54 protein-coding genes, 1 tRNA gene and 7 pseudogenes (1 of these 62 only partly in view) are annotated in these 54,906 nt (G+C 61.7%); 31 read left to right on the top strand and 31 right to left on the bottom strand.

Annotated features, from left to right (window positions below; all coding sequences use genetic code 11):
• Window positions 1-140 precede the first annotated feature (140 nt).
• Window positions 141-587, bottom strand: a pseudogene (locus J3O30_RS14955) (NAD(P)H-binding protein); the annotation flags it as partial.
• 21 nt (window positions 588-608) lie between these two features.
• Window positions 609-1,277, bottom strand: a complete 669-nt coding sequence (locus J3O30_RS14950) for a hypothetical protein (RefSeq protein WP_246762676.1) — start codon at window positions 1,275-1,277, stop codon at window positions 609-611.
• A 258-nt stretch (window positions 1,278-1,535) separates the two neighbouring features.
• Between J3O30_RS14950 and nthA the strand changes: the two genes are divergently transcribed.
• From nthA to J3O30_RS14935, 3 genes are read left to right on the top strand one after another with little or no spacing between them, the layout of a single operon-like run.
• Window positions 1,536-2,180 carry a nitrile hydratase subunit alpha gene (nthA, locus tag J3O30_RS14945; protein ID WP_207581069.1) on the top strand — a complete coding sequence of 215 codons (645 nt, stop codon included), beginning with the start codon at window positions 1,536-1,538 and terminating at the stop codon, window positions 2,178-2,180.
• On the top strand, window positions 2,177-2,836 hold the full coding sequence (nthB, locus tag J3O30_RS14940) for a nitrile hydratase subunit beta (protein ID WP_207581068.1): 660 nt from the start codon (window positions 2,177-2,179) through the stop codon (window positions 2,834-2,836). The genes nthA and nthB overlap by 4 nt, the downstream gene beginning before the upstream one ends.
• Window positions 2,823-3,194 (top strand): nitrile hydratase accessory protein, encoded by a 372-nt coding sequence (locus J3O30_RS14935; protein WP_207581067.1) that lies wholly within the window; start codon window positions 2,823-2,825, stop codon window positions 3,192-3,194. Before nthB ends, J3O30_RS14935 begins: the two co-directional genes overlap by 14 nt.
• Before the next feature lie 202 nt (window positions 3,195-3,396).
• Here J3O30_RS14935 and J3O30_RS14930 read toward each other — a convergent pair whose 3' ends face one another.
• Genes J3O30_RS14930 through J3O30_RS14920 form a run of 3 tightly spaced genes read right to left on the bottom strand, consistent with a single transcriptional unit; the run spans window position 3,397 to window position 5,121 of the window.
• The gene (locus J3O30_RS14930; RefSeq protein ID WP_207581066.1) at window positions 3,397-4,179 is read right to left on the bottom strand and encodes an anti-sigma factor; all 783 of its coding nucleotides are present in this window, start codon (window positions 4,177-4,179) and stop codon (window positions 3,397-3,399) included.
• Window positions 4,176-4,691 carry an RNA polymerase sigma factor gene (locus J3O30_RS14925; RefSeq protein ID WP_207581065.1) on the bottom strand — a complete coding sequence of 172 codons (516 nt, stop codon included), beginning with the start codon at window positions 4,689-4,691 and terminating at the stop codon, window positions 4,176-4,178. Before J3O30_RS14925 ends, J3O30_RS14930 begins: the two co-directional genes overlap by 4 nt.
• A gap of 49 nt (window positions 4,692-4,740) precedes the next feature.
• Window positions 4,741-5,121, bottom strand: a complete 381-nt coding sequence (locus J3O30_RS14920) for a hypothetical protein (protein ID WP_207581064.1) — start codon at window positions 5,119-5,121, stop codon at window positions 4,741-4,743.
• Window positions 5,122-5,357: 236 nt separating this feature from the next.
• Between J3O30_RS14920 and J3O30_RS14915 the strand changes: the two genes are divergently transcribed.
• Window positions 5,358-5,846: an Rrf2 family transcriptional regulator gene (locus J3O30_RS14915; protein WP_207581063.1), complete on the top strand. Its 489-nt coding sequence runs from the start codon at window positions 5,358-5,360 to the stop codon at window positions 5,844-5,846.
• A gap of 107 nt (window positions 5,847-5,953) precedes the next feature.
• On the opposite strand, the gene J3O30_RS14910 is transcribed toward J3O30_RS14915, so the two are convergent.
• From J3O30_RS14910 to J3O30_RS14895, 4 genes are all read right to left on the bottom strand, one after another.
• Window positions 5,954-7,435 (bottom strand): mechanosensitive ion channel family protein, encoded by a 1,482-nt coding sequence (locus J3O30_RS14910; protein ID WP_207581062.1) that lies wholly within the window; start codon window positions 7,433-7,435, stop codon window positions 5,954-5,956.
• 93 nt (window positions 7,436-7,528) lie between these two features.
• On the bottom strand, window positions 7,529-7,948 hold the full coding sequence (locus J3O30_RS14905) for a cupin domain-containing protein (protein ID WP_207581061.1): 420 nt from the start codon (window positions 7,946-7,948) through the stop codon (window positions 7,529-7,531).
• 61 nt (window positions 7,949-8,009) lie between these two features.
• Window positions 8,010-8,765 carry an SDR family oxidoreductase gene (locus J3O30_RS14900; protein ID WP_207581060.1) on the bottom strand — a complete coding sequence of 252 codons (756 nt, stop codon included), beginning with the start codon at window positions 8,763-8,765 and terminating at the stop codon, window positions 8,010-8,012.
• 68 nt (window positions 8,766-8,833) lie between these two features.
• A complete protein-coding gene (locus tag J3O30_RS14895; protein ID WP_207581059.1) occupies window positions 8,834-9,313 on the bottom strand; it encodes a carboxymuconolactone decarboxylase family protein in 480 nt (159 codons plus the stop codon).
• A 132-nt stretch (window positions 9,314-9,445) separates the two neighbouring features.
• Between J3O30_RS14895 and J3O30_RS14890 the strand changes: the two are divergent.
• Window positions 9,446-10,362: pseudogene (locus J3O30_RS14890) on the top strand (LysR family transcriptional regulator).
• Between the two features lie 79 nt (window positions 10,363-10,441).
• Complete coding sequence (locus tag J3O30_RS14885) at window positions 10,442-11,569, top strand: ATP-dependent RecD-like DNA helicase (protein WP_207581058.1); 1,128 nt, start codon at window positions 10,442-10,444, stop codon at window positions 11,567-11,569.
• 124 nt (window positions 11,570-11,693) lie between these two features.
• Here J3O30_RS14885 and J3O30_RS14880 read toward each other — a convergent pair whose 3' ends face one another.
• Window positions 11,694-12,386, bottom strand: a complete 693-nt coding sequence (locus J3O30_RS14880) for a MerR family transcriptional regulator (RefSeq protein WP_207581057.1) — start codon at window positions 12,384-12,386, stop codon at window positions 11,694-11,696.
• A 453-nt stretch (window positions 12,387-12,839) separates the two neighbouring features.
• On the opposite strand from J3O30_RS14880, the gene J3O30_RS14875 reads away from it, so the two are divergent.
• Window positions 12,840-13,592 (top strand): pyridoxine 5'-phosphate synthase, encoded by a 753-nt coding sequence (locus tag J3O30_RS14875; protein ID WP_207581056.1) that lies wholly within the window; start codon window positions 12,840-12,842, stop codon window positions 13,590-13,592.
• A gap of 175 nt (window positions 13,593-13,767) precedes the next feature.
• Complete coding sequence (locus J3O30_RS14870) at window positions 13,768-15,600, top strand: WG repeat-containing protein (protein WP_246762675.1); 1,833 nt, start codon at window positions 13,768-13,770, stop codon at window positions 15,598-15,600.
• A gap of 114 nt (window positions 15,601-15,714) precedes the next feature.
• Here the strand turns inward: J3O30_RS14870 and J3O30_RS14865 are convergent, their stop codons facing one another.
• A complete protein-coding gene (locus tag J3O30_RS14865) occupies window positions 15,715-16,623 on the bottom strand; it encodes an SDR family oxidoreductase (protein WP_207581055.1) in 909 nt (302 codons plus the stop codon).
• Between the two features lie 123 nt (window positions 16,624-16,746).
• Between J3O30_RS14865 and J3O30_RS14860 the strand changes: the two genes are divergently transcribed.
• Window positions 16,747-17,163 (top strand): helix-turn-helix domain-containing protein, encoded by a 417-nt coding sequence (locus J3O30_RS14860; protein ID WP_207581054.1) that lies wholly within the window; start codon window positions 16,747-16,749, stop codon window positions 17,161-17,163.
• 37 nt (window positions 17,164-17,200) lie between these two features.
• Here the strand turns inward: J3O30_RS14860 and J3O30_RS33185 are convergent, their stop codons facing one another.
• The 5 genes from J3O30_RS33185 to J3O30_RS14840 form a co-directional block, all read right to left on the bottom strand.
• The gene (locus J3O30_RS33185; protein ID WP_246762763.1) at window positions 17,201-17,383 is read right to left on the bottom strand and encodes a DUF6429 family protein; all 183 of its coding nucleotides are present in this window, start codon (window positions 17,381-17,383) and stop codon (window positions 17,201-17,203) included.
• Between the two features lie 165 nt (window positions 17,384-17,548).
• The gene (locus J3O30_RS14855) at window positions 17,549-18,772 is read right to left on the bottom strand and encodes an MFS transporter (RefSeq protein ID WP_207581053.1); all 1,224 of its coding nucleotides are present in this window, start codon (window positions 18,770-18,772) and stop codon (window positions 17,549-17,551) included.
• 104 nt (window positions 18,773-18,876) lie between these two features.
• Window positions 18,877-19,500, bottom strand: a complete 624-nt coding sequence (locus tag J3O30_RS14850) for a TetR/AcrR family transcriptional regulator (RefSeq protein ID WP_207581052.1) — start codon at window positions 19,498-19,500, stop codon at window positions 18,877-18,879.
• A gap of 59 nt (window positions 19,501-19,559) precedes the next feature.
• The gene (locus J3O30_RS14845; protein ID WP_207581051.1) at window positions 19,560-20,477 is read right to left on the bottom strand and encodes a bifunctional helix-turn-helix transcriptional regulator/GNAT family N-acetyltransferase; all 918 of its coding nucleotides are present in this window, start codon (window positions 20,475-20,477) and stop codon (window positions 19,560-19,562) included.
• 261 nt (window positions 20,478-20,738) lie between these two features.
• On the bottom strand, window positions 20,739-21,473 hold the full coding sequence (locus J3O30_RS14840) for an aspartate/glutamate racemase family protein (RefSeq protein WP_207581050.1): 735 nt from the start codon (window positions 21,471-21,473) through the stop codon (window positions 20,739-20,741).
• 156 nt (window positions 21,474-21,629) lie between these two features.
• Here J3O30_RS14840 and J3O30_RS14835 point away from each other — a divergent pair, with 156 nt between their 5' ends.
• The 4 genes from J3O30_RS14835 to J3O30_RS14820 all read left to right on the top strand — a co-directional run bounded on the left by J3O30_RS14835 (window position 21,630) and on the right by J3O30_RS14820 (window position 26,782).
• Window positions 21,630-22,094, top strand: a complete 465-nt coding sequence (locus J3O30_RS14835) for an Lrp/AsnC family transcriptional regulator (protein WP_207581049.1) — start codon at window positions 21,630-21,632, stop codon at window positions 22,092-22,094.
• 225 nt (window positions 22,095-22,319) lie between these two features.
• Window positions 22,320-22,844 (top strand): BA14K family protein, encoded by a 525-nt coding sequence (locus J3O30_RS14830; protein WP_207581048.1) that lies wholly within the window; start codon window positions 22,320-22,322, stop codon window positions 22,842-22,844.
• 287 nt (window positions 22,845-23,131) lie between these two features.
• Window positions 23,132-24,397: an NAD(P)/FAD-dependent oxidoreductase gene (locus J3O30_RS14825; RefSeq protein ID WP_207581047.1), complete on the top strand. Its 1,266-nt coding sequence runs from the start codon at window positions 23,132-23,134 to the stop codon at window positions 24,395-24,397.
• A 417-nt stretch (window positions 24,398-24,814) separates the two neighbouring features.
• Window positions 24,815-26,782 (top strand): TetM/TetW/TetO/TetS family tetracycline resistance ribosomal protection protein, encoded by a 1,968-nt coding sequence (locus tag J3O30_RS14820; RefSeq protein ID WP_207581046.1) that lies wholly within the window; start codon window positions 24,815-24,817, stop codon window positions 26,780-26,782.
• 221 nt (window positions 26,783-27,003) lie between these two features.
• Here J3O30_RS14820 and J3O30_RS14815 read toward each other — a convergent pair whose 3' ends face one another.
• Window positions 27,004-28,050, bottom strand: a complete 1,047-nt coding sequence (locus J3O30_RS14815; protein ID WP_207581045.1) for an NAD(P)-dependent alcohol dehydrogenase — start codon at window positions 28,048-28,050, stop codon at window positions 27,004-27,006.
• Between the two features lie 200 nt (window positions 28,051-28,250).
• On the opposite strand from J3O30_RS14815, the gene J3O30_RS14810 reads away from it, so the two are divergent.
• The 3 genes from J3O30_RS14810 to J3O30_RS14800 all read left to right on the top strand — a co-directional run bounded on the left by J3O30_RS14810 (window position 28,251) and on the right by J3O30_RS14800 (window position 32,001).
• Window positions 28,251-29,159, top strand: a complete 909-nt coding sequence (locus tag J3O30_RS14810; protein ID WP_207581044.1) for an AraC family transcriptional regulator — start codon at window positions 28,251-28,253, stop codon at window positions 29,157-29,159.
• A 104-nt stretch (window positions 29,160-29,263) separates the two neighbouring features.
• On the top strand, window positions 29,264-30,319 hold the full coding sequence (locus J3O30_RS14805) for a glycosyltransferase family 2 protein (protein WP_207581043.1): 1,056 nt from the start codon (window positions 29,264-29,266) through the stop codon (window positions 30,317-30,319).
• Window positions 30,319-32,001, top strand: a complete 1,683-nt coding sequence (locus J3O30_RS14800) for a hypothetical protein (protein WP_207581042.1) — start codon at window positions 30,319-30,321, stop codon at window positions 31,999-32,001. Before J3O30_RS14805 ends, J3O30_RS14800 begins: the two co-directional genes overlap by 1 nt.
• A gap of 18 nt (window positions 32,002-32,019) precedes the next feature.
• Here the strand turns inward: J3O30_RS14800 and J3O30_RS14795 are convergent.
• A pseudogene (locus J3O30_RS14795) lies at window positions 32,020-32,384 on the bottom strand (DUF4087 domain-containing protein).
• 21 nt (window positions 32,385-32,405) lie between these two features.
• Window positions 32,406-32,852 (bottom strand): hypothetical protein, encoded by a 447-nt coding sequence (locus J3O30_RS14790; protein WP_246762674.1) that lies wholly within the window; start codon window positions 32,850-32,852, stop codon window positions 32,406-32,408.
• Between the two features lie 174 nt (window positions 32,853-33,026).
• On the opposite strand from J3O30_RS14790, the gene J3O30_RS14785 reads away from it, so the two are divergent.
• From J3O30_RS14785 to J3O30_RS14775, 3 genes are all read left to right on the top strand, one after another.
• A complete protein-coding gene (locus tag J3O30_RS14785) occupies window positions 33,027-33,692 on the top strand; it encodes a TetR/AcrR family transcriptional regulator (protein ID WP_207581040.1) in 666 nt (221 codons plus the stop codon).
• Between the two features lie 49 nt (window positions 33,693-33,741).
• Complete coding sequence (gene ilvC, locus J3O30_RS14780) at window positions 33,742-34,761, top strand: ketol-acid reductoisomerase (RefSeq protein ID WP_207581039.1); 1,020 nt, start codon at window positions 33,742-33,744, stop codon at window positions 34,759-34,761.
• Window positions 34,762-34,826: 65 nt separating this feature from the next.
• Complete coding sequence (locus J3O30_RS14775) at window positions 34,827-35,201, top strand: hypothetical protein (protein WP_207584406.1); 375 nt, start codon at window positions 34,827-34,829, stop codon at window positions 35,199-35,201.
• Here the strand turns inward: J3O30_RS14775 and J3O30_RS14770 are convergent.
• Window positions 35,129-36,087, bottom strand: a pseudogene (locus J3O30_RS14770) (LysR substrate-binding domain-containing protein). The gene J3O30_RS14775 and the pseudogene J3O30_RS14770 sit on opposite strands and share 73 nt — an antisense overlap.
• A gap of 84 nt (window positions 36,088-36,171) precedes the next feature.
• Here J3O30_RS14770 and J3O30_RS14765 point away from each other — a divergent pair.
• Window positions 36,172-36,698, top strand: a pseudogene (locus J3O30_RS14765) (hypothetical protein).
• Window positions 36,699-36,799: 101 nt separating this feature from the next.
• Here J3O30_RS14765 and J3O30_RS14760 read toward each other — a convergent pair.
• From J3O30_RS14760 to J3O30_RS14740, 5 genes and pseudogenes are all read right to left on the bottom strand, one after another.
• Entirely contained in the window at window positions 36,800-37,387 is a 588-nt protein-coding gene (locus J3O30_RS14760; RefSeq protein ID WP_207581038.1) for a class I SAM-dependent methyltransferase, read from the bottom strand.
• Entirely contained in the window at window positions 37,377-37,709 is a 333-nt protein-coding gene (locus J3O30_RS14755) for a type II toxin-antitoxin system RelE/ParE family toxin (RefSeq protein WP_207581037.1), read from the bottom strand. Before J3O30_RS14755 ends, J3O30_RS14760 begins: the two co-directional genes overlap by 11 nt.
• The gene (locus J3O30_RS14750; RefSeq protein ID WP_207581036.1) at window positions 37,696-37,944 is read right to left on the bottom strand and encodes a type II toxin-antitoxin system ParD family antitoxin; all 249 of its coding nucleotides are present in this window, start codon (window positions 37,942-37,944) and stop codon (window positions 37,696-37,698) included. The genes J3O30_RS14755 and J3O30_RS14750 overlap by 14 nt, the downstream gene beginning before the upstream one ends.
• 116 nt (window positions 37,945-38,060) lie before the next feature.
• Window positions 38,061-38,279: pseudogene (locus J3O30_RS14745) on the bottom strand (PIN domain-containing protein); the annotation flags it as partial.
• A 66-nt stretch (window positions 38,280-38,345) separates the two neighbouring features.
• A complete protein-coding gene (locus J3O30_RS14740) occupies window positions 38,346-39,446 on the bottom strand; it encodes a branched-chain amino acid aminotransferase (RefSeq protein ID WP_207581034.1) in 1,101 nt (366 codons plus the stop codon).
• Window positions 39,447-39,758: 312 nt separating this feature from the next.
• Here J3O30_RS14740 and J3O30_RS14735 point away from each other — a divergent pair, with 312 nt between their 5' ends.
• Window positions 39,759-40,979, top strand: coding sequence for a PLP-dependent aminotransferase family protein (locus J3O30_RS14735; RefSeq protein WP_207581033.1), 1,221 nt, complete (start codon window positions 39,759-39,761; stop codon window positions 40,977-40,979).
• 293 nt (window positions 40,980-41,272) lie between these two features.
• On the opposite strand, the gene J3O30_RS14730 is transcribed toward J3O30_RS14735, so the two are convergent.
• A complete protein-coding gene (locus tag J3O30_RS14730) occupies window positions 41,273-42,331 on the bottom strand; it encodes an aldo/keto reductase (protein WP_207581032.1) in 1,059 nt (352 codons plus the stop codon).
• A gap of 144 nt (window positions 42,332-42,475) precedes the next feature.
• Between J3O30_RS14730 and J3O30_RS14725 the strand changes: the two are divergent.
• The 7 genes and pseudogenes from J3O30_RS14725 to J3O30_RS14695 form a co-directional block, all read left to right on the top strand.
• Window positions 42,476-42,994: pseudogene (locus tag J3O30_RS14725) on the top strand (TOBE domain-containing protein); the annotation flags it as partial.
• 561 nt (window positions 42,995-43,555) lie between these two features.
• Window positions 43,556-44,665, top strand: a complete 1,110-nt coding sequence (locus J3O30_RS14720) for an endonuclease/exonuclease/phosphatase family protein (protein WP_207581031.1) — start codon at window positions 43,556-43,558, stop codon at window positions 44,663-44,665.
• An 8-nt stretch (window positions 44,666-44,673) separates the two neighbouring features.
• On the top strand, window positions 44,674-45,444 hold the full coding sequence (locus J3O30_RS14715; RefSeq protein WP_207581030.1) for an NUDIX hydrolase: 771 nt from the start codon (window positions 44,674-44,676) through the stop codon (window positions 45,442-45,444).
• Between the two features lie 235 nt (window positions 45,445-45,679).
• The gene (locus tag J3O30_RS14710) at window positions 45,680-46,591 is read left to right on the top strand and encodes a PhzF family phenazine biosynthesis protein (protein ID WP_207581029.1); all 912 of its coding nucleotides are present in this window, start codon (window positions 45,680-45,682) and stop codon (window positions 46,589-46,591) included.
• 221 nt (window positions 46,592-46,812) lie between these two features.
• Window positions 46,813-46,888, top strand: a tRNA-Lys gene (locus tag J3O30_RS14705).
• Window positions 46,889-47,042: 154 nt separating this feature from the next.
• Entirely contained in the window at window positions 47,043-47,339 is a 297-nt protein-coding gene (locus J3O30_RS14700) for a hypothetical protein (protein WP_207581028.1), read from the top strand.
• A 60-nt stretch (window positions 47,340-47,399) separates the two neighbouring features.
• Entirely contained in the window at window positions 47,400-47,702 is a 303-nt protein-coding gene (locus J3O30_RS14695; RefSeq protein WP_207581027.1) for a hypothetical protein, read from the top strand.
• A 252-nt stretch (window positions 47,703-47,954) separates the two neighbouring features.
• Here J3O30_RS14695 and J3O30_RS14690 read toward each other — a convergent pair whose 3' ends face one another.
• Window positions 47,955-48,266, bottom strand: coding sequence for a hypothetical protein (locus J3O30_RS14690; protein ID WP_207581026.1), 312 nt, complete (start codon window positions 48,264-48,266; stop codon window positions 47,955-47,957).
• Window positions 48,267-48,580: 314 nt separating this feature from the next.
• Between J3O30_RS14690 and J3O30_RS14685 the strand changes: the two genes are divergently transcribed.
• Both J3O30_RS14685 and chrA read left to right on the top strand, forming a co-directional pair.
• Window positions 48,581-49,396 (top strand): chromate resistance protein ChrB domain-containing protein, encoded by an 816-nt coding sequence (locus J3O30_RS14685; RefSeq protein ID WP_207581025.1) that lies wholly within the window; start codon window positions 48,581-48,583, stop codon window positions 49,394-49,396.
• Window position 49,397: 1 nt separating this feature from the next.
• Complete coding sequence (gene chrA, locus J3O30_RS14680) at window positions 49,398-50,819, top strand: chromate efflux transporter (RefSeq protein WP_207581024.1); 1,422 nt, start codon at window positions 49,398-49,400, stop codon at window positions 50,817-50,819.
• 91 nt (window positions 50,820-50,910) lie between these two features.
• Here the strand turns inward: chrA and J3O30_RS14675 are convergent, their stop codons facing one another.
• Both J3O30_RS14675 and J3O30_RS14670 read right to left on the bottom strand, forming a co-directional pair.
• Window positions 50,911-52,242, bottom strand: a complete 1,332-nt coding sequence (locus J3O30_RS14675; RefSeq protein ID WP_207581023.1) for a hemolysin family protein — start codon at window positions 52,240-52,242, stop codon at window positions 50,911-50,913.
• 183 nt (window positions 52,243-52,425) lie between these two features.
• Entirely contained in the window at window positions 52,426-52,809 is a 384-nt protein-coding gene (locus J3O30_RS14670; protein ID WP_207581022.1) for a VOC family protein, read from the bottom strand.
• Window positions 52,810-53,125: 316 nt separating this feature from the next.
• On the opposite strand from J3O30_RS14670, the gene J3O30_RS14665 reads away from it, so the two are divergent.
• Window positions 53,126-53,452, top strand: a complete 327-nt coding sequence (locus tag J3O30_RS14665) for an RcnB family protein (protein WP_207581021.1) — start codon at window positions 53,126-53,128, stop codon at window positions 53,450-53,452.
• Window positions 53,453-53,721: 269 nt separating this feature from the next.
• Here J3O30_RS14665 and J3O30_RS14660 read toward each other — a convergent pair whose 3' ends face one another.
• Together J3O30_RS14660 and J3O30_RS14655 are read right to left on the bottom strand one after the other, a co-directional pair.
• Window positions 53,722-53,889: a hypothetical protein gene (locus J3O30_RS14660; protein WP_207581020.1), complete on the bottom strand. Its 168-nt coding sequence runs from the start codon at window positions 53,887-53,889 to the stop codon at window positions 53,722-53,724.
• A protein-coding gene (locus J3O30_RS14655) for a GTP-binding protein (RefSeq protein WP_207581019.1) crosses the window boundary here: on the bottom strand, window positions 53,886-54,906 show its 3' portion. Its footprint extends 185 nt past the window's final position; 1,021 of the gene's 1,206 nt are visible here — the last part of the coding sequence; the start codon falls outside the window, past its right edge; it ends in the stop codon at window positions 53,886-53,888. The genes J3O30_RS14660 and J3O30_RS14655 overlap by 4 nt, the downstream gene beginning before the upstream one ends.

Below are 54,906 nucleotides of genomic sequence, written 5' to 3'. Positions count from 1 at the left end.
TTGAGGGAGATCAAAAAGCCGATATGGCCAGAAAACCCGCCTCAATCGGCCAAAATCCCACCGCACGACAGCCAGTCTGTAAAAAAATCAGACCCACAGCAAGCAACTGCGCCAACGCAGAGCGAATTTCAGCAGCCTGCTAGCGCTGGGCGCAGGATCACGTAGGGAATGCCGCTTGCCGCAAGCGCCAGGTCGGCGGCACGCTTGGTCGCTAGAAAGGGCCGATCACGACCGGCGCCGTCAGTGCGCGCCGATATCTGGACGATCAACTTCACGCCGGCCGTGCGTGCTGCTCCCTGCAGCGCGATCATCGCCCGTTCCTGTGTGGCGGCAAGGTCGTCAGACAGGCCGTCCTGCAAAGCGCCAGCGCCGTTGACGACAATCTGCTGGCCTTCAAGTACCGTCGCCCAGTCGGCCGCGTCGGTCATCCTAGCCAGATTTGCGCTGATCCAACGGATGCTGGGCTGGCGGAGGCGCGCCCGGCCGGGATTCCGGCCAAGCCCGGTGATGACATGGCCATCCTCTAGCAATCTTGCCGCGACCGCCGAACCGATAAAGCCTGTAGCACCGAGAATGAGAATATTCATAAGGAGGAGGTTACCGATACCTCAAGCAATTTTACGCGGATCGATTTTTGCCATGGGAACGGCGCATTCGGTCACGATTTGTGCTGCCAGTAGCGGGTCTATCGGCTGCTCGTCGATCGCGAAAGCAAGCTCGATTGCCATGCCGATCGCCAGCGGCCGCCGCCGGACCGGGACATGGTTCATATCCAGAACCTGCCGGGCAATCGGCCAGAGGCGCCTGACATAGCTGATGGGCAGGGCGCCGGGCTGATCATCTTCCGCCAACCGTGGCCTGCCGAACTGCGGATCGCCGATGGTGGCCGCGACATGGCGAAACGTATCGAGGACCGTCTCTTGCGACAGAACCGCGCCCTGGTTTCCGGCGGCGCCATAGGTCAGCGCCAGCAGAGAATCATGGCTTTCCAGCAGGAAAGCATTCGGCAGATTGCCAGCGTAGTAGCGAGATCCATCCCTTGTTTCCATGGTGACTAGATCGGCGCCGTCGCGACATTGCCCTGCTTCAGCCACATTGAGTGCGGCAAGAACACAAGAGAATCCGCCGATTGATCCGAGCGCCGCCAATAGATCGATCATCCGAAAACGGCCGTCTTCGGCGATTTCCTGACGGATCCGGTCGAGGAGGGCGCGGGCCACGAGCCTCGGGCCTTGCAAAGGATTGCCGGCCTCGTTCGGGCGCGGATCGTCCTGCACAGCGCTTTGCGCACGGATCTTTATTTCCTCTGCCTGAGAGGAGGAGGAAGAGGCGGGCGGATTGGTTCTTCGGCCGAATGTCGGAGTTTTCATGCGGTGCAATCTGAAGATGAAGCCATTAATGTTTGGTTATATCGGCGGGGTGAAGGATGGTTTGCTTAACCAATCCCTATTCGCCTGGCGGCATCTTTACGAGAAACGCACTTGGCGGCCATCCGACCAGCGCCTAAGATCCAGCCGCCTATTCGGGAGAGCGTTATGCGGCACAGCGACGATCATGCAGGTCATGACCACGACGACCATGACCACGACAACCACTATTCCGACATGCAAGCCCGCGTCAAAGCGCTGGAAACGCTGCTGACGGCGAAGGGTCTGATCGACCCGACGGCGATCGATGCGATTGTCGAGACCTATGAGACGAAGGTGGGGCCGAGGAACGGTGCGCATGTCGTTGCCAAGGCCTGGAGCGATGCCGATTTCGCCGAGTGGCTGAAGCGCGATGCGACGGCGGCGATTGCCAGCCTCGGCTATACCGGCCGGCAGGGCGAGCATATGCGCGCCGTCTTCAATACGGCCGAGACCCATAATCTCATCGTCTGCACGCTCTGCTCCTGTTATCCCTGGTCGGTGCTCGGCCTGCCGCCGGTCTGGTACAAGGCGCCGGCCTATCGCTCGCGCGCGGTGATCGATCCGCGCGGCGTGCTTGCCGAATTCGGGCTGACGCTGCCGAAGGAGAAGAAGATCCGCGTCTGGGATTCGACGGCGGAGCTGCGTTATCTCGTCATTCCCGAACGGCCGGACGGCACGGACGGAATAGACGAGGCAGCTCTCGCTGATCTCGTCAGCCGCGATGCAATGATCGGCACGGCCGTCGCCCGAAGCCCGGAGGCTCTTGCATGAACGGACCGCACGATCTCGGTGGTCAGATGGGTTTTGGTCCTGTCGCGCCGGAAAAGGACGAACCCTGTTTCCACGCCGAATGGGAAAAGCGGGCGCTCGGCGTCACGCTTTCCTGCGGCGCTTTCGGCGCATGGACGATCGATGAAAGCCGGCATGCGCGCGAGAATATTCCGCCGGCCGACTACCTCGCCGCCAGCTATTACGAGATCTGGATCCGCGGCGTCGAGACGCTGCTCGAACGGCACGGCTTTGCGACGCGCGCGGAATTGCAGTCCGGCCATGCGCAGCAGGGCGGCGCGGTGCCGAAGCGGGTGCTGAAGGCGGAGATGGTGCCTGCTGCTCTGGCCAAAGGCGGACCTTGCGATCGTCCGATCGGGACCACGCCGCTCTTCGCAGTGGGTGAGGTGGTGAAGACAAAGAATTTCAATCCGGCCACGCACACGCGCCTGCCACGTTATGCGCGCGCCAAGACGGGTGTCGTCGAGGCGGTGCAAGGGGCTTTCGTCTTCCCCGACGATAACGCGCATGGCCGCGGCGAAAATCCGCAATGGCTCTACACAGTCGTCTTCGACGGCGGCGAGATCTGGGGCGAGGGGGCGGATCCATCACTGAGGGTCTCCATCGATGCGTGGGAGAGCTATCTTGAGCGTTTGTGAGACGCCGTCTCAGCTGGCGCAATCGCCAGGCTTGCCGAGGTCGTCGGAGGGGGATCCGATTTTTCCCGAGCCTTGGGCGGCGGAAGCTTTCGCTATGACCGTGCATCTGCATGAGAAGGGGCTATTCGCCTGGGGCGAATGGGCTGAGGTCCTGTCTAAGGAGTTGCATACGCCCGGCCGTGCCGAAGATGGCAGCGATTATTTCGACTGCTGGGTGGCGGCCCTTTCCGAACTGCTCGTCAGTCGCGACATAGCGGATGCATCCGTCATCCTCGACCTGCAGCAGAGCTGGCAGCGGGCCGCCGAAGCCACGCCGCACGGGCAGCCGATCGAACTTACCAACGATCCGCTGCGCTGATCTGTAGAGCGGTTCAACGGAAGCGCAGAACCGCTCTAGTCTATTGTTTTTACGCAATTCCGGACGGAAAACCGCTTCGCACTTTTCCTGGAGTTGCTCTAAAGCGTGTCGCGATCTTTCACAATCGGTTGTCACGCTTTAGGTCTTTGTTTTTATGCATGTCTTTATCGCAAAACCGCGGCATACTTTTGCGAGACATGCTCTAGGACGGAAACTGCCGGTAGCATTCCTCGGCAACATCACGCAGCGTCTGCCTGGAGATTTCGCCGGTGACGGCATAACCGAGTTCGCCGTCGATCCAGTAGAAGGTCTCGAGATTGCCCGATGAGGCGAAGCGGAAGCTGGTCGTGCGGTTTTCGGTGTTGCGGCCGACGATGACGGTCAGGCGTTCGCCTGCCTGGTTCTCGTACATGAACATGGCGCCCGGTCGGCCATCGACGGGCAGCAGGCGGCCGCCGACCAGTTTGAAGCCGAGTGGCTGCAGATCGGGGATCTTCAGATTCTGGATGGCCAGGCGCTTGCCGAGCCAGGTGGCGAGATGAAGCTCCTCGTCGGCGAAGACCTCGACCGGATGGCGAACCTCGGCGGCATAGACCATGAACGCGGTCTCAGCCTGCTTCGGCAGGGTTTCGGAGCCGGCAAGCTGCAGCTCCGGCCTTTCCAGCAGAGCCGGGCCGTAGTGGCCGGCGACGGCGCCGAGCGCGAAGACGACGAGGGCTGCGGCGGCGATCGCCAAACGTTTCCGCCCCGATGAAATGGCGCGCAGGGGCGAGACGAGCAGAGTGTCGGTGTCCTTCGCGTGCTCATATCCTGAAAACAGCGACCGGATGCTGCTATTCTGCGCCTGCCATTCGGCGACCAGAGCCGCCTCGTCGGGGTTGTCGGCGAGGTAAGCCTGGATCCGGGCGCGCGCCGCTTGCGGCAACTGGCCGTCGGCATAGGCGTGGAGATCGGCTTCGGTGACGATCGGGTTGGCTTCGTTCATTTCGGCCTCCGAAGCGTAATGATGTTATCGGCTTTCAGCCGCTCGGCGACGCGCTGGCGGGCGCGCGACAGCCGGGACATGACGGTGCCGATGGGGATGTCGAGGGCAGCGGCAACCTCGCTATACGTGTATCCCTCGATGACCACGAGCATCAGCACGGCGCGGCGCTCCTCCGAAAGGCTGTTCAGCGCGTTGTCGAGCCGGGCGCGCTCCAGCGGATCGGCCAGCGTTTCGGGTGCGGCGATGTCCCCTGCGGCGTCGAGTTCAACGACGGCGTCGCGCGCCTTGCCGCGCCGGCCGTTGCGGTAGAGATTGGTCATAATGGTCAGGACCCAGCCGCGCAGGTTGAGGCCGCGCCATTGGCCACGGCGCGCCAGCACCTTCTCGACACAGTCTTGGAGCAGATCCTCGCCGTCGGCATCCGAGCGCGTCAGGCTACGCGAATAGCGCCGGAGCGAGGGGAGGAGGGCCAGGATCTGGCCCTCGAAACTTTCCGGTGCGGGTGTTTTCACGCCGACCGCTCTCTTGTGATGACCGCCCCTTCGATCAAGGCCTCTACAATCAAGGTTTGGCAAGGCTCCAGTTGCCGCCGACGCCATCGCCGGTGATGTCGCCCATCTTCTTGTCCTTGACCCAGTAATAAAGCGGCATGCCGTCCTTGGCCCATTGCTTCGTGCCGTCCTTACGGTCGATGATAGAATATGCACCATCAGCCTTGGCACCGCCAGCGGCCATCAGCGGCGGCCAGTTCTTGGCGCAATCGTCGTTGCAGTTGGAAACCCCCTTGGCGTCCTTTTTGAAGGTGTAGAGGGTCATGCCGTCTTTGCCGGCAAGAACTTTACCCTTGGCGGATTCGACTTCCTTGACTGGAGTGGCTGCGAAAGCAGCGGTGGCGGCAAGGGCGGCAGCCGCCACGGCGAACAGGAATTTCACGGATTTCATGATGTCTCTCCTTGAGATTGGGCATGCAATTTTGCGATGCCTGAGATGAGACACGAGACGAGGCGGTTTTGTTCCCAACGCATGGAAAGTTTTATGGCAGGAGGCGCGCGAGCCCGTGCCGATATTCCGCGGGCAGGGGCGAAGGCCGGTTTGCGCGGTCATTTACATTATGCCGATTTTCGGATAGCGTATATCCTTAATTCGCATCCTGAAACAGCCATCACGCGAGTTGCTGAATGATCCTGAAAAGCCAGGTCGAGTGGGCGCTCCACTGCTGCGCCATTCTCGCAGGCCTGCCCGAGGGCAGGTACCTTTCCACCAAGGCGCTCGCAGAGCTTCATGGTCTGCCGAAGGAATATCTCTCCAAGGCGCTGCAGAGCCTTTCGCAGGCATCGCTGGTCGAGACCACGCTTGGCCCGACTGGCGGCTACAGGCTTGCGAGCCCTCCTTCGGAGATCAATTTCCTCGACATCGTCGAGGCGGTCGAGGGCAAAACGCTGAGCTTCACCTGCACGAACATCCGGGCGAACAATCCTTGCCGGGCCGAAGGATATTGCGACAGCAAGCCCTGCGCGGTCGCGCGCGTTATGTGGGCGGCGGACGAGGCCTGGCGGGATACGCTGAGACGCGTCCGGCTTTCCGATCTGGTCGGCACCTTGTCCGAGGAAGTGCCCCCCGAGCTCTGGCGGAGCACGTTCGAATGGGTGCTCAAGCGCGCCGGCTGATTACAGCGCCGCGGGTCGTATTAGACGCGCAAAGGACGCTGTAACACTTTGAATCTACGCATCGTGCTTTCCGAAAATCGATTTCGATTTTCGGAAAGCACGATGCGCTAGGCCCTGAAGATTGTCCTGATGGTTTTCAGGATAGCGCGCGCGCTGTGGGCGGGTTCGGCGGGCAGGGCGGCATCGTCGCGGAATCGCTCCGCGCGGAGGGCGAGGTCTTCGGCGATTTCTTCCGCCAGCGCCGGACGCTCACTCAGCAGCGGCGCGAAGGCCTGCTGATCGATTTCATAGACCGTCACGGCGGTAAGAGCCTCCAGGGTACAGACTTCCTGCATGGCGGAGAGCAGTCCGGTTTCTCCGAAAAAATCACCCGGCGCGAGCCGCCCGCGTTCCCCATCTCCGTGCCGCGCCGCGATAATGCCGGCCCGCACCATCATCAGGGACGGCAGCATTTCGCCCTCCCGCACGATCACGTCGCCCTTGCGGAACTCACGCACGGCGGTTGTCTCGGCGAGTTTCTGCTTTTCATCGGTCGTCAGCGCCGCAAAGATCGGTATGGCCTCGATCAGTTCGAGCGGCGTTACGCGGGGCGCCCGTGCGCTCTCTTCGGTCGGCAGATCGCCCGTCAGGACCGAGGCGGCCGCCGGAATGGCCAGAAGCAGGCCGGCCGACTTGCAATGACGGTAGACGAGATCGAGCACCTCGTTTCGCGCCGTCGCGCGCTGGCTGGGGCTCGTCACCCGGAACTGTAGCTCGACCTCCAGTGCCGTGGCGTCCAGCCCCCTCAGCGCCACGACCGGCGGCGGCTCGCGCACGATGGAATTGCAGCTCGCGAGCGCCGACAACATCACTTGGCGGACCGATGCCGGCATCCGTGTCGGGGCGATGCGGATGGTGAGGATCAGCAGATGGCTTTCGTCCGGCCGGCTTACATTCGTCACGGCGAGCTTGGCCAGAAAACTGTTCGGCAGAACGACGAGATTGTTTGCGCTGGTCAGGATGTGCGTCGCGCGCCAATTGCTTTCGACGACGCGTCCCTCTGTGCCGTCGCTCAAAAGAATCCAGTCACCGATGATGTATGGCCGGCCGAGGGTCAGCGCGATGCCGGAGAAGACGTCTGCGAGCGTGCTCTGCAGCGCAAGGCCGAGAATGATGGCGACGACGCCCGAGGTCGCAACGAGGGTGCCGATCGGCACGCCGAAGACGAAGGCCAGAACGGACAGGGCCATGCCGATATAGACGACGCCAATGACGAGATCCTGGAGCAGGCGAGCCTCTCGTGGACTGCCTTCCAGCACCAGATACAGCCTGATGAAACCGATGACGGCCCATGCCAAATGAATCCACCAGAGCGTTTTCGCGACGATGACGAGCAGGGCCTGCGGATCCTCGGACTCATATCCTTGAAACCGGTGGGGTTCGATGCCGCTGCCGACGAGGATCAAAGTCATCGCGGCGAAGAAGAATATCTGCACCACCAGCCGCGTCGTGGGCCGTTGGCGGGAAAGCAGGTGCCAGACGACGATCCCGGCGAAGCCGACTGTTATGAGCGATATCAGAGGCTTGCCGAAGAGCGCGTCGTAGATCATCTGTCTTTGTCTCCGGGAGGGGCGGGCGGCGTATGATTCAGCATGTCGGCCGCCAGCGCAAGCATCGGCCCGCGCGGACGGTTTGGCGGCCCCCTACTTCTTGAGGGGATAGGTCAGCTCTTTCTGGTTGATGTCGACCACGAAGACGGCGAGCAGGCGGGCGGGCTTGGTTTCGCTGCCGTTGGCGCTGACGCCGTGCCGGTCGCCCGGCATTTCGGAGAAACTCTCGCCGGCATGATAGACCTTGACGGGGCCGTCATTGACCTGGCTGCGGATCGCTCCTTCGAGCACGGTGGCGTAGATGAAGGCCGTGTCCGGATGGGTGTGGCCTTCGGAGAAGCCGCCCGGCCCATATTCGACCAGCACGCCCTTGATACTCTTGCCCGGCACGTTCGGAAGCTCGTGCTCATAGACGAGGGTGACCTTCGCAGACTTGCTGTTGTCGTGGGCGCTGGCGCCGGTGGCAGTCAGAAAGGCGAGGGCGACGGCGGCGAGGACTGAGGTTTTGATCATTGGAATCTCCATATTGCTTGGATGAGCAGGACGCGCCCGAGCGGCCGCGTCCTGGCGCAAATCACTTCGGCTGGGCGGATTTTGCGAACCATTGTTCGAAGGTGATCGAGCCGAGGCTGCGGCTGTCGTCGGAAACGAGCGACTGGTCGTTGAGCCGGACGCCGAAATATTTCGCTTCCGGATCGGCTTCGACGGTACGCGGGTCTTTCATCGCCTTCAGATATCGGGCGACGAGTTCGCTCAGGCGCGCCCGTTCCGGACCTGATATCTCGATTGTGGCGTTGGCGGGCGCGGAGAGCGCCACATCCGCCATGACGTCGGCGACGTCGTCGGAGGCGATCGGCTGGACATAGGCCGGCGACAGGCGAACTGTCTGGCCGACCGTTGCCGATTGGGCGATTCCGCCGAGGAATTCCATGAATTGCGTCGAATGCACGATGGTGTAGGGAATGCCGGACGCCTTGATCAGTCTTTCCTGAGCGAGCTTGCCGCGGAAATAGCCGCTTTCCTGCAGTCGCTCGGTACCGACGACGGAGAGAGCGACATGGTGTTTTACCCCGGCAACCTTCTCGGCGGCGAGAAGATTGCGGCCCGAGGTCTCGAAGAATTCGAGCACGGCCTTGTCTTCGAAGGATGGCGAATTGGCAAGGTCTAGCACCACTTCGGCGCCGGAGAACGCGTTCGCCAGTCCTTCTCCCGTGATCGTATTGACGCCTGAGTTTGGCGAGGCGGCAATCACGTCATGCCCGCGCTTGTGCAAGCGTTCGACAGTCTTTGAACCGATGAGGCCGGTTCCGCCGATGACAACGATTTTCATAACAGATCTCCGTTCGCTGCCGGGGTGCGACAGCGTCAAAGGTGAATCTTCTCAATGAATTGTGGGGTTTAGTTCAAGCCTGATTTGTCGAGGCCATAGGCCTTGTCGGCCGAGCCGGGGACCGTCCTGAAGCCGACATTAACGCGGTTCCAGGCATTGATGGCCATGACGACAAAGGTCAGATCGGAGATTTCCTTTTCGGAAAGCTGGCCGCGAACCCGTTCGTAAATCTCGTCGGGAATGCCGCCCTCGGGAAGCTTCGTCAGCGCTTCGGTCCAGGCAAGGGCTGCGCGCTCGCGGGGAACGAACAGGTTGGATTCCCGCCAGATGGCGACGTGATGGAGCCTGAGCTCGGTCTCACCATGGATCTTTGCCTGCTTCACATGCATGTCAAGGCAAAAGCCGCATCCATTGATCTGTGAAGCGCGGATCTCGATGAGGGCCTGAAGCTTCTCGTCGATCACGCTGCTCTTCAGCGCCATGCTGAATTCCATGAATTTCTTGAAAAGCTCGGGGGACTGCTGGGCGTAGTTCAATCGCTGGCTCATGTCATCTCTCCTCTAATTAAGGATATTTAGTATCCTTATGGATATAAGATATCCTTAATTGCTGGACTGTAAAGCCATTCTCGCTTAGTTTGGCTGCATAAGGCCTATGCGCAAAAGTATGAGGGGGCAGGGATGGATATCGTTTCGGCATTGCGAGCCTTCCAACGCGTCGTGGAGACGGGCTCGTTTTCAGCGGCGGCGCATGATCTCGACGTGACACAGCCGGCGGTTTCACGGCAGGTCGCAGCCTTGAAGGCCATTTCAACACGCGCCTCCTACATCGCACGACGAGCGGCCTGTCGCTGACGGCGGAGGGAGAACGGATGCTGCCGATGGCGCTGAGGATTCTTGAAGCGGTGGAGGAACTCGGCGATGCGGCCGGATCGGATGGGGCCATGGCTTCGGGGAGGGTCAGACTCAGCGTCCCCGCGCCGCTCGGCCTCTATCTCAGCGAACGGTTGGGCGATCTTCTTGCCGTCCATCCGAAGCTTTCGGTCGAACTGCTCCTCAGGGAGCAAAGCTCCGATATGATCGAGGAGCGCCTCGACCTCGAAGTGCGGCTGGGCTCGGTCGCTGACAGCAGCCTCGTTTGCCGGCGGATAGGTTGGACGACGGCCTTCCTTGTGGCATCACCCACCTATCTCGCGCGCAAGAAAGCGCCGCGGGCGCCGAAAGACATCAGGGAGCACGAATGTCTGTGCTACAACAGGGCCGGCGGAGCTTCCACCTGGTCGTTCTCGAATGGCTCGGAAGACATTTCGGTTCGGATTTCGCCGCGCCTGACCGCCTGCAGCGCCGTCGCCATTCACAGGGCAGCCCTTGCCGGCGCGGGCCTGGCGGTCCTCTCCCATATCATCGCCGTCCCGGATATCGCCGCTGGCCGGCTGATCCCCTTGATGGAGGATTTTCAACCAAGCCGCCTGCCGATCACGGTCGTCTATCCCTCGAGGCGCAACATGCCGCTCCGCGTCAAAACGGTTCTGGATTTTCTGACCGATGCGATCGGGCGGGACCCGTCGATGTGCGCGAGCGGCATGGGCTGGCAGTAGAACGGATGATCGTCCCGCCGCGCGATTTGCCGTTTTCCGCCTTGCCTAACGCCCGCGAATCCTGCCAAGTCGTCCGATCATGCAATTTGCGCCGCAACAAGACGAAGCCCTCAAGGCTGTTTCGAAATGGCTGAATGAAGGGCGTTCGCCGCTCTTTCGCCTATTCGGCTATGCCGGAACGGGCAAGACGACGCTTGCCAAGCATTTCGCCGAGAATGTCGACGGTGATGTGCTGTTTGCGGCCTTTACCGGCAAGGCCGCACAAGTGTTGCGCTCGCGCGGCGCCTCCAACGCCCGGACGATCCATTCGCTGATCTACCGCCCGCGCGGCGAGGAAGCGGTGGAGGACGAAGAGACCGGCAAGACTTCGATCGCACCGATGTTTTCGATCAACCGGCAGAGCCCGGTCGCCAAGGCGGCGCTGATTATCGTCGACGAATGCTCGATGGTGGACGAGGCGCTCGGCAAGGATCTAATGAGCTTCGGCACGCCGATCCTGGTGCTCGGCGATCCCGGCCAGCTGCCGCCGGTCACCGGCGGCGGTTACTTCACCAATCAGGATCCCGATTACCTGCTGACCGATATCCATCGCCAGGCGCGCGATAATCCGATCATCAAGCTCGCCATGCAGGTGCGCGAGGGCAATGAGGTGATGTACGGCGATTACGGCACGGCCAAGGTGATCTCGAAGAACGAGGTGACGCAGCAGCTGGTACTCGATGCCGACCAAGTGCTCGTCGGCACCAACAGGACCCGGCGGCGCTACAATCAGCGCCTGCGCGAGCTGAAAGGCTTCAATGCCGATTACCCGCAGACCGGCGACAAGCTCGTCTGTCTCCGGAACGATCCCGCCAAGGGCCTGCTGAACGGCTCGCTCTGGCAGGTGATGACCTCGTCCAAGGAAACGACGAAGCCCGGCATCAATCTCCTCGTTCGGCCCGAGGACGACGACATGGACCGGGGAGCTGCCAAGATCAAGCTCCTGAAACAGGCCTTCGAGGATGTCGAAGGCGAGATCCCCTGGAACACCCGCAAACGCTACGACGAGTTCGACTACGGCTATGCGCTTACCGTTCACAAGGCGCAGGGCTCGCAATGGAACGACGTCGTGCTGTTCGACGAGAGCTGGGCCTTTCGCGATACGCGCGAACGCTGGCTTTATACCGCGATCACGCGCGCGGCGGAGACGCTGACGATCGTGCGCTGACCTCGATCGCGCCTGGCGATCTTGGGCGGGAAGTCGACGGTGGCGGCCGTCGAGAATGATGCGTGCAAGTTTGCATGCGGCGTGCGTTAGGCTTGCACGCGACGTGCGTCAGGCTTGCACGTGGTTATGCCTGGACGATGCCGAGCAGAACAGCCTTGGCGATCGCCTGGAAGCGGTTGTTGGCGCGGAATTTCAGGATGATTCCGGCTTCGAGATCCCTGGTTTCGTCGTGTTTCAGGTCGAGCGCTCGGGCGATTCGCTGGGTGGAATAACCTTCCGCCATCAGCTCCAGGCACTGCAGCTCCTGCGGGGTCAGGCTTGCGCTGTCCTGGTTGTCGTTCAACGGCGGCTCTTCGACACTGGCGTCATAGTCCAGGAGGTCGCCGACCTGCTGGAGCTGGCGGTGCAGGGTCGACATCTCGGCCGTCAGCTCGCGTTTGCGCACCTGCAGCGCTTCGCGGAACATCGCCTCGGCTCTTTCCTGCGACTCGGCCTTGCGAAGCTCGTCCATCAATTCCTGGATGACGGCGATCGGCATTCCGGTCTCACGGCAGACGGTGATGACCGCCATACGCATCACATCGTCTTGTCCGTAGACCCGCATCAGGCCGATGCGATTGGCCGAAACCAACCCCTTCTCTTCGTAGAAATGCAGCGTCCTGTGCGTAACGCCGAATGCGTTGGCCATATCGGCAATGGGCACCGGACCATCCGGTAGATCCGGCGGCAGCGCGGCCGAAGGCAGGAACCGGTATTTTGACCGGGCCTCCGAAGCGTTACCGGCGGCAGCAAACAGGCGTTTGGAACCGTCTGGCATGAACCCTCCTAGGGCATAGTGTTGCACCTCATGCGGATTTGCCAGTTGCTTCCCAGGCGCGGCGAGTGGGGTTTTCCTCTGGCGTTCTTGTCATTGGGAAAGAAGCAGTACGCGGCCTACGTTTACGCTATACAATGTCCACGTTATGCGTGAACGATCTTTTTTATAAGTGCTAAAAGTAATCTCTTTTAAATGGGATAGCAACGCGACGACGTGATTTGCCCGGGTTTCTGGGTGTGCTGCAGCAAAACATGTGCTGCATTGCGGCATCGGCCGGTCGTCTTCACAGGCGACGGGAATTACTGTTTGCGGTACGCAAGGGCGCTGGAATGCCCAGCCAACGGCGATGCTATTAGCGATCGGCATGGCATTCATCTGCGAATCTCGTTGGCCATCGCGCGGCCCTTGGCTTAAAAGCAGGGCCTCCGTTTCCCGTACCGATGGATATCAGCCATGCCCGCCAAGCTTTCCGTGAACCTCAACGCCATCGCCATGCTGCGCAACCGGCGCGACTTGCCCTGGCCGAGCGTCGAAGCGCTTGGGCGAATCGCCCTTGCAGCCGGCGCGAGCGGGTTAACGGTGCATCCGCGTCCCGACCAGCGCCACATTCGCTTTTCCGACCTGCCGGTCATTCGCAACCTGATCGACGACGAATTCCCCGAGGCCGAGTTTAATATCGAGGGCTATCCCACGCAGGAGTTCTTCGAACTCTGCGCCGGGGCGGCACCGGAGCAGGTGACGCTGGTGCCCGACGATCCCGCCCAGGCGACCTCGGATCACGGCTGGGATTTCCGCAAGCACCGGGCATTTCTGACCGATGCCGTCGCGCGGCTGAAGGCGATGGGATGCCGCGTGTCGCTGTTTGCGGACGGCGATGGCGATGCTGAAGCCATTGATATCGCCAAGGCGGTCGGCGCCGACCGGATCGAACTTTATACCGGTCCCTATGGCGGCTGCTACGACGCGCCGGAACGGGCGGCCCCGATCCTCGACGCGCTCGGACGGACGGCGGATGCGGCGCTGGCGATCGGCCTTGCCGTCAATGCCGGCCACGATCTGACCGTCGAAAACCTGCCGGCGCTGGTGAAGCGCATTCCCCAGCTTGCCGAGGTTTCGATCGGCCACGGCCTGACCGCCGACGCGCTGGAATACGGCATGGCCGAGACGGTGCGGCGGTTCTGCCGGGCGTGCGGGCAGGCGGTTTAAGGAAGGGCTGTTTCCTTCTTGCGTATTGGCGGCAACTAATTTGATACGCTGCAAAGGTTTCCCGTGCTCATGGGGTGAAGGCGCTGGATTCCTGTACTCATGACCTCCGACCTGCGGATTGGCCATATTTCCAACACACGAGCATCTCCTAGTTCTTTCAACCGGGGGCGTTAGGGTGAGCGTTGCTACACGTCAATTTATGTTTGTCGCGGCGGCATGGGCGAGTTTGCTCTGCTCCGTTGGAACCGGCGTCGCCGATCCCCGGCCGGAAAGATGGGTGGAAAGGTGCGGCGGCGTCTACGCTCTTTGCGGCTATATCGACAGAGCGACGTTAGAACCGCGGATTGATCGCAAGTTCGAAGTTGCGCTTCCTTTCTCGGAGGGGCTGGCCGCCGTGCGCTCCGAGGGGAAATTCGGCTATATCAATTCGAGTGGCGAGATGGTGATCGCGCCTGCGTTCGACCTTGCCCGCGGATTTCGCAAAGGCCACGCCGAAGTGGTGGTCGCTGACAAGGCAGGAATTATCGACAGAACGGGCAAGTTTCTGCTGTTGCCGTACTATGCGCGTGCCATTCCATTCGGAGCCGGGGCGGCGCTCGTTCGTCCCGGCAAAGCGGTCGCGTCGGATTCTTTCGGCTTCCTGCGTTTTATGTTCGGGGAACTGTTTTTTGAGAGGAGCGATCGACCCTATCTGCTCGTCGATCTGCCTTCAGGAAAGATACTGAAGGACGAGCTGGCCATTAAAGAATTCGAATTCGGCACTTTCGTTTGGGCAGCTCAGCCGGGAGATAAACGATACGGATTGCTTGCTCCCGACGGAACCTGGAAGGTCGAGCCTCGCTTCGAAACAGCCAGCAAACTCGGTGGAGGAAGAGCAATTGTCTGTTATGGCGGTTCGGCCGGACACAAAGGACAGTCCAGCCAACGTGACCGGGCCGACGCCACCCAATGCGGCGTGATCGGCCGGGACGGCCAAACTATTCTCGCCCCACAGCAATTTAGGATCCAGGATCATCGAAACGGGTTTTACCGTGTGGCCAAAGACCAGAAATTGGGCGTCCTTGACGAGGCGGGACGGTTGCTTGGCGGTCGTCTGTTTGACGATGCGAGACTGCCGGATTATTCCGGTGAGGTGGCCAGGGTATCGGTGGACGGCCAGTGGATCGGGCTCAACCGGGCCGGGGATCTGGTGCCCGACCCGGAGGACGGGAAGGCGTGGGCGGCATGTCCTTCGGGTCTCAAATTCATCCACCGCGGTAACCTTATTCAGGTCGTCGGAGCGGATGGAAAGCCGACCGTTTCGTATCTTTTTGACAACACGTACATGACCTGCGAATTCCCCGTATCGGTTCGGTACAATGGAAAATGGGGGTTTCTCAAGCAGGACGGTAAACTGCTTGTCGATCCACCATCATTTCAGAGCCAATCTGGTTTCAGCGGTGGCTATGCCGGCGTCGATGTTCAGGGCAAATGGGGAATACTGGACGCCAACGGTGTGTTAGCCCTCGCTCCGCAGTTCGATGAGTTGCAGCCCGATTCCGGTGCCTATGCGGTATCGAAGGATGGGCGGAAGTTTTGGATCGACGCATCAGGACGTGAAGTCTCCGAGCCGCGCCGCCTGGAAGACCGGCGATCAAAGTTGCGTTGCGGACCCGACGGCGGACAGCGCGTCTCGAGGAATTCGAACGGAACCTTGCTTTGGGGCATTGAGGATGCCGCCGGGAACACTGTCGTCGAGCCGAAATATCGGGCCATCACCTGTTTCCGGGATGGTCTCGCATGGGTTCCGCTCGACGAAGGACGAGAATGGTGTGCAATCGATCGGAATGAGCGGAAACGCGAGAGCGTCGCGTGTGTCAAGAACTGGGCTGACAGCAATGTCGCCGACGCGCGAACTGAGACAATGTCCGACGATCCCTATGAAAGCGGCGTGCTCTGGATGCGGGCCGAGCTTGAATACGGACTTGACCTCAGGGAAAAACCGCCTGGCTTCGTTTCGCAATTCTGAGGGGCGACCCTGCGCGTCGGTGCGGTGAGCGACACATCTGATGTGATCAGGGATCCAGTGTCCAGAATCGGAGTCCGCTCATCCCTGCCGCGAGCGCAGGGATGAGCGGAAAGCTCAATGGCCTCCGGCATTGCCTGAAGCCGTCAACGCAGCCTTGTGCGCCACGAAGAAATCCTTCAGCGGCTGCGGCTGTTTGCCGGTCAGCTTGGTGAAGTCTCCGGTGACGATGTCGAATTTGCCGGCGCGGATGTTGGCGTCGGCCGAAACCAGCATGTCGGCGACGAAACCGGGAAGGCCGGCGCCGCGGATGCCCTGGCCGAGCTGCTCGTCGTTGACGTCGACCACCTCGAGCGGCTTGCCGGCGACATCGGAGACGATGGCGGCGATCTGCCGGTTGGTGAGCAATTGCGCGCCGGTCAGCGTATAGGTGGCGCTCTCGGAGGTGCCGGAGGCAAGGGCGGCGGCGATTGCCAGGGCGCAGTCGTCACGCGAAATGGTCGAGACCTTGCCGTCGCCCGTGGCGCTGTACCATTTGCCGCCCTGCAGGTTGTGCGGCATGCCGTGCAGGTAATTGTCGTGATACCAGGCGTCGCGGATGATCGTATAGGCGATGCCGCTTGCCTTGATGGCGTTTTCGCTGCCGAGATGATCCGGCGCGAAGGTGACGAGCGAATCGTCCGGCGCCGGCATCGAGGTATAGGCGATGTGCTTGACGCCTGCCTTAGCGGCAGCGGCAACGGCTGCCTTGTGCTGGGTGAGGCGCTTGCCGGGGGTATCCAGCGCATCGGTGCTGATGATTAGCAGCCGGTCGATGCCGGCGAAAGCCTTCTCCAGGCCTGCCGCGTCATCAAAATCGGCCTTGCGGGTGACGACGCCCTTGTTTTCGAGTTCGGCGAGCTTTTCCGGGCTGCGCGTAGCCGCCACGATGCTGCCGGGAGCGACCTTATAGGTCTCGATGAGATGATGGATGACACGCTGGCCGAGCTGCCCGGCGGCGCCGGTGACAAGGATGGTTTCGTTCATACGTCGTTTCCTTCTGTGTTCTGGGGGTAGTCTCGAAAAGAGAGTAACACTAGAATAGGAATTGACTCGGCGATGTAAAGGAGGCAGTTTTTCGGCTCTACGTTACCAAAAGGGAACCAGCAGATGAGCGGTGCGGTCGTCAGTCTGAAGAACAGAATGCCGGGGGCGCGGCGCGAGATCGATCTGGCTGGCCTCGATTTTTCCAATTGTCCCGTCAGGGACATGATGCAGCAGATCGGCGGCAAATGGTCGACGCTGCTGCTCGAAGTGCTGGCGGCCGAGCCCCGCCGCTTCGGCGAGCTGCGGCGCATGCTTCCCGATATATCGCAGCGCATGCTGACGCAGACGCTGCGTGATCTGCAAAGGGACGGTTATGTCGCTCGCGAAGTCTTCCCGACCAAGCCGCCGAGCGTCGAATATTCTATGACGGATCTCGGCCGTTCGCTCTACCGGCCACTGTCGCAACTGTTGAACTGGGCGGAAGCGAACCACGACGCCGTTCGCGCCGCCCGTTCGCGTTTTGATTCAGCCGATAGTTAGTAAGGTAGGTCACGTTTCTAGAAACCGGAAACGGTGATCATTCCGGCGGTCGAGTAAAAAGAGCGCGGAACAATTCCTCAGATCGTCGCAAACCTTCGTCGCTCAGGACGACGGATTTGGCTTTGCCTGCGGGATTTGCGATCAGGCCCTTCCGATACAGACGGTCCATTGCGTCCCAGTCGAAGCCTTTCCAAGCTCTGTCCTCGTCATGCAGCGTCAGTCATAGCAATGCCAGAACAGCGTCATCGATCTTGTCTTCGTCTATGTCCATGCTGGAACATCCCATGCAGAAACGAAAATTCGGCAGCAGTGAGCGGATGCGTAGGCTGCTGCCGGGATGTCCGCATTTATAAGCCGGCACTGTCAAGGTTTTAGATATCCGGTCTCAGATTTTGCTTTCCTGCTTGCCGCGGTGTTCCGTCAGAAACAACAGGAAGGCGAGCGCCGGGAAGGCGAAGCCGATCCAGGCGGTCATCGTCCAACCGCCGGTCGCGTAGGCCCAGCCGCCGAGCGCCGAGCCGAGCGCGCCGCCGGCAAAGAAGGTGGCCATGAAGAGGCCGTTTAGCCGGCTGCGATGTTCCGGGTTCAAGCCATAGATGGCGCGCTGGCCGCAGACGAGATTGGTCGTCACCCCGAAATCAAGCATGATCGCCGCCACCGTCAGAAGGATCAGGGCGGTCAGCGAGCCGTCCGCGGCGAAATGGCTGATCAGGAAGGAAGCCATTCCGAGCAGCATGGCAAGCGTCGAGGCAATTTTCGTCATGCCGCGATCGGCAAGCCGGCCGGCGATCGGCGAGGCGATGGCACCGGCAGCACCGGCGAGCGCGAAGAGGGCGATGCCGTTCTGCGTCAGGCCGAAGGCCGGGCTTGCGAGCAGCAGCGGCGTCGTCGTCCAGAACAGGCTGAAGGCGCCGAACATACCGGCCTGATAAAGCGCCCGGCGCTGCAGCACGCGCGAGGTCAGCGCCAAGTGGCCCATGGAAGCCAGCAGCTCGCTGTAGCGTAGCTTCGTCTTCGGCACGCGGACCGGCAGGTTGGCGCGCAGGATGACGGCGAGCACGATCATCAACGCTGCGGTGACGTAATAGACCACATGCCAGGACGAGGCCTCGGCGACGAAGCTTGCGAAGGGGCGGGCCAGCATAATGCCGCAGAGCAGGCCGCTCATGACATTGCCGACGACCTGTCCCCGTGTCGCATCGGGGGCCATGTTGGCGGCAAAGGGAACCAGGACCTGAACGGCGACCGATGAAAGGCCGATGCAGAGTGAGGCGACGAGGAAGGCCGTGGGTGTTGAAGCCAGCGCCGCGCCGATCAGCGCAACAGCGGAGACGGCAACCAGCAGCAGCACAAGCCGGCGGTTCTCCGTGAGGTCACCGAGCGGCACGATCAGCAGCAGGCCGAGGCCGTAGCCGATCTGCGTCAGCGTGACGATCAGGCCGGTTGCGGCAGGCGTGAAGCCGAGCTCGGCGCTGATTAAGCCGGCAAGCGGCTGGCCGTAATAGAGATTGGCGGCCACCAGCCCGCAGGCGGCGGCAAAAAGAAAGGTGAGCCAGGGGGATAGCGCCCGTGGAATGGCCTTATCCGGCGCGGTGGCTGAAATGCTCATCAGAAACTCCGGTATGGTTGAAAGGATTAATCGCAAATCGGTCTGCCGGCAGCCACCCGTTTCCGGCCGCGCAGGGGAATGCTGGCATTCCCCTGGGGGAAATGTCAGGTCACCAGCTTCATCGCGGCTTCGGCAGCGGCAGCCATTTCTTCGCCGCTGCGTTCCGTCTTGCCGATAACGCGCATGCCCTTGGTGAGGCAGAGAAGCGCAAGTGCGACCGCCGATATATCGATATGCGCCGAAATCGAGCCGTCGGACTGGCCGAGGCGGATGAGGTCGGCGAGAAGCGTCTCGTCGGTCATGAAGGCGGTGGCGACACGTTCGGCCGCCTCTTCGTCGAAGAGGGCGAGATCGCTGGCGCTGCCGACGACGAGGCAACCCTGCCTGCCGATTTCACCGTGCGAAGAGCCGGCAAAGAAGGTGATGAGCGCATGGAGCTTGTCGCGGCCGGTCTCGGCACTTGCCAGCCTGGCATCGAGCAGGCCGCGACGCACGGCGCGGTAGCGGTCGAAGGCGGCGAGGAAGATGCCGCGCTTGTCGCCGAAGGCCTTGTAGACGCTTCCGGCGGCCAGCCCCATGGCCTCGGTGAGTTCGCTGATCGAGGCGGCATGATAGCCGCGCTCGGAAAAGACGCGCAGGGCTGCGTCGAGTGCCGCCTCCGCATCGAATTCCCGCGGACGACCGCGGCTCCGGGTCTTCTCTTGATGGTCGAGGGTCGTTGCGTTCATGTTCGCCTAATTAGGAAATGATCGTTTCCAAATCAAGCGAAATTTTGCGACGAAGCAAGTCAGAGGGTGAGGACCCAGGTCTGGCCATTCGCTTCGGGGCCGAACATTCGATGTCTCTCCTCGGAGACAAGCCGAAAGCCGGCCTTGATATAGATGACGCGGGCCGTCTCCAGCATGTCATTGGTCCAGAGCGAAAGCTCGCGGTAGCCCTTCTGCCTGCAAAAGCGGATGCATTCGTCGACCAGCAGCTTGCCGAGCCCGAGGCCGCGGGCCGATTTGTCGACATAGAGCAGCCGCAGCTTGGCGATGCCGTCGCCGCCATTGGTGACGAGGACCGAGCCGACATTGACGCCGCCACGTTCGGCGATCCAGCAATATTCCTTGGCGGGATCGAAGTTGGCGAGAAATTTGCCGGCGACCTCGGCGACCAGCGCCTCGAAGCGCAGGTCCCAGCCATATTCCTCGGCGTAGAAGCGGCCCTGGCTCTGAACGATCCAGCCGATATCGCCGGCGCGGTGGGCGCGGATGATGGCGGGTGCGGGCTTGGCCGCCGGGTCGAGCAGGGCGCGGATGGTATGCATGGCCGAGACGACGGCTTGCGGTTCGCCGATCGCCAGATCGTCAAAACGGGCGGCGATCTGGGCATTGGCGCGCCGGCCGAGTTCCTCGAACTGCGCGAGTCCCCGGTCGGTGACATTGATGATCTGGCTGCGCAGGTCGGCCGGATCCGGGCTGGTCTCGATCAGCCCCTCGGTGCGGAAACGCTTGAGGATGCGGCTCAGATAGGCCGGGTCGAGATGCAGGTCGCGGACAATGGCTGCGGCGCTGACGCCGTCATGCGAGCCGATCTCGAAGAGAATGCGGGCATCCGTCAGGGTGAAGGGCGAGTCAAGATAGGCCTTGTTCAGCAGGCCGAGGAAGTTCGTGTAGAAGCGGTTGAAATCGCGGGCGGTTTCGATGAGGGCGGAATCGGACATGGGCGTGATCTCCAAGGGAGACACGGAGATCTCCAGATGGAGATCTCGCCAGACTGCGGGGCAAAGCACGCTCTTCACTCGGCGTCATCCTCGGCCTTGTGCCGAGGATTTGCTGCCTGTCAACCGGAGGCAGATGCTCGGGACAAGCCCGAGCATGACGAAGGAGGGGTGGCCGACTGTGCCAACAAACTGAAAAAAGATCTCCGAACGAAGACATTTTTCATGCATTTAGTTGACTGAGTCAACTAAATTGTGGCGCGGTCAAGCCGCCTCTTCTGTCTCCGCCTCTTCTGTCTCCGCCTCCTCGTCGCCGAGAGCGAAATCCACCGCCGCGCGGGCATGGATCGCGGTAGTGTCAAAGCCCGGCAGTGGCAGGCGGTTGGGATCGAGGATCAGGCAGATCTCGGTGCAGCCGAGGATGATGCTGTCGGCGCCGTTATCCATGGCGCGGTCGATGATATCAATCAGCTTTTCGCGCGAGCTGTCGAGCACCCTGCCGGCGCAGAGTTCGTTGAAGATGATGTCGTGCACGATGGTGCGGTCGGCGGCGTCGGGCACCATGATGTCTAGGCCGAGGCTCTTCATCCGGTCGGCGTAGAAGCCGTGCTCCATCGTGTAGCGCGTGGCAAGCAGCAGCGGACGCTTGCGGCCGGCCGCATGCAGCGATTTCGCCGTCTCGTCGATGATATGGATTAGCGGCACGGACACCTTTGCCGCGATTTCATCGGCGATCAGGTGCATGGTGTTGGTGCAGATGAGGATACAGCCGGCGCCTGAAGCCTGCAGCCGTTCCGCAACTGCGCCGAGGCGGCGGGCCGCTCCAGCCCAGTCGCCGGCCTTCTGAAGAGCGACGATCTCCTCGAAATTGACCGAATGCAGGATGAGCTCGGCCGAGGCGAGGCCGCCCCTGCGGGCGCGCACCATCTCGTTGACGAAGCGGTAATAGACCGCCGAACTTTCGAAACTCATGCCGCCGATCAGGCCGATCGTTTCCATCTCTTCATGCTCCTCATGCTTCGAGTTTCGAAAATAATGCCGCAGTTCTGGCGCGGCGTGTTTGCATTATTTGTCCCTTACGTCCAATACATGCTATTATTTTGCGCGATTTGGAGAGATCGTGCAAAATCAGGGCGGAAGGGTTATTTCTTACACATGTTGGACGATCGCGACAGGCGCATTCTCGACATGCTGCAGAAGGATGCAGGCATATCCGTGACCGATCTGGCCGAGCGCGTGGCGCTTTCGGTGTCGGCCTGCTCGCGGCGGATCCAGCGGCTGGAAGAGAGCGGCCATATCGCCCGGCGCATCATCGTGCTCGACCGGGAAAAGATGGGCGTGCCGACGACGGTCTTTGCGCTGGTCAAGACGGCGCATCATTCCGACGAGTGGACAGAGACCTTCCGCCGGATCATCGCCGACATTCCCGAGATCGTCGAGGCGCACCGGCTGACCGGCAATCACGATTACATCCTGAAAATCGTGCTGCCGCGCGTCGAGCATTACGACGTGATCTACAAGCAGATCGTTCGCAAGCTCGAACTCTTCGATGTTTCGGCGTCGATCTCGATGGAAGAATTGAAACATGGAATGGCGATACCCGTGGGCTACGCCCGGTAGTCTCGCCAACGAACCTCAGCTTCTGGGGATCGACGATGCGCGACACGTTTACAGCCTTCTGGAAAAGGCAAGGTGCGGATTGCACGAGGAGCCGATAATTCTCAGCACCAGCGATAGCGATTAATTTGTCTCCAGACGGAACATTTTTCGACATATTGCGTTCACCTTTGGTTCAGGAGGAGGGGAAGATGTCTCCTCCACTTGGAGGAGCAGAGGAGAACAGTCATGAGAAAGCTAAGCGTCGCCGCGTTATGCTTGATCATAGGTGTGCCGGGCATCACGCCGGCTCAGGCGTTTCCGGCTATCAACCCACCCAGGATCGAAGCACAGCAGCAGATAGAGCAGGTGCAATGGCGTGGCCATGGCGGCCACGGGGGTGGCGGCCATTACGGGGGTGGCGGCCATTACGGAGGCGGGTATTACGGGGGGCACCACCATAGTGGAGCGGGCTGGGGCTGGGCCTTGGGTGGTCTCGCTGTCGGCACCATCATTGGCGGCGCCTTGTCACAGCCCTATTACGGCTCGTACTACGGGTCGCCCTACGGCTATTACGGCTCGCCATACGGCTACCGCCGGCCCTACTACGGCTATTACGGCCGGCCATATCAGAACTATGCATCATCAGCCTATTATGGAGGGGGAAGCAGCCACGAGAGTTGGTGTTATGCGCGCTATCGTTCGTACAGGGCGTTCGACAATACCTTCCAGCCCTATCACGGACCCCGTCGCCAGTGCGTCGGTGCCTATTGATTGGTACGACGCATATGCCGCTTGTGAACTGGTTGCAGGCCCGACGACCGTCCTGCGACCCGTTCGCACGGCATGTCTGCCTTGCACCCAGCCGAAGCTCGCTCCGGGCAACTAAAACCCGACTGGCTTTCCGCGCCGGAACTTCGCCGGGATCATTGCAGGAGTAGCCGATAATCTCAGCGCCATCGACTGCGATCGGCGCAGGGGAGACATGCCGAAACGGCGGTTGCAACCATTGCGCCGAGGGCCACATTGGCTTTGTGCAAAATGGCGCAAAGGGGTATGTCATGAGCGACCATCATGTCGTCGTTGTCGGCGGCGGTTTCGGCGGGCTGCAGCTCGTCAACGGGTTGAAAGGTGCCGGCGTCAGGATCACGCTCGTCGACCGGCGAAATCACCATCTCTTCCAACCGCTGCTCTACCAGGTGGCGACGACCATTCTCTCCACCTCGGAGATCGCCTGGCCGATCCGCCGCCTCTATGCCGACCGGCCCGATGTGAAGGTGTTGCTCGGCGAGGTCACCGGTGTCGATAGCGGCGCCAGGACGGTGTCCCTCCGCAACGGCATGACTCTGGGTTACGATACGCTGGTGCTGGCGACCGGGGCGACGCATGCCTATTTCGGCCGTGACGAATGGGAGCCATTGGCGCCGGGCCTGAAGACGCTCGAGGATGCGACGACGATCCGCCGGCGCGTGCTGCTCGCCTTCGAGAAGGCTGAGATGGAGAGCGATCCTGCCGTGCGCGACGCGCTTCTGACCTTCACCATCGTCGGTGCCGGGCCGACTGGCGTCGAGCTTGCCGGCATCATCGCCGAGCTTGCGCATTTCACGCTGCCGAAGGAATTCCGCAACATCGATACGCGCAAGACCCGCGTCGTGCTGGTCGAGGCCGGCCCGCGGGTGCTGTCGAGCTTCGCCGAGGAGCTTTCGGCCTATGCCCAGACGGTGCTGGAGAAACTCGGCGTCGAGATCCATCTCGGCAGGCCGGTGACCGAGTGCAGCGCCGACGGCGTGAAGATCGGCGATACCTTCGTCGCCAGCCGGACGATCGTCTGGGCAGCCGGCGTCACCGCCTCGCCGGCGGCACGCTGGCTCGGCGTTGCCGCCGACCGGGCAGGGCGCGTCGTCGTCGAAAAGGACTTGAGCGCACCGGGTCTGTCCGATGTCTTCGTCATCGGCGACACGGCATCGGTCATGCGCGAGGATGGCAAGCCGGTGCCGGGCATCGCACCGGCGGCCAAGCAGCAGGGCGGCTACGTCGCCAAGGTCATCCGCGCCCGCCTGTCCGGCAAGCCGGCGCCCGCATCCTTCCGCTACCGGCATCAGGGCAGCCTGGCGACGATCGGCCAGAGTGCGGCGATTATCGATTTCGGCCGCATCAAGCTGAAGGGCTGGATCGCCTGGTGGATCTGGGGCCTTGCCCACATCTACTTCCTGATCGGCACCCGCTCGCGCTTCTCCGTCGCCTGGAGCTGGCTATGGATCTATCTCAGCGGCCAGCACAGCGCCCGGCTGATTACGCAGCGGGAGACGATGCGGGAGGAGGGGTAGGACTCGGCGGTGTGTATGGCGATCCTGCGGATTGCCTAAAGTGCATCTCGGAATGCGCCCTCTCTCCGGCCTCATCTGAGGTGCCCCGGAGGGGCCTCGAAGGACGGGGCCGGCCACCGGCGCGTCACCAGCGATTCGGCCCGCAGCACGCTCCCGCATAGTCACCCGCCCTCGTGGTTCGAGACGGCCCTCTGGGCCCCCTCACCATGAGGGCTGATCGGTGTGCTTGGCGCCGCGCCACGCGCAGGGATACACCCAGGCTTGACACATCTGCCCACGCGCCCTTAGCATTCCACCCGCGTCGCCCAACCACCGGGCGCTCCGCATCCAGCCGTCGCGATCAGCGAATAGAGGTTCCAATGCGCCGACTCACTTCTCACGAAAATCACATCCGAAATTCTGAGAAGTTGGTGGTTCATGCGCACTTTGAATCTGGGCATCCTCGCCCATGTGGATGCGGGCAAGACTAGTCTTACCGAAAGACTGCTTTTTGACGCCGGGGTCATCGACAAGCTCGGCAGCGTCGATACAGGCAATACACAGACGGACACGCTCGAACTCGAACGGCAACGCGGCATAACGATCAGGGCCGCGGTTGTGTCGTTTACGATCGGCGACAGGACCGTCAATCTGATCGACACACCCGGCCACCCCGATTTCATCGCCGAGGTCGAGCGGGTGCTTGGGTTACTGGATGCCGCGGTCGTCGTCGTTTCGGCGGTCGAGGGCGTGCAGGCGCAGACGCGTGTGCTGGTGCGGGCGCTGCGGCGACTTGGCGTGCCCTTCGTCTTCTTCATCAACAAGGTCGATCGCCTCGGCGCGCGGTATCCGGACGTGATGGAAGCGCTTGCCGCGCAACTGGCGGTGCGTCCCATCGCCATGTCTTCCGTCATCGACGCCGGCAGCAAGCTTGCCCGGGTGGAGGCTCTGGCGCCGGGAGACGAGCCGCTTTTTTCGGCGCTCTGCGAGGCGCTCGGCGAGAACGACCAGGCGCTGCTCGATGACTATGTGCTCGCCCCCGAACGACTGACCACGGAAAGGCTCAGGCGCAGCCTGGCCGATCAGGTGGCAAGGGGCCTGGTGAATCCCGTCTTCGCAGGAGCGGCCATGACCGGCGCCGGCCTGCCGGCGCTAAGCTCGGCCATCGCGACGCTGTTGCCCGGGCGGCGGCTTGATCCGGACGGGCCGGTCGCCGGCAAGATCTTCAAGATCGAGCGCGGCTGGGGCGGCGAAAAGCTCGCCTATCTCTACCTGACTTCGGGCACCGTGCGGCTGCGGCAATATCTGGATCTGCCCAGGGGCGAGGATCGGGTGACCGCAATCCATGTGTTCGAGGCCGGCCGCAGCCATGGCGCCGCGCGCTTCTGCGCCGGCCAGATCGCCCGCGTCGGCGGCCTTGCCGGCGCCCGGATCGGCGATGCGGTGGGCAGCGATCCGGCCTCGGGCGGGCGGGCGTACTTCGCTCCGCCGACGCTCGAAACTCGCGTGCTTGCCCGGCGGCCCTCGGACAGCGCGGCACTTTGGCTGGCACTGAACCAGATGGCCGAGCAGGATCCGCTGATCAATCTGCGCAGGACCGAGGAGACGAATGAAGTCTTCGTGTCGCTCTATGGCGAGGTGCAGAAGGAGGTTATCCAATCGACGCTGCTGACGGATTTCGGCCTCGATGCGGGTTTCGAGGAAAGTACGCCCATCTTGGTCGAGAGACCCGCCGGCACCGGGGCCGGCCTGCAGATCCTCTTCAAGGAGCCGAATCCGTTTCTCGCCACCATCGGCCTGCGCGTCGAGCCGCGTCCTGCCGGCGCAGGCAACAGCTTCGCGCTGGAGGTGGAGGTCGGGCAGATGCCCGTTGCCTTTTACCGGGCGGTCGAGGAAACCGTGTTCGAGACGCTGAAACAGGGCATTTTCGGCTGGCAGGTCATCGATTGTCATGTGGCGATGACGGCGGCGCGGCACAGTTCGCCCGCAAGCACCGCCGCCGATTTCCGGCAATTGACGCCCTGGGTGCTGGCAACGGCGCTCTCGGCTGCGCAAACGGTCGTCTGCGAGCCTTTCAACCGCTTTCACTTGGAAGCGCCTGTCGAGAGCCTGAGCAGCGTGCTCACTTTGCTGGCGAAATCCGCTGCGGCGACGTCGGATTCGGTGATCGCCGATGGCGTGGCGCGGCTCGAAGGCACTCTGGCGTCTCAGATGGTTCAAAGCGTCCAGCAGCAATTGCCGGGCCTGACGAGCGGGGCAGGGACGATGGAAACCGCTTTCGAACACTATAACCCTATGGCCGGGCCGCCACGCCTGCGCCGGCGCTCGGGGCCTGATCCATTCAACCCCGTCGAATATCTGCTGCGTTTGCTGGGCCGTGCCGAGAGCGTGTCGCGAGACGGTTGAGCTTGCCTGAGAGCCCAAAAGTCCAAGAGAGCCTCATGCTGAGGTGCGCAGGCCGAAGGCCGGAGCCTCGAAGCACGGGGCGGGCGCTCTGGCGAGCCACGGAGCGGCGTTTGCGGGGGTGCTTCGAGGGGATCCTGCGGATCGCACCTCGGCATGAGGGCGGCTGAGGATGCCGCTCGCTATCGACGAGGCGGCTCCCAAAGGAGCCGCCTCTCGTTTCCTCAAGCCGCCAGCGAGGCGATGTCGATGACGAAGCGGTAGCGGACGTCGCTCTTCAGGACGCGTTCATAGGCTTCGTTGACCTGCTCTATGTTGATCTTCTCGATCTCCGAGACGATGTTGTGCTTGCCGCAGAAGTCGAGCATTTCCTGGGTTTCCTTGATCGAGCCGATCATGGAACCGGCGAGGCTCTTGCGCCCGCCGATGACCGAGAAGGCATGGACCGGAACCGGATGCTCGGGAACGCCGACCAGTACCATCGTGCCATCGGGCTTCAGGAGGCTGAGATAGGCGTTCCAGTCGATCACCGTGCCGACCGTGTTGATGATCAGGTCGAAGGTGCCGGCCAGCTTGGTGAAGGTTTCTGCATCGCTCGTTGCGTAATAGTCCTTGGCGCCGAGCTTCAGGCCGTCTTCCTTTTTCGACAGCGACTGCGAGAGTACGGTGATGTCGGCGCCCATGGCCGCGCCGATCTTCACGCCCATATGGCCAAGGCCGCCCATGCCGACGATCGCGACCTTCATGCCGGGGCCGGCCTTCCAGTGGGCGAGCGGTGAGTAGAGCGTGATGCCGGCGCAAAGCAGGGGAGCGCCTGCATCGAGCGGGATATTGTCGGGAAAGCGCAGCACATAGCCTTCCTTGACGACGATAGAATCGGAATAACCGCCAAAGGTCGGGGTCGCGCCGTCGGCTTCGACGTCGTTATAGGTCTGGACCAGACCCGGCATGAAGTGCTCGTAATCCAGGTCGCGCGTGGCGCAGCCGACGCAGGAATTGACGAAGCAGCCCACACCGACGCGGTCGCCGACCTTGAACTGGGTGACCTTGGAGCCGACGGCGGAAACGACGCCGGCAACCTCGTGGCCGGGCACCATCGGGTATCTGGAGTTGCCCCATTCGTTGCGGGCCTGATGAATGTCGGAATGGCAGACGCCGCAATATTGCACCGAGATGACGACGTCGTCATCGTTCGGCTCACGGCGCTCGAAGGTGAAGGGGGTTAGCGGCTTGGAGGCGTCGGTCGCGGCGTAGCCTTTTGCAATAGGCATGGGAACCTTCCTTTTCGATTTTGGAGGTAGGGGTTGATCGGGATGGCGGACTATTGCCCGGAACTGCGCGACGGAGGTAGAGTGATCCTCTCAGCTTTTTGCACGATCCTGCAAAAATGCCGGGAGCGGCCTATTTGGGAAGTGCCGGAGCTACTTACATAAAAGCTGCCCAATTGGCGTCAGACAGAAAGAGTTGCCGCATGACATTGCCTTTCAGCCCCTATCAGGAAATCGTCGACATCGCGCTGCGCTTCACGCCGGGTGACGGCGCATTCTCGACTGATATCGGCAATCTTCACCTCAGCCGTTGCTCCAAGCCCAGCGATCCGCTGCACAGCAGCTACGGGCCCTGTTTTGGCTTTGTCCTGCAGGGGGCCAAGAGGCTGCGCCTCGGCACGGAACTGATCAGCTACGGGACTGGGGACTATCTGCTGACCTCGCTCGACCTGCCGGTCGCCTGGCGTGTCACGGAGGCGAGCCTTGAGGTTCCGCATCTCTGCCTGGCGCTGGCAATCGATTCCGAAAAGCTGCTGGAGTTGCTCAGCCGCATCGATATTCCCCGCCCTGCCGCCCATACCGATGGGCAGCGCGGCATGGTGGTGAACGTCGCGCCGCCGGAGCTTTTGGATGCTGCCGTCCGCCTGCTGCGCTTGCTCGATCGTCCGGGCGACATTCCTGCCATGGCGCCGCTGATCGAGCAGGAAATTCTCTACCGGGTGCTGACCGGGCCGGATGGCGCGCGGCTGATCAACATCGCCACGGCTGACAGCCACAGCAACAGGATCTCGCGCGCCGTCGCCTGGCTGAAGGAGAATTTTGCACGGCCGCTGCGCATCGAGGATCTTGCCGACCGCGTCAGCATGAGCGTCTCGTCCTTCCATCACCACTTCAAATCGGTCACGGCGATGACGCCGGTGCAGTATCAGAAGCAGCTTCGCCTGCATGAGGCGCGCCGGCTGATGTTCGTCGAGCGCCTCGATGCGGGCACGGCCGGCCACCGCGTCGGCTATCAGAGCCCGTCGCAGTTCAGCCGCGAATACAGCCGCCTCTACGGCGCCTCGCCCGCCCGCGATGTCGACGGCGGGCGCGAGATCATGGCGGCGGAATAGCGCGCCGGCGCGCGCGACGCGCCAAGGCACGGCGCGGCATTAAAGGATGTTTGACGTTTCGTGGCTAGTCTGGCGCCGAACATCGAGCAGGCACCGCTGTCCGCATGACGCAAGCACCACTCCTTTCCATCGTCGCGCCTTGTCATAACGAGGAAGAGGGACTGCGCGAGTTCTGCCGCCGCGCCGCCGCTGCTGCCCAGAGCGTCGCCGGCGATGCCTTCGAACTGATTCTCGTCGATGACGGCTCGTCCGACGACACCTGGAAGATTATTTCACATCTGGCGGCTGATGTGCCGCAGGTGCTCGGCGTTCGTCTGCTGCGCAATCACGGCCATCAGCTGGCGGCGACGGCAGGGCTTTCGGCGTCGCGGGGCGAGCGCGTTCTTTTGATCGACGCCGATCTGCAGGACCCGCCCGAGCTGCTTTTGATGATGATGCCAATCATGGAGCGCGGCGCCGATGTCGTTTACGGCCAGCGCACGCGCCGCGAAGGCGAAAGTTGGTTCAAACTCGCGTCCGCTTCGCTTTTCTATCGCGCGCTTTCCAAGCTCGCTTCCGTGACCATCCCGCGCGATACCGGCGATTTCCGGCTGATGCGCCGACGCGTCGTCGATATTTTGCTGGCGATGCCGGAGCGCGATCGTTTCATTCGTGGCATGGTCAGCTGGATCGGCGGCAGGCAGGTGGCGCTTCCCTATGAGCGCGACGCCCGTTTTGCCGGCACGACGAAATATCCGCTGCGCAAGATGATCAATTTTGCACTCGATGCGATCACCAGCTTTTCAACGACGCCGCTGCGTATAGCCACATGGCTCGGCATGATCAGCGCCGGCGTCGCGATGGCGCTGCTCGTCTTCACCTTCGTTCGCTGGTTGCAGGGCGAGACGGTCACTGGCTGGTCGTCGATCATGGCTGCGGTCAGCGCCTTCAGCGCCATCCAGCTGATCTGTATCGGCATCATCGGCGAGTATCTCGGGCGTCTCGTACAGGAGAGCAAGAAGCGGCCGATGTTCATGATCGAAACAATCCTGCGCGGCGGCGAACCGGCCGAACTGCCCACCACTTTTTCGGAGATGAACGCCGGCGACAAGCGCGCCGCGCTGGATGCAGCCCTCGCATCCGGTGAGCTGCGGTCGCAGAAGAACAGTCGGATCGGTTGATGGACCGGATTGCGAGGTCTCCCATGGCGGCAGCCGAGCCTGGGGAATGCACCGCCCCGCAGGATTCGACTATTGCGATCGTCGCTTTCGTCACACTTGCCGCGATCCTGGTCGTGCTTTTTCCCTTTCCGCCAGTGCTCGACTACGCCAATCACTACGCCCGCATCTGGCTTCTTTCCGGCGGGATCAGCGAGCAGCCGTTTCCTGAAATCTACGCGGTCGATTGGAACCGCACCTTTACCAATGTCGGCATCGATCTTCTTGCCACCTGGCTGGGGCCGGTTGTTGGCGCCGACAGGCTGGCGCGGGCCTTGCTTTTCCTGGCGATCGTGCTGCCGCCGCTTGGCGCGATCGCCTTGCATCGCGCCCTTTTCGGCGGCCGGCACTATTGGCAGATCGCGATAACGTCGCTTGGCTGGTGCTCGACGATGATCGGCGGCTTCATCAATTTCCAGATCGGCCTTGGTATGGCCTTGTTCTTCGCCTGCGTCGATTTACGGCTGCAGGGCCGAAATCCCGGCCTGCTGTTTGCCTGGCGGCTTGCCGCGGCATTGCTGCTGACGTCAATGCATATCTTCTCGCTCGGCTTCTACATGGCGATCGTCTGCGGCCTCGAATTTTCCTGGCGCTTCGACATACTGCGATTGAAGGCGGGCGTCGTCAGGCTTGCCGGCCGGTTGGCGCTGGCGCTCGGGACCTGCATCCTGCCGCCGCTCGCGCTCTATCTCCATACGGCAGCTTTGCCCAATGCCGGTGGTGATGGACTTGGTATTGTCTGGAACGACGGCGTCGCCCTTATCGCCATCAATCTGCTGTCGGCCATCGTCACCTACGTCCCGCTGGTGGATGTCGTGCTGATTTTGCCGCTGATCCTCGTTTGCACGCGTGCCGCACGGGCGGGCGACATCCGCGTGCATGCAGGTCTTGCCGTCGCCGCCTTCGGCCTACTGCTTTTCTCCTGTGTTTCGCCACGGCACATGCTCGGCACCGGATGGATCAGCTGGCGCTTTCCGATCATGACGGCGCTCGTCGCCATGGCGATGGTGTGCCCCTTTGCCAATCTCACGCGCCGGCAGTCCCTGTTGCTGGCGCTCGTGGTCAATCTTGCGGTCTTCGGCCGTACAGCCTGGGTCGGGTGGAACTGGTGGTTGGCACAGAAGGATGTCGGTGCTGTCGAGCGTGTGCTGAAAAATGTGCCGGCCGGTGCGGCTGTGCTGCCTCTGGGGCATGAACCCACGACAGTGGTCGGTCTTGCCCACTCCAATCGGTATTTTGCCTGGGGGCTGGATACTTTCCGGCACCTGCCGACGCTCGCCGTTCCCTTCTCCCATGCTTTCGTGCCGACGGTCTTCACGGCAAAAGGCAAGCAGCCGTTATCCGTTCTGCCGCCGTGGTCTGAGATCGCGGTCCCTGAAGGCAATCTGCTGTCGATCGGCGTGCTTTCATGTCCCGCAATGATGCGGAAGTATGGAGACTTTACGCCCTATCTTTCGGACTGGCGCAGACGTTTCGATTTTATTCTTGTCGCTAATGGCGATGTTTCCGACCGCTATGTCGGCACCTTCATGCCGGCGGGCCTGACGTTGATCGAGGATGCCGGTTTCGCAAAGCTTTACGCGATCGATAAGACGATGACGGCAGAGCCTCTGTCGATCCCGGCTGGCTGCGCTACGACGTCATAGGCTGCGCCTCTTCGCGGATCAGCCAGGAAATTTCAGCGCCTTGTCGGCACGGCATTTGGCGAGCGCAAGCTGGCGGAAGGAAAGGATTTTCGTGATGCGTTCCTTGCCATCCGTCTCGACGTTCATGCAGGCGCAGGCATAGCCGTAATTGCCGTTGCTCCTGACATAATCATTCTCGGAGATATCGGGGATCAGCTCCATGCCTTCGGGTTCGCCGTTCTCGTCACCCTGGTCATGATCGTCCAGGTGTTCTCGGCATCCTCGAGCCACCAGTTGGCGGGGGTCGGGTTCTCGATCCAGCCGCAATGGGTCTCGGCGGCCCGCGTATTGGTTGCGACCACAAGAGCTACGGTCATGACCGCGGCGGCTATCCGGTATTTCATGGCTTTCCTTGTTGCCTGATTTCAGTTGTTGATCGCGATGATCGCCCAATGGCTCGCCTCGCAGGCGCTGTCTTCGCAGACGGCGCCCATCCAGACTGCGCCGTTTGCGAGCATGACGCCGTCGCTGTTGACGAAGAGATCCTGATATTGCTGGCGCCCGACGGCGCTGCGCGTTTCCGGTGTCACCAGATCACCGAAATTGTCGATGAAATCCTCAGCGCTCTCAACGTCATAGCTCTCGCCATCGGCCTTGACCGTCAAAGGGTATTCGGCAAGGCCGGCGATGGTTTCGGCGTCGCCCGAGCGCATGGCCTGAACGAGTTGGCGCAGCGGCCGGTCAAATCCTGCGGCATCGCCGTGCAGTTCCTCGATGCGGTTATAGACGTCGCTGTCGGACTGGGCGAGAGTGTCTGAGCCGCCAAGGAAAATTCCTACGAGCAGGAAAACAGCTGCAGACAGACGTGACATCGAAGCCTCCGGGAAAATCGCGTAGCGCGGCATTATGCGATCGCTGAGCGGCGGTGCCTATCCAATTCTGGTGTTTCAGCGCGGTTTCCCGTACTAAAAAAATCTATCCGGGCTTCTTGACGGCCTGATCGGTTTGTCGCATAAACTTCAAGAACCGTACCGTACGGTACGTATATGGGAGCCATGACCGTGTCAGTCGATACCGCAGAGCCGAGCGAATTTTCGCCGCGCCAGAACGCCGTTCTGGAGCAGGCGCTGCGGTTGCTCGTCGATGGCGGCGAGAAGGCGCTGACGACGTCTGGTGTCGCACGTGCTGCCAATTGCTCGAAGGAAAGCCTCTACAAGTGGTTCGGCGATCGCGATGGGCTGCTGTCGGCGATGATTGCCTATCAGGCGAGCAAGGTGCGCACCTTCGAGCGCAATGGTGAGCGGCTAACGGCGGCGAGCCTGCACGATCATGTGGTGATTTTCGCGCGCGATCTGCTGGAGGTGCTTGCGGGCGACGTCTCGCTGGCGCTGAACCGGCTGGCGATCGGCCAGTCGAACCGCGACGGCTCGAAGCTCGGCAGGCTGCTGCTCGAGCGCGGCCGCCGCCAGATCGACCGCCGAGCCATGGCGCTGATCGATGCCGGAAAGAGGGCAGGGCTCCTGCGGTTTTCCGATGCCGATGAGGCCTATCACACGCTTTACGGCCTTGTCGTTTCCGACTTGCATGTGCGCATGCTGCTCGGTGAACCGGGCCTCAAGGATACCGCACGCCAGGCGGAGAGGGCGGTCACCGCCTTCCTCAGGCTCCATGGCACGGACAAGGTTCTGGCGGAGATGCCGGTTCTCGGCTGATTTCGCTTTAATGACAGTCAACAAGACAAGCAAAGGGAAGGAAATTCAAATGCGCGTCTATTACGATCGTGATGCCGATCTCAACCTCATCAAGGCCAAGAAGGTCGCCGTTATCGGATACGGTTCGCAGGGCCGTGCCCATGCGCTGAACCTCAAGGACAGCGGCGCCCAGAACCTCGTCATCGCGCTCAAGGCCGGCTCGCCGACCATCAAGAAGGCCGAAGCCGACGGCTTCAAGGTCATGACGGTTTCCGAAGCCGCCGGCTGGGCCGATCTGATGATGATGGCAACCCCCGACGAGCTGCAGGCCGACATCTACAAGGCGGAGATCGCGCCGAATATCCGCGACGGCGCTGCGATCGCCTTTGCTCACGGCCTCAACGTGCATTTCGGCCTGATCGAGCCGAAGGCTTCGGTCGACGTCGTCATGATCGCGCCGAAGGGCCCGGGCCATACGGTTCGCGGTGAATACCAGAAGGGCGGCGGCGTTCCCTGCCTCGTTGCCGTTCATCAGAATGCTTCCGGCAATGCGCTTGAACTGGCGCTCTCCTACGCCTGCGGCGTTGGCGGCGGCCGTTCGGGCATCATCGAAACCAACTTCCGCGAAGAGTGTGAAACCGACCTCTTCGGCGAGCAGGTCGTTCTGTGCGGCGGTCTCGTCGAGCTCATCCGCGCTGGTTTCGAAACGCTCACCGAAGCCGGTTACGCGCCTGAGATGGCCTACTTCGAGTGCCTGCACGAAGTGAAGCTGATCGTCGACCTGATCTATGAAGGTGGCATCGCCAACATGAACTACTCGATCTCGAACACGGCCGAGTGGGGCGAATACGTCTCCGGTCCGCGTATCATCACCGCCGAGACCAAGGCCGAGATGAAGCGCGTCCTCAACGACATCCAGACCGGCAAGTTCACTTCCGATTGGATGCAGGAATACCGCGCCGGCGGCTCGCGCTTCAAGGGCATCCGCCGCCTGAACGACAGCCACCAGATCGAGGAAGTCGGCGCCAAGCTGCGCGGCATGATGCCCTGGATCGGCAAGAACAAGCTGGTCGATAAGTCGGTCAACTAAGCGGTTTCAAGGGTGCGTCGCACGGGCCTTGGTTCGTGCGGCGCGCTTGTTTTTTTGTTTTGGGCATGTCGTCTCCCAAAAACCGCTACATTGTGCGCAGGTATCCGTCGGCGCGTCCACGACCTGATGGCCGTTCACATGTTGGCAAAGCCCTCGGCCTATCGATCGACGGCTCGTTGATTTTCGATCGATGCATCGACGTCGGTGGCGCCAGCCGCATTGGCCGCATCGCCGTGGGAGAGCGGGCTGGGATCACAAGGACCGGGCAACGATATTGGATTGTTGAGATCGAGGGCAAAGGCGGCTCGCCACCTGAGATCGTGGAACTTGCGATGCTCGTGCTCGATGATTTCAAGCCGACCGGGAATCATTTTACTGGCTTGTCACCGTTGCCCCGAATGCGAGTCTTGCCGGCCGCATCCGGACGGTTCTTCATGTGATCGATGAAGGCGCGCAGTTTCGGCGTCATTTGCCGATGGCTGGGATAATAGAGAAATACGCCCGGCGCCGTCGGCGCGAATGATGCCAGCACCTCGATGAGCTTTCCCGCCCTGATCTGTTCGACGGCGATCGGCTCCGGCACCTGGGCAAGGCCCATCCCCTCGATGGCTGCGCCGAGCATGGTCGGGAAGTCGTGAGTGATAAGCGGCCCGGCGACGGCGATCTCGATGGCGCGGCCCTTGTCGTCGAGCGACCACGGCGCGAGCGCGCCATTGGAGCGGCGTATTCTGAGGCATGCATGGTGACGCGGTCGTCCAGGCACGCTGGCAGATCCCGGTTGGAGAAATAGATCGGGCTCCCGACGATGATGAACCGAAACGGCGGCGTCAGCCGAACCGCGATCATGTCGGCATCGATGAACTGGCCCATTCGTATCCCTGCATCAAAGCCTTCGACGGCGAGATCGACCAGTTTCTCGCTGGCGGCGATCTCCACTTCAATCTCGGGATAGGCTTGGGAAAAGGACGCAATCAGCGGCTCGAGCAGGACCGGGACAACGGCGCGCGGCACCGAGAGGCGCAGCCGTCCGGCCGGTCGTCGTCCAAGCTCATGCGCGACGGCGCTTGCGGCGACGAGTTCTTCGAAGGCCGGTTTTGCACGCGAAAGGAAACGCTCGCCGGCTTCCGTCAGCCCGACGCTGCGCGTCGTTCGGATGAACAGGGCTGCGCCGATCCGCGCCTCCAGCGTGCGCACGGCCTGGCTGATCGCCGAGGGAGTGACGCCGAGTTCCGCCGCCGCCCGGCGAAAGCTGCGGTGCTGGGCAACGCTGAGGAACGCCTCCACCCCGTCGAGCGCGCCCTGCCTGACTGTGAAGTTCTGCTTCATGCCCCGTCCATATTATCCCGAATAGTCGCCCGGTGTAAGCGGCCGTATATTGCGCTGGAAACCAGCAGCCAGACAGGAGGCAAAATGTCCCCGGCCGCCATCTTCCAGCTTCACCTGCTGCTCGGCTACGTCGCCTGGCTGCTTTGCATCGGCGTCTATGTGTCCTGCCCCGGCTCAAGTCGATGGACCGCGCCGGGGCGCAACGGGCGGTCGCAACGCTCCATAGCTTCCGCTTCTTCGGCCTCGTCTTCATCCTTCCCGGCTTCGTCGGTCCCGATCTGCCGTCCGGCTTTGCCGTCACGGCCGCCTATGGCGACCTTGCTGCCGGGCTGCTGGCCATGCTGGCGCTGATCTCGTTCCGCATCCGCCCACTGTTCTGGCTGCTCGTCATTGCCTTCAATCTCGCGGGCGCCGGTGATCTCGTCATCGACTATTACCACGGCGCCCAGTCCGGTCTGCCTGTCTTGGCGGGGCAGCTAGGCGCAGCCTATGTGGTCGTGATCGTCTATGTACCGCTGCTGATGATCACCCATATGGTTGCGCTCTATTTGCTTGTGCGCCGGCAGCCCATGACCGCTCAAACCCTTCGCGGCGATCCTGTTGCCAACTGACCGGCCAGGACGGGGTGACATGCTTTCGAGAGGTAATTCCGCGCTTTGGGCGATATGAATCAAGCTGCTGCAGTTTAAGGCCGGGGTGAAAGCTTCGGCCTTTATCGTTCTGCGCTCACCGTCAGCCAGCGGGTCGGCTTGCCGTCATAGCCGCGGCCGTCGCTTTCCTCGATGGCGATGTTGTACCAGCCGGCTTTTTTCAGCAATTCCGACAGCCATTCGGCGGACGGATAGTTGTAATAACGCCCGAAGCCGTCATGGCCTTCCGCTTCTCCCGCCTTGAAGCTTGCGTGGAGGAAGCCGCCGATTTTCAGGGTGCGGCGGATGCGGGCGAAGACATCGGGCAACTCAGACCTCGGAACATGAAGCAGGCTTGCATGCGCCCAGACGCCGTCAAAGGCGTTTTCGGCGTCGAGCTCTTGAAACAGCATGATCCTGACCGGCCGGCCGATCCGCACTTCCGCCTGTCTTGCAAGCTCGGCCGAACCATCGGTCGGTGTCACGTCGAACCCCTGCGAGAGCATATAGGCGCTGTCCTGCCCGCCGCCGCAGCCGAGTTCGAGAATCTCAGCCCCAGGCGCGAGCCTTGCGAGGAAGGCATCGAGCTGCTGCCTAGGCAGGCTGCGTGCCCGGTCGGCGTATGTCTCGGCGTTTTCCTCGTAAAAGGCGGAGGTCGTGTCACGAGGCATGCGGGTCGGCCGTTCGGGGGCGTCGGTTGGATTGAAGGTGTCTCTCGGGAAGCCGGTCGGCGCCGATAATGTCGATGACCAGGATGCCTTCCGGTATCTCGCGGTAGAAGGCGACATGGCGCATGTGGAGGAGGCGGCGAAGGCCGGCGCCGAGTTCGTCGCACTCGTCTCCCATGGAGGGCACGCGCGAAAGAAGCACGAAAATTCTGTCCCAATCGAGAAGATAGGCATCCGCCTGCGCCTCGCCGAAATGCAGGCTGGCATATTCGTCGATGCCCGACAACACGGCGTCTGCGGTTCGGGTCAGCCTATAGGTGGTCACGCAGCTTCGCCTTCGTTTCCAGCAGAATATCGGCAACGCGCCGGTCGCTAATGCCGCTTTCCTCAGCCAGCCTCAGAATCTCGCGCAGTTCTTCGTCATCGAGCTTGCGGTGGTTTTGATCCTTCAGGACGAGTTCCGCCAGATATGCGCCGGCACTGCTGTATCTGCCGCTTGCAACACGGCGTGCGACGTAGTCCGCCAGATTATCCGGAAGGGAGATCGTCATTTTCGCCATTGAATTCAGTGCCGTCCGTCCATGCCGGTGTCGGCGTCCCCGATGCCAGATTACCATTTCCCACTTTATCATAGAAGCGTTGAGCGCCGCCGTCGAACACTTGGGTCACACCAAGGTCAGTCTTTTTTATCGATGGAGACGACCCGCTCGAAATCCTTGAAATGGGCGTCGCAGGTCAGAATATCTGCATCATGGTGCTCGGCCGTCGCGTAAATGATCGCATCAGCGGTGGCAAGTTTGAGGGCTGCCGATATCTCCGCGGCACGGTGGGCAAGCGTCGTGTCGAGGGGCACCAACATGCATCTCGCGGTATAGGCGATGAAGCTGTCGATGGCGGGCGACGGACAGCGGCGCCCACCCTGTCGGTGTTGACGCCGCCGTTCGCGTGGAACGTCCGAAGTTCAGGTCGGGATCAGGCGCGTCCAGCCGTGCGCATCGTTCGTTACGCCCTTTTGCAGGCTGACGAGTTGTTGGCGCAGTTCGCTGGTCAACTTGCCGGTCTGTCCGTCTCCGACCAGAAACTCGCCGCCGGCATGTCGAACCAGGCCGATGCCCGCCAGGACGGCGGCAGTGCCGCAAGCGAACGCTTCGACGAGCCTGCCACTGGCAGCGTCGTCTTGCCATTCCGCGAACGAGTAGGGGCGCTGCTCGACGCGCAAGCCCTTTTCTTCGGCGAGCACGATCACGGAAGCCCGGGTGATGCCCGGCAGGATCGTGCCGCCAAGGGGCGGGGTCACCACTGATCCATCGTTCATCACGAAGAAGACGTTCATGCCGCCGAGTTCTTCGACCCAGCGATGCTCTGCGGCGTCCAGGAAGACCACCTGATCGCAACCCTTTTTGGTCGCCTCGGCTTGCGCCACGAGGCTGGCTGCGTAGTTTCCGCCGCATTTTGCAGCGCCGGTGCCGCCGGCGGCTGCACGTGTGTATTCGGTCTCGACCCATAGGGAAACCGCCTTTGCGCCGCCCTTGAAGTAGGCGCCGACCGGAGAGGCGATGATGCAGAAGACATATTCCTGAGCCGGACGAACGCCGAGAAACGCCTCGTTGGCGAACATGAAGGGGCGAAGGTACAGGCTGGCGTCGCCGGACGGAATCCAGGCCTTGTCAACGCGGACCAGCTCTTCGACCGCCTTCAGGAAGAGTTCTTCGGGCACAGGAGGCATCGCCATGCGGGTCGCCGACTGCGCGAAGCGGCGTGCGTTCTCTTCAGGCCGAAAGAGCAGAATCCGGCCATCATCCGCCTTGTAGGCTTTCATGCCCTCGAAGATTTCCTGAGCATAGTGCAGCACGGCGCTCGCAGGATCGAGCTCCAGGGGCCGTCTCGGCGCAACCTTTGCGTCGTGCCAGCCATCTTCGGCAGTCCATCGTGCCAGGACCATATGATCCGTGAAGAGCTTGCCGAAACCGGGAGTCTCGAGTGCCTGGATGCGATCGGCGTCCGAGACGGGAGACTTGTGGAGTTCGATTTTGATTTCAGGGGAGGCTGACGTTACGGTCATTTCTGGCACCTTGATAGTAAATTGAATAGTGGCGACACTACCGCCGCCGAGTAGGTCTTGAAAGGGTCTGAATCAGCCAGTTTCGACTTTGATCAGAGGAATAACCGTTTGATGTGGCTGACGTCGAGCAGCAAATTCGCAACCGATGCCTTCGACGTCGGATGGCGGCTACATCAAGTGAAATCCCGAACATCAAAGGCTTTTAAATATAAGATTCCAACATGTCACCATGACAAGAAAATAGGTCAGTATTGTTGACATAAATTCCCCGGCATGGTCTGCTGCAGGGAATAGAAAATACGAGGAAACCCCATGCTGAACTGGGACACCATGTTTGCGTCGCGCTCGTCGCGCATGCGCGCATCCGAGATCCGCGAGCTCCTGAAGCTTCTCGACCGGCCCGATATCATTTCCTTTGCTGGCGGCATTCCGGATCCGGCGCTGTTTCCCGATCAGGAATTTAAGCAGGCCTATGCCGACATCTTCGATGGCGCTGCCGTCAATTCGGCGCTGCAATATTCGGTCAGCGAGGGTTACAAGCCGCTGCGCGAATGGCTGGTCCGGCAGATGGCCGATCTCGGCATTCCCTGCGAACTCGACAATGTCTTCATCGTCTCCGGCTCGCAGCAGGGCCTCGATTATCTCGGCAAGTTGTTCCTGTCGCCGAACGATACCGCGCTGGTGACATGGCCGACCTATCTTGGCGCGCTGCAGGCCTTCAACGCCTATGAGCCGGCCTACGACCAGCTAACGCCGAACGGCAACCGAACGCCGGACTCCTACCGCGCGGCCGCAGCGGCAGCCGGCGGGAAGGTGAAGTTCGCCTATCTCTCCGCCGACTTCTCCAACCCGACCGGCGAAACGGTCGATCTCGATGGCCGCCGGAAGGTTTTGGCGCTGGCCGAAGAACTTGAGATCGCCGTCATCGAAGACGCCGCCTATCAGTCGTTGCGTTACGACGGCGACCCGATCCCGCCGATCCTGGCGCTGGAGATCGCCGAGAAGGGGCATATCAACGATACGCGCACGATCTATTGCGGCAGCTTCTCGAAGACGCTGGCGCCCGGCCTTCGCGTCGGCTTCGTCGTCGCAAATGCCCCCGTCATCCGCAAGCTGGTGCTGATGAAGCAGGCGGCCGACCTGCATTCTTCGACGATCAACCAGATGGCAATTGCCGATGTCGCCGAGCGCGGCTTCGATGCCCAGGTCGCCAAGATCAAGGCCACCTACAGCCGTCGCCGCGACTGCATGCTGGCGGCGCTCGAGAAATATATGCCCAAGGGCACCAGCTGGACGAAGCCGGAAGGCGGCATGTTCATCTGGATCACACTGCAGGAAGGCATGGACGGCGCCAAGCTGTTGGCGAAATCGCTCGAAACCGCCAAGGTCGCCTTCGTGCCCGGCAAGGCCTTCTTCGCCGATGGTTCGGGCGCCAACACCTTCCGCGTCAGCTTCTCGTGCGCCAACGAGCAGATGATCGAGGACGGCATCGGTCGCCTGGGCGCGCTGATTGCGGCCGAGATCGGCGGCTGATCGCTGCAGGTTGCGGCGAGGGTGGGCGTGGCGTGCGCGCGAGCTGGGGAGAAGATGCCGGCAGGCAGATGAGGGGGTGAGCGGCGAACGCCGCGAATGCGCCGAGCGCAAGCGAAGGCAAGCAAAGGCCCGCCGTGTGGCCCCCTCATCCGACCCTTCGGGCCCCCTTCTCCCCGGTGGGGAGAAGGGGGAGCAGCCAGCCAGCGCCAATCAGAAGATCGTCGTCCAGCCTTCGTTCGCCGTTTCGCTCTTGCCGTAGCCGACGCGGTCGACCACGGCGCCGTCATGATCGCCTATCGCTGAAGATGCGGGCCGAAAAGCTCGAGATCGGCTTCACCGAGCCTGTCGCTGACCGTGTTCAGCTGATGCCAATAGGGATAGATCACCGGCGGCAGGCTGACGGCGTCGAGGCGCTTGCGCTCCTCGCCCGTGAGCGTCAGTTCGGCGGCGGCGATGTTGTCGCGGAACTGGGCGTCGGTGCGGCCGCCGATGATGACCGAGGTCACTGCCTTGCGGCCGATCAGCCATGCGAGCGCCACCTGGGCGGCTGAGACGCCACGTTCCTCGCCGATCGCGACCAGCGTCTCGACAATATTCCAGAGGCGGTTTTCGTCGCGGATCGGCGGTTCGGTCCAGCCGGCGAACTGGCGCGTGCCTTCGGGAGCAGCCTGGTTGCGGCGATGCTTGCCGGAAAGCAGGCCGCCGGCAAGCGGGCTCCAGACCAGCACGCCGAGGCCCTGGTCGATTGCGATCGGCAGCAACTCGTATTCGGCGTCGCGGGCTTCCAGCGTATAATGGATCTGCTGGCTGACGAAGCGCTGGTAGCGGTGCTCGTTGGCAATGCCAAGCGCCTTCATGATGTGCCAGCCGGAATAGTTCGAGCAGCCGACGTAACGCACCTTGCCCTGCTTGATCAGGGTGTCGAGGGCTTCCATCGTCTCTTCGAGCGGCGTCTGGCCGTCCCATTCATGCACCTGGTAGAGGTCGATGACATCGGTCTTCAGGCGTTTGAGGCTCGCTTCGCATTCCCTGATCAGGTGGTAGCGCGACAGGCCCTGATCGTTCGGGCCGTCACCCATGCCGAAACGGGCCTTGGTGGCCAGCAGCACGCCTTGCGGCCGTTTGCCGGAGAGCACATCGCCGATGATGTTTTCGCATTCACCATTGGAATAAGCATTGGCGGTGTCGATCAGGTTGATGCCGGCATCGATGCACATATCGATCATCTTGCGCGCCTCCGAGACGCCGAGGTCACCGACGGTCTTCGCCCATCCGACGCCGCCGAAGGTCATTGTGCCCATGGTCAATGTGGAGATCTTCAGGCCGGAACGGCCGAGCGAACGATATTCCATTGAAACTCCTCCTTCATCGAAAAATGATTGACGTACCGCAAAGCGGCTCGATGGCAATGGCCGGGCGTTCACGCCTGCGTGAAGCGCTCGCGTTAGCTTACGCTTTCAATTAATTCCAAGCGAGGATCATCAAACGGTCTCTTCGCCAATCTCGACCAGCATCTGAAACAGGAGATGGAGGAGACTTTTCGCGAGTTTCACCAGCGCTCCGGCGCGACAATGATCTACGTCACCCACGACCAGAGCGAGGCGATGGCGCTGGCAACCGACGTCGCCGTGATGTCCGAAGGCCGCCTGCTGCAGGTGGCGCCGCCGGCCGAGATCTACGCACGGCCGGAGGGGCATGTTGTCGGAGGGCTGATCGGGCGAGGGGCCGTCCTTACGCTGCCGGTCATGGGAAGCGAACGCCATCTGGAGTGGGACGAGCTGCAGGATGCACTGCAGGCGGCCAATACCGATGGCGCCGATATCCTGGTGCGGCCGGAGGATGTGATCATCGGCGGCGAGGGGGCTCCGGCAGTTGTCGAAACCGTGCTGTTCGAAGGCGAGCGCTATGCCGTCAAACTCACGCTCGGCAACGGCCAGACGCTGCGCGCTTTCAGCCGCGTGGCTCTCTTGCCCGGTGAAGCGGTGCGCGTCGTCATCCGCGCCGGGTGGCGGCTTGATGGAGGAAGTCTCGACTTTTACGGTGAGCCAGTTGAAGATCGGCAATATAAGATTGAAAATCGCGGTTATCTTCTTACGAATCGCCAAAAAATTGAATATCTCTTCCGAATTCGATCTAGCCATCCATGATGTAAAGCAAACGGCTAAGTTATTACGAACGCAATGGACTAAGCAAAACCCCCGCGATAATCAGTTTATTGAGGGACCATACTCGCATTCCAGTTCAAGTAAGGCGTATTCGATCCGTTTTCGTGCTTTCGGCGGTTCTTTTGAGTGCCGCGAGCGTGCTTCAGGGATGCCCATCTTTACAGCCGCAGAAACGGGATGGCGAATGGAAAACCCGAACGTTTAAGCCAAGTGAATTACATGGCAGTTCGAGCAACGGGAGCTCATCGAGCAGTTCCAATAGCGCGCCGAGCCAACCTCACGACTCCGCCACCTCAAGCCCGCCCAGCCATATCTAGGCGCAGAGGGCATTTGTCCGCAACTTTCTTGGCCGCGCCACCTTTTCCTGCGGCGATTGCCGGTTAAGGTACTGCTCGCAACCGGACTCCTGCCATGTCGCTTCGCCTCGCCACCTTCAATGTCGAAAATCTCCTGACCCGTTTCGATTTCACCGGCTTTCGCAACCAGCTACGCCAGGACCGCGTCATCAAGCTTTTCGAGGTGTCGAGCGAGGGTGTCTATCAGCAGCTTGAGCAGGCGCGGGTGATCGCCGCCACCGACGACACCAGGCAGATGACGGCGTTGGCGATCGCCGATGCGGATGCCGATATCCTCTGCCTGCAGGAAATCGATAATATGGCCGCCCTTCAAGCCTTCGAATATGGTTATCTCTTCCGCATGGTCGGAAACGGCTACCGGCAGAAATATCTGGTGGAGGGTAATGACAGCCGCGGCATCGATGTCGCCGTGCTGATGCGCGAGGAAACGCGCGACGGCCAGAAGATCGAGCTCAGGGGTATAAGAAGCCATGCGATGACGACCTATCGCGATCTCGATCTCTTCGACGAGGAGCTGGCGCTTACCAACCGCGTCGACGACAAAATCTTCAAACGCGACTGCCTGGAACTCGATCTTCTGATCGGTGGTCGGCCGTTCTCGCTCTATGTCGTGCATTTCAAGTCGATGGGCAATCCGCGCGACGGGCTGGACGGGCGGCAATCGACGATGCCGATCCGCCGCGCCGAGGCGCGCGCTGTGCGGCGCATCATCGAGGATCGCTTCGGTGCGGATCAAGCCGGCGCGAGGAGCTTCGCCATCTGCGGCGACATGAACGATTATCAGGAGCGCGTCGATGTCATCGGCCGCCGCGGGGCCGGCTATCGTTTCGAGCACCACGATGAGGCCGAGAGCGCACTCGACGTTTTCAGCCATGACGGCTTTGCCGAAAACGTCGTGCGCCGCCGCGAGCCCCTCGACCGTTGGACGCTCTATCACGCGCGCGGGCCGCAGGAGCAGTGGCTCTGCCAGCTCGATTATCTCTGGCTTTCACCTGATCTCGCCGCCCACAATGCCGGCCGCCTGCCGGAAATTGTCCGCAGCGGCCAACCCTACCGCACCATCTTCCCGCCGGGGCAGGAGGTGGAACGTTACCCGCGCACCGGCTGGGACAGGCCGAAAGCGTCCGATCATTGCCCCGTTGTCATGACACTGGATCTCCCCTGAAAGCGAACATGAAAACGAATTTGAACATGAAATTTCCGACGAGCGACCTTTCCGATGATTTCGCCGGCTGGCCGCCGGAGGCGACGGTTTTCCCGATCGCCGGCGTTAATCTGCGCGTCCTGCCCGGCAGCCATCCCTTCGTCCTCGCCGAGGAGGCAGCGATCCGCGAAAACTGGGCCAAGGAAACGGCCGCCAACCCGGCGCTGTTCGATGGGCGCTTGGTGTTCCAGCAGCGGCTGTCGTTCAGTGAAGACGGGATTGCGGGCGAGGGCTACGTTACTCCCTTTTCCGCTTTCATGTGGTGGCGCCGGCAGCCGCAGCGTCAGGGCGGCCTGCATATCTTTGCCTATCCGGTGCTCGAAAGCGCCGACGGCGCGCTGGTGGCGATCCGCATGGGCGCCCACACCGCCAATCCCGGCCAGGTCTATTTCGCCGCCGGCTCGCTGGAACAGGAGGACATCGTCGACGGGCGTTGCGACATCGAGGCCAATATGCGCCGCGAAGTCCACGAAGAGACAGGCCTGGACCTCGCCGACGCGGCGGCCGGGCCGGGGCTCTACGCCAGCTATTCCAGACGCACGGTAACGCTCATGCGGCTCTTCCGCTTCGACATGACGGCGGACGAGATGGTGAAGCGGATCGAAGCCCACATGCTGGTCGCCGAGGACAAGGAGATCGCCGGTGCGGTGGCCATCCGCTCGGCGGACCCCTCGGCGCATCCTTATAACATCTCGATGCTACCGGTGATTAGCTGGTATTTCGGCAAGGCGGGCGCATAAGAGGCGGGAGGCCGACCTCGTCCTTCGAGGCCACTGCGGGGCACCTCAGATGAGGTCGGAGAGAGGTCGCGGCATCCTCCAACGCCCCGCATCCTGAGGCACCCAGGCCAAAGACCGGAGCCTCGAAGGACAGGCCGCAGCTTTTGCTCCTTGCACCCATGCGGACTTAGCGCCTTGCACTCGGCCGTTTGGTCGGGCAGGTTGGCGGCGCGATGACCGATTCAAGGAGGCCGATGTGGCGCGAAGCTACAGCGTCTATGACGTGTTCACCGATCGAAAGCTTGCGGGCAACCCGCTGGCGGTGATCTTCGACGGCGACGATCTCAGCGACGAGGCGATGCAGGCGATCACCCGGGAGATCAATCTCTCCGAAACGGTGTTCGTGCAGCCTTCGAGCAATCCCGCCTATGCGGCGAAGCTCAGGATATTCACGCCCGGGCGCGAACTGCCGTTTGCGGGCCATCCGACGGTCGGTACGGCGGTGGCGCTGGCCGAGCGGGCGCATGGCGCTGCGACGCTCGATCTCGTTACGGTGCTTGAGGAAAATGTCGGGCCGGTGCGCTGCGCCGTGCGGCTTAGGGAGGGCGAGGCGAGTTTTGCGGAATTCGACCTGCCGCGTAAATCGCAGCCGGCCATCATGCCGCTCGACAAACTCGGCATGGCCGATGCGCTGTCGCTGAAGGTGACCGAGATCGGCTTCGAAAATCACGTGCCCTCGGTCTGGAGCGCCGGCGTTCCCTTCCTGCTCATCCCGGTGCACGATGTCGGAGCCGCGCAGCGGGTGGAATTCGATCCGCAGCTCTGGGAAAAGATCGTGCCCTTCGTCGACGGTGCGCTTGCCTCGGCCTATGTGTATTGCCGCGGCGGCGTCAACCACGTGGCGAAGTTCCATGCGCGCATGTTCGCAAGCGGCATGGGGATCGTCGAAGACCCGGCCACCGGCTCGGCGGCGGCAGCACTCTCCGGTGCCATCCACCATTTCGACCGGCTGACGGACGGGCATCACCCGATCATGATCGAGCAGGGCGTCGAGATGGGTCGGCCATCCTTCATCCACCTGCATATCGATGTCGACGGCGGGGCGATTTCCAATGCGCGGATCGGCGGCCAGGCGGTGCGACTGGCCAGCGGCACGCTCGACCTTTGATTTCACCAGAGCGCCGCGCGTCCGATAGCTAAGAACGCCTTATCGCTTTGAATCTGCGCATAATCCTTGCCGAAAATCGGTTCCGATGGTCGGGGTTGCGCGCTGCATTGCAGCGATGCCGAAAAATCTTCGCGATTAACCAAAGAAAATTCGCCGATGTGCTGGACAAGCCTGCCGATCCTGTTTATACGCCCCGTCACACCGCGCAACCAAGCGCGAACGGGTGATTAGCTCAGTTGGTAGAGCAGCTGACTCTTAATCAGCGGGTCGTAGGTTCGAGCCCTACATCACCCACCAAAATCTCTTGATAATATTGAATTATTTGAATTCAGGCCGGGTTTTCCGGCCTGCCGGAGACTGTTCCGGACTGGGCGGCATGGTCGGGCTGTCCGCAGGTCTGGCAGCGTCGATCCCAGCGCCCTATTTGCTCTCTCATAAGTGGGAGGGGTTCATGAGAAGCGTCATTCTAGCCATTGCGTTGTTGCTGCCGTTGCCGGCCTTTGCCGCTGGGGCGAAGGAGGTCAAGGCAAGCGAGCATAGCTGCAGCGAGCTTGCGCAGATTATCCGTCAGAATAAAAAGGTCTTTGTCCGCGTCGGCTTCGGTGGCCGCAGCTTCCGCTATCCGCCAGCGCAATGCAGCATGGGCGACAAGCGCGCGACGACGAGTTTTCGCGATGCGGGTGGGAAGCAGTGCATTCTCGACTATGTCTGTGTCTTCGATCCCGCGTCGCCCTATAACTTCCCTTAGCTTTTGAGGCATGAATCGGTGCGATGCCTCAACTTCATATCTGCATATTCAGGAGTTTTCATGAAAAGCGTTGTGCTGGCCGTTGCGCTGTTGTTTCCGTCCGCAGCCCTCGCCGTCGAGGCGGTGGAAGTCAATGCCAAGGATCATAGTTGCGATGAGCTTTCCCAGATCATCCGCAAAGACAAAGCCGTTTTCGTGCGCATGGGCTTGGGTGGCCGCAGCTTTCGTTATCCACCGGCCAGGTGCAATCTGGGCGACAAGTACGAAACGGCGAGGTTAAGGGATGGCAACGGCAAAATTTGCCTTCTCGACTACCAGTGCGTGTACGATCCCCAGTCCTTCTATAACAGAATCCCGAAATAATTTCCGATTTCAATCGCTGATTTCAGCGTCATCACCGGCATGCATTCTTCGGTAACCCGCTCAAGAAAAAAGGCCGGGCGAAACTCGCACCGACCCTTCCTCGATCTGTCTCGATAACGGCTGCCAGTACATCCGTGGTCAGCCGTCAGAGACAAATTTATTATCCCTCAAATAGGGTTTGTTTCACAATGTTCAAGAGCCCACGGCAGAAAGAAGCCGGCGCTTTGCCGACTTCTTTCGAGTGAGCAACTGTTACTGCTGGGCAGGCGCCGCCGGCGTAGCCGGTGCCGGTGCTGGTGCCGGTGCAGGCGTTGCAGGGTTGTCAGTCGGAGCGATCGGCTTGGCCGGCGCCGGCTCGGATTGCGTCGTGGAGGCTGTTGTATCAGGGGATGTGCCGGGGGTGCTCCACTGCGAATAGGCGAATGCAGCGACAGCGATAACGGCCAATGCAGCGACCCAGACAACCCACGTATTATTGGTGCGCGGGCTAGGCGTGGTGCGCAGATCCAGATTTGGGTTCAGCGGGCGGTTCGGGTCGTTGGCATTATTGGGGTCGTACGTCATGGTACTTTCTCCTCTTTCGGTGAAAGAAGAATGCCGAAGTGGGCATTTTGTTCCGTGCAGGTGCCGGGAACCGGTTGCTATCAGGGGTTTCCGCGCCGCAGCCCGCCAGAATCGGCAGCCAGGGCCGTCTGCTTGTGGGCTTGCTTGCCCACAGCCGCTCCGACGTGAACGTTGCGCGTCTCTGTTCTATGCAAGCGTCCGCTTGACACGACGGGGTCTGTTGCCCATGGTTTTGCCATGGGGTCGCGATCACCCCACGAGGCGTCATGCTGAAGAATCGCGTCCAATAGTACCGATCAACGGAGGGACGCGTCATGCCGTCATTTCTCGAAATTTCCGCCGAAAAACTCAGCCGCCTCATCGGAACCCCCGGGGCGCCTTGCATTATCGATGTTCGCACCGAGGCGGACTTCGCACTCGATCCGCGCCTGGTTCCGGGCTCGATCCGGCGCGACCATGCCGAGGTCGCGTCCTGGGCGGGCAGCATCGATGCCGATGCCGTCGTTGTGGTCTGTCAAAAGGGCAGCAAGCTCAGCCATGGTGTGGCCGCCTATCTGCGCCATAGCGGGATCGACGCCGAAAGCCTCGAAGGCGGCTTCGAAGCCTGGATCGCTGGCGGAGCGGCGGTGCCTGATGAAAAGCTGCCGCCCCGCGACGCTGAAGGACGCACCGTCTGGGTGACGCGCGCGCGGCCGAAAATCGACCGCATTGCCTGTCCCTGGCTGATCCGGCGCTTCGTTGATCCGGACGCCGTCTTCCTGTTCGTCCCGGCGCCCGAAGTGTGTGCCGTCGGCGAGCGCTTCGGCGCCGTACCCTTCGATATCGAAGGCGTGTTCTGGAGCCATCGCGGCGAGCTCTGCACCTTCGACGTGATGGTCGAGGAATTCGGCCTGGCGTCCGAGCCGCTTCTGCGCCTGGCGCAGATCGTCAGGGCGGCGGATACCGCAAAGTTCGATCTTGCGCCCGAGGCGTCTGGCCTGCTTGCCGCTTCGCTCGGCCTCTCCAGGATGTATTCCGACGATCTGGAGCAGCTCGAGGCCGGAATGCTTCTCTACGATGCCTTCTTCCGCTGGTGCCGGGACGCGACCGAGGAAACCCACAACTGGCCCGCGCCGAAGAAGAGGGCATGAGATGGCCGAGATGACAGACAATGGCCCTACGGGCCAAACGGTGGAGAGAAATGCGGGAGAAGGGCATCACCACGGCGTCTCGTTCGGCGAAGCCTTCAAGGTGTGGCTGCGCGTCGCCGCCTTGAGCTTCGGTGGCCCGGCCGGCCAGATCGCCGTCATGCACCGGATCATTGTCGACGAGAAGCGATGGATCGGCGAGCATCGTTTTCTGCATGCGCTGAATTATTGCATGCTGCTTCCCGGCCCCGAGGCGCAGCAACTCGCCGTCTATATCGGCTGGCTGATGCACCGCACGCTGGGCGGTCTCGTCGCCGGCCTGCTGTTCGTGCTGCCGGGATTCCTGTCGATCCTCTGCCTCAGCTATATTTACGCGGCTTATGGCAGCGTCGGCATCGTCGCCGGTGTGTTTTTCGGGCTGAAGGCAGCGGTGCTTGCCGTCGTCGTGCAGGCCGTCATCCGCATCGGCGGCCGCGCCCTCAGAAACAACGTCATGCTCCTGATTGCGGCCGTGGCCTTCGTCGCTATCTTCTTCTTGCACGTGCCGTTCCCGCTGATCGTGCTTGCCGCCGGCATGAGCGGCTTCATCGGCGGCAGGTTCGGGCTTGCCGCCTTCAGGCCGGGTGGCGGCCACAAGGCTGGGAGCGGTTCGATGCTTTCGGATGCCGAGTCTGCGCTCGGGGACGGCATACCTGATCATGCGCGTCCCAATCTCGCCTGGTCGCTGCGTATGTCGGCAGCTCTGCTTGCTCTCTGGCTTTTACCCATCGCCGCCCTCTATGCAGCGTTCGGGGCACACGACGTCTTCACCGAGATCGGTCTGTTCTTCAGCAAGATGGCGGTCGTCACCTTCGGCGGCGCCTATGCCGCGCTCGCCTATGTCGCGCAGGAAGCCGTGCAGCGTTTCGGCTGGCTGAAACCCGGCGAGATGCTGGATGGCCTGGGGATGGCCGAGACGACGCCGGGGCCGCTGATCATGGTGCTTCAGTTCGTTGGCTTCATGGGCGCCTACCGCAATCCCGGATCGCTCGATCCGATGTTCGCCGCCACGCTTGCGGCAATCTTGACGACCTGGGTCACGTTCGTGCCCTGTTTCCTGTGGATTTTCCTCGGCGCGCCGTTCATCGAAAAACTGCGCGGCAATGTGGCGCTCGCCGGCGCGATGTCGGCGATCACGGCGGCTGTGGTCGGGGTCATTCTCAACCTCGCCATCTGGTTTGGCCTGCACACGCTGTTTGCCGAGGTCGCGACCGTCCGCCTTGGCGGCCTGCGGCTCGATATCCCCGTGCTGCAATCGGCCGTGCCGGCGGCAATGGCGCTGTCGGCCGCCGCCGCCATCGCGATCTTCCGGTTCAAGACATCGGTCATCACGACGTTGCTTGCCTGTGCGATATCGGGAATGCTTTGGACGCTGGCGGTAAGCTAGAGCGCTTTCAAAGGTCCGCAGCGGTAGCGTCCAGAATAGCGCAAAAATCAGTAAACTAAGCATTTCTGAGTGGGAGAAAAACCGAAATTCTTTAGGCTCCCACCCCGTCTGCGGGGATGCGCGTAGCCAGCATCTTGTCGATGCGCATGCCGTCCATGTCGAGCACTTCGAAACGCCAGCTGTCGAACACGAAGGTTTCGCCGGCTTCGGGGATATGCTGGAGCTGGTGCAGCGCGAAGCCCGCAAGCGTATGGAAATCCGCATCCGGGCGATCGCGCAGGCCCAGCCGTTCGAAGGCGTCGAAGGCCGGCATCATTGCATCGATCAACAGCGATCCGTCTTCCCGCACGACGATGTCGGGCTCCTCATTGGATCCCGGCAGATCGCCGGCGATGGCTTCGAGCAGATCTGTCTGGGTGACGATGCCTTCGAGGCTGCCATATTCGTCGATAACGATGGCGAGCCGGACAGGTGAGGCCTTGAAACTGTCGAGCACACGCACGACCGAGGTGCCCTCGTGCAGCACCAGCGGTTGCTTGATCACCGCCATCGGCCGGACCTTGCCGCCGTCGAGAACCTGGTCGAGAAGATCCTTCTTCAACACCATGCCGATCGGTTCGTCGATCGAGCCGCGGGCGACCAGCAATTGTTCGTGGCTGCATTCGCGGATGGTTTTCAGGATCTCCGCCTCGCTGTCATCGGCGTCGAACCATTCGATATCGAGACGCGGGGTCATGATGTCGGAGATCGGCCTGTCGCCGATGTTGAAGACTCGCTCGACAAGCTGCTGCTGCACCTGGTTGAGAAGGCCGGCCTCCTGGCTTTCGGCGACCAGCAGCTTGAGCTCCTGCGGCGAATGGAACGACGATTCCCCGGTTCCGGCACGAAGACCCACACCCCGCAAAACCAGGTTCCCCATGCCGTTCAGAGCAAAGATCGCCGGCTTGAACAGCACCAGGAAAAGCCCGAGCGGACGCACCACGGCAAGCGAAGTGGCTTCGCTGCGCTGAAGCGCCAGGCTTTTCGGTGCAAGCTCGCCGAGCACGATGTGAAGTGCTGTGATGATGACGAAGGCAATGACGATGGCGACGGTATGTGCACCTGTGGTCGCCCATTGTCCGGGCAGCCAGGACAGCAGAGGTTCGACCAGGTGGGCAAGCGCCGGTTCGCCGACCCAGCCCAGCGCCAGCGACGAGATGGTGATGCCGAGCTGGGTGGCTGCGAGGTTGGCGTCGAGATTGTCGACGGCGCGCTGAAGGGCTGAGGCATTCATGCGGCCGGCCGCGGCAAGTTCGGTGACACGACTGCGCCTCACCGAGACCAGCGCGAATTCGGCGGCGACGAAGAAGCCATTGGCTGCGACGAGAAGTAGCACGGCTAGTATCCCGACATAGTCGAAGAGCCCGCCCGCGGATTCGGACATGTTTTCCCTACCTCTGAAATGATGCTAGCCCGAAACTACACGCTCGCACACATGTAGCAAGGCGCAGCCGCCGTTCTTCCAGTGATGATGCCGATGCCGGCCCACCGCGTCAGATGATGTGCGCGGTTGCCCGATGCGGTGCACAAGAGGGCGCAGCCGACCGCATGATCGATGCCGTGGCGTTCATCTCTTCGGCGCCTCGAAGAGTTCGATCGGGTTTCCGGCCGGATCATCGAGCACGATCTGCTTGCCACCCATGCCTTGCACGATCTCGTTGCGAAAACGCGCGCCCGCCTGGCGCAGCGTCGCGACCTCCGCCTCCAGGTCGCCGACCTCGATCTGGATGCGATTCCATCCGCCGGGTTCAGGTTTTCGCCCGTCGGGCATTGGCTGGGAAGCTCCGCCCGGTCCCGTCGTGCCGCTGACGAGCAGACGAAACCCGTCCTTGGTCAGGATGGCGAAGGAGGGCGCGGGGTGAAGCGCAATCGAGAAGCCAAGATGTTTCGTATAGAATTCCAACGCGGCGTCGACGTCGTCGACGATGTAACGCATGCTGATGCCGGGCATAGGTTTCCTCCATTGTTATCGAGCGATCCCGCACGACGGTCCGGCGGCGCAAAGCTCCTGATCGGGTCCGCGGAGAAACGCTCCATGATTTTGAATCTGCGCCCAATCCTTCCGAAAATCGAATCCGATCTTCGGACTCCGCCGATCACGACGTCTCGAATAAAACGGCTGCTCGGCATGGCGTATAAGGCTAATCTAAAATATAAGCGCCGAGCTACAGGCTACAGATTCCGTTACGAAAGTTTAATTTAAATTTCAGTTTCGGTTCATCTTTTCGGGCCTAGTTCTCGCCCGTGCCCAACACGAGGAACCCCACATGAAAAAGATTTTTGCAGCTCTCCTTTCCGCTTCCTTCCTTCTCTCCCCGATGGTTGTCTCCCAAGCCAGCGCCGATGATTATCGCCGTCCGCCTGTCGTCGTGCAGAAGAAGGTGATCGTCGAGAAAACGGTCGTCCGGCTGCACTGGAAGAAGGGGTACCGCGTCAACGCCAGCGAGCGCCGCCGGTTTCACGACGTCAACGACTACCGCCGCTACCGGCTGGCTGCGCCGCCGTGCGGCTATCGCTGGGTCCGGGCCGACAACGACTACCTGCTGATCGGCGTCACCAGCGGTGTGATCTCCAGCATTATTGCTGGTCGCTGATTGGTGGATATGAGGAGGGCGGCTTCGGCCGCCCTTTCAGATTTTGGGAGTAATGTGGAGATCCTGGCTGGAGTGGGTATTTTGTCTCGATAGAGCGCCATCGCTTCCCCCACTGCTCATTCCTGTTCCTGTCACAGGAATCCAGCCACCGCGCGTCCGCGCGGTAAGGACTTGGGCGCTCTGGATCCCTGTAGCGAGCACAGAGATGAGGGTGGGCTGGATCCCTGTGACGAGCACAGGGATGAGGGTGGGGTGAGGTGACGCCTGCGCTAATTCTTCCGGCGCACGGCGGCGATGATGCCAAGCAACCCCTTCGGACTTCCGGCATCGACCTTTACATCCTCATCATGCGCCGACGGATGCAGCCCCTTGATCGGTGGCAACGGATCACACTCCGTGCAGACGCAGCGGTAGGGTTTGATTGCCGTTGCCTTCATGCCGCCTGGCGGTTCCAGCTGGCGAAAGGGTCGGGCAGGTTTCGCCAGCGCTCGGGCGCGAAGACTTCGGTTTCGACGAGACAGGCGTCGAGCTCTCTTCTGATCCAGGTCTCGTCCATGGGGTCGGCGCCGATGAAGACGATTTCCTGGCGACGGTCGCCCCAGACGGGGTCGAGATAGGGGCTGATGGCGCGCAGGAAGCCCGGCTCGTCCGGCCATTGTCCGCGCGGCACCGATGCCCACCACAGACCCATCTTGCCGGTGCGGACGATCGCGCCCGCCTGGCTGATTTCGCCGACGTGATGCGGGCGCGTCGCCAACCAGAAGAAGCCTTTGGCGCGCACCACGCCCGGCCATGTCCTGTCGAGAAGGGCTTGCAATTTTGCCGGATGGAAGGGACGCTTCTCGCGATAGACGAAGGAGCGGATACCGTATTCTTCGGTCTCCGGCACATAGTCGCGAAAACCGTGCAGTTCCTTGTACCAGAGCGGATGGGTCTCCGCCTTTGATATGTCGAAGCGGCCGGTGCCGAGCACCTCCTTGAGCGCCACCTTGCCGAAATCCGCCTCGATCAGCTTCACATCGGGGTTGAGGCCGATGATGATTTTCCGCGCGGCGTCGTGTTCCGTCTCACTTGCCGTGCCGATCTTGTTCAGCACCACGATATCGGCGAATTCGATCTGCTCGACCAGCAGGTCGACGATGGTCCTGTCGTCGCCGTCGCCCGCCGTTTCACCGCGGTCGGCGAGGAAATCGGCCGATGCGTAGTCGGCGAGCAGATTGGCGGCATCGACGACCGTCGCCATCGTATCGAGCCTTGCGACGTCCGAAAGGCTTTGGCCGTTCTCGTCGCGAAATTCGAAGGTGGTGGCGACGGGCAGGGGCTCGGCGACGCCCGTGGATTCGATCAGCAGGTAGTCGAAGCGGCCCTGATCGGCGAGCTGGCGTACCTCCTTCAGCAGGTCGTCGCGCAGCGTGCAGCAAATACAGCCATTGGTCATCTCGACCAGTTGCTCC

Origin of the sequence: Rhizobium sp. NZLR1, from assembly GCF_017357385.1 — a bacterium.
GTDB lineage: Bacteria > Pseudomonadota > Alphaproteobacteria > Rhizobiales > Rhizobiaceae > Rhizobium.
Note: the sequence above shows the minus strand (reverse complement) of the source record. Positions and strands in the feature narration are given on the sequence as shown.

Bases quoted from the DNA above. Each gene is read 5' to 3' on its own strand.
- nthA (WP_207581069.1), top strand. From the start codon at position 1,536: ATGCGGCACAGCGACGATCATGCAGGTCATGACCACGACGACCATGAC.
- nthB (WP_207581068.1), top strand. From the start codon at position 2,177: ATGAACGGACCGCACGATCTCGGTGGTCAGATGGGTTTTGGTCCTGTC.
- J3O30_RS14930 (WP_207581066.1), bottom strand. From the start codon at position 4,179: ATGAACGAAGCCAACCCGATCGTCACCGAAGCCGATCTCCACGCCTAT.
- J3O30_RS14920 (WP_207581064.1), bottom strand. From the start codon at position 5,121: ATGAAATCCGTGAAATTCCTGTTCGCCGTGGCGGCTGCCGCCCTTGCC.
- J3O30_RS14915 (WP_207581063.1), top strand. From the start codon at position 5,358: ATGATCCTGAAAAGCCAGGTCGAGTGGGCGCTCCACTGCTGCGCCATT.
- J3O30_RS14910 (WP_207581062.1), bottom strand. From the start codon at position 7,435: ATGATCTACGACGCGCTCTTCGGCAAGCCTCTGATATCGCTCATAACA.
- J3O30_RS14905 (WP_207581061.1), bottom strand. From the start codon at position 7,948: ATGATCAAAACCTCAGTCCTCGCCGCCGTCGCCCTCGCCTTTCTGACT.
- J3O30_RS14900 (WP_207581060.1), bottom strand. From the start codon at position 8,765: ATGAAAATCGTTGTCATCGGCGGAACCGGCCTCATCGGTTCAAAGACT.
- J3O30_RS14895 (WP_207581059.1), bottom strand. From the start codon at position 9,313: ATGAGCCAGCGATTGAACTACGCCCAGCAGTCCCCCGAGCTTTTCAAG.
- J3O30_RS14885 (WP_207581058.1), top strand. From the start codon at position 10,442: ATGCAATTTGCGCCGCAACAAGACGAAGCCCTCAAGGCTGTTTCGAAA.
- J3O30_RS14880 (WP_207581057.1), bottom strand. From the start codon at position 12,386: ATGCCAGACGGTTCCAAACGCCTGTTTGCTGCCGCCGGTAACGCTTCG.
- J3O30_RS14875 (WP_207581056.1), top strand. From the start codon at position 12,840: ATGCCCGCCAAGCTTTCCGTGAACCTCAACGCCATCGCCATGCTGCGC.
- J3O30_RS14865 (WP_207581055.1), bottom strand. From the start codon at position 16,623: ATGAACGAAACCATCCTTGTCACCGGCGCCGCCGGGCAGCTCGGCCAG.
- J3O30_RS14860 (WP_207581054.1), top strand. From the start codon at position 16,747: ATGAGCGGTGCGGTCGTCAGTCTGAAGAACAGAATGCCGGGGGCGCGG.
- J3O30_RS14855 (WP_207581053.1), bottom strand. From the start codon at position 18,772: ATGAGCATTTCAGCCACCGCGCCGGATAAGGCCATTCCACGGGCGCTA.
- J3O30_RS14850 (WP_207581052.1), bottom strand. From the start codon at position 19,500: ATGAACGCAACGACCCTCGACCATCAAGAGAAGACCCGGAGCCGCGGT.
- J3O30_RS14845 (WP_207581051.1), bottom strand. From the start codon at position 20,477: ATGTCCGATTCCGCCCTCATCGAAACCGCCCGCGATTTCAACCGCTTC.
- J3O30_RS14840 (WP_207581050.1), bottom strand. From the start codon at position 21,473: ATGGAAACGATCGGCCTGATCGGCGGCATGAGTTTCGAAAGTTCGGCG.
- J3O30_RS14835 (WP_207581049.1), top strand. From the start codon at position 21,630: ATGTTGGACGATCGCGACAGGCGCATTCTCGACATGCTGCAGAAGGAT.
- J3O30_RS14830 (WP_207581048.1), top strand. From the start codon at position 22,320: ATGAGAAAGCTAAGCGTCGCCGCGTTATGCTTGATCATAGGTGTGCCG.
- J3O30_RS14825 (WP_207581047.1), top strand. From the start codon at position 23,132: ATGAGCGACCATCATGTCGTCGTTGTCGGCGGCGGTTTCGGCGGGCTG.
- J3O30_RS14820 (WP_207581046.1), top strand. From the start codon at position 24,815: ATGCGCACTTTGAATCTGGGCATCCTCGCCCATGTGGATGCGGGCAAG.
- J3O30_RS14815 (WP_207581045.1), bottom strand. From the start codon at position 28,050: ATGCCTATTGCAAAAGGCTACGCCGCGACCGACGCCTCCAAGCCGCTA.
- J3O30_RS14810 (WP_207581044.1), top strand. From the start codon at position 28,251: ATGACATTGCCTTTCAGCCCCTATCAGGAAATCGTCGACATCGCGCTG.
- J3O30_RS14805 (WP_207581043.1), top strand. From the start codon at position 29,264: ATGACGCAAGCACCACTCCTTTCCATCGTCGCGCCTTGTCATAACGAG.
- J3O30_RS14800 (WP_207581042.1), top strand. From the start codon at position 30,319: ATGGACCGGATTGCGAGGTCTCCCATGGCGGCAGCCGAGCCTGGGGAA.
- J3O30_RS14790 (WP_246762674.1), bottom strand. From the start codon at position 32,852: ATGTCACGTCTGTCTGCAGCTGTTTTCCTGCTCGTAGGAATTTTCCTT.
- J3O30_RS14785 (WP_207581040.1), top strand. From the start codon at position 33,027: ATGGGAGCCATGACCGTGTCAGTCGATACCGCAGAGCCGAGCGAATTT.
- ilvC (WP_207581039.1), top strand. From the start codon at position 33,742: ATGCGCGTCTATTACGATCGTGATGCCGATCTCAACCTCATCAAGGCC.
- J3O30_RS14775 (WP_207584406.1), top strand. From the start codon at position 34,827: ATGTCGTCTCCCAAAAACCGCTACATTGTGCGCAGGTATCCGTCGGCG.
- J3O30_RS14760 (WP_207581038.1), bottom strand. From the start codon at position 37,387: ATGCCTCGTGACACGACCTCCGCCTTTTACGAGGAAAACGCCGAGACA.
- J3O30_RS14750 (WP_207581036.1), bottom strand. From the start codon at position 37,944: ATGGCGAAAATGACGATCTCCCTTCCGGATAATCTGGCGGACTACGTC.
- J3O30_RS14740 (WP_207581034.1), bottom strand. From the start codon at position 39,446: ATGACCGTAACGTCAGCCTCCCCTGAAATCAAAATCGAACTCCACAAG.
- J3O30_RS14735 (WP_207581033.1), top strand. From the start codon at position 39,759: ATGCTGAACTGGGACACCATGTTTGCGTCGCGCTCGTCGCGCATGCGC.
- J3O30_RS14730 (WP_207581032.1), bottom strand. From the start codon at position 42,331: ATGGAATATCGTTCGCTCGGCCGTTCCGGCCTGAAGATCTCCACATTG.
- J3O30_RS14720 (WP_207581031.1), top strand. From the start codon at position 43,556: ATGTCGCTTCGCCTCGCCACCTTCAATGTCGAAAATCTCCTGACCCGT.
- J3O30_RS14715 (WP_207581030.1), top strand. From the start codon at position 44,674: ATGAAAACGAATTTGAACATGAAATTTCCGACGAGCGACCTTTCCGAT.
- J3O30_RS14700 (WP_207581028.1), top strand. From the start codon at position 47,043: ATGAGAAGCGTCATTCTAGCCATTGCGTTGTTGCTGCCGTTGCCGGCC.
- J3O30_RS14695 (WP_207581027.1), top strand. From the start codon at position 47,400: ATGAAAAGCGTTGTGCTGGCCGTTGCGCTGTTGTTTCCGTCCGCAGCC.
- J3O30_RS14690 (WP_207581026.1), bottom strand. From the start codon at position 48,266: ATGACGTACGACCCCAATAATGCCAACGACCCGAACCGCCCGCTGAAC.
- J3O30_RS14685 (WP_207581025.1), top strand. From the start codon at position 48,581: ATGCCGTCATTTCTCGAAATTTCCGCCGAAAAACTCAGCCGCCTCATC.
- chrA (WP_207581024.1), top strand. From the start codon at position 49,398: ATGGCCGAGATGACAGACAATGGCCCTACGGGCCAAACGGTGGAGAGA.
- J3O30_RS14675 (WP_207581023.1), bottom strand. From the start codon at position 52,242: ATGTCCGAATCCGCGGGCGGGCTCTTCGACTATGTCGGGATACTAGCC.
- J3O30_RS14670 (WP_207581022.1), bottom strand. From the start codon at position 52,809: ATGCCCGGCATCAGCATGCGTTACATCGTCGACGACGTCGACGCCGCG.
- J3O30_RS14665 (WP_207581021.1), top strand. From the start codon at position 53,126: ATGAAAAAGATTTTTGCAGCTCTCCTTTCCGCTTCCTTCCTTCTCTCC.
- J3O30_RS14660 (WP_207581020.1), bottom strand. From the start codon at position 53,889: ATGAAGGCAACGGCAATCAAACCCTACCGCTGCGTCTGCACGGAGTGT.